At 55.6% G+C, this 57,671-nt stretch carries 48 protein-coding genes and 1 riboswitch; of the genes, 35 read left to right on the top strand and 13 right to left on the bottom strand.

The genetic code is table 11. The features are described from left to right. Nucleotides 1-454: 454 nt before the first annotated feature. From metA to aceK, 4 genes are all read left to right on the top strand, one after another. The gene (metA, locus tag ACR6JA_RS20235) at nucleotides 455-1,384 is read left to right on the top strand and encodes a homoserine O-acetyltransferase MetA (RefSeq protein WP_008455894.1); all 930 of its coding nucleotides are present in this window, start codon (nucleotides 455-457) and stop codon (nucleotides 1,382-1,384) included. Between the two features lie 245 nt (nucleotides 1,385-1,629). Beyond that, on the top strand, nucleotides 1,630-3,228 hold the full coding sequence (aceB, locus tag ACR6JA_RS20240) for a malate synthase A (protein WP_494494277.1): 1,599 nt from the start codon (nucleotides 1,630-1,632) through the stop codon (nucleotides 3,226-3,228). A gap of 30 nt (nucleotides 3,229-3,258) precedes the next feature. Next, nucleotides 3,259-4,566: an isocitrate lyase gene (gene aceA / locus ACR6JA_RS20245; protein ID WP_213714944.1), complete on the top strand. Its 1,308-nt coding sequence runs from the start codon at nucleotides 3,259-3,261 to the stop codon at nucleotides 4,564-4,566. A 57-nt stretch (nucleotides 4,567-4,623) separates the two neighbouring features. Beyond that, a complete protein-coding gene (aceK, locus tag ACR6JA_RS20250; RefSeq protein WP_494494276.1) occupies nucleotides 4,624-6,366 on the top strand; it encodes a bifunctional isocitrate dehydrogenase kinase/phosphatase in 1,743 nt (580 codons plus the stop codon). On the opposite strand, the gene iclR is transcribed toward aceK, so the two are convergent. After that, complete coding sequence (gene iclR / locus ACR6JA_RS20255; RefSeq protein WP_213714940.1) at nucleotides 6,363-7,196, bottom strand: glyoxylate bypass operon transcriptional repressor IclR; 834 nt, start codon at nucleotides 7,194-7,196, stop codon at nucleotides 6,363-6,365. The two genes, aceK and iclR, sit on opposite strands and share 4 nt — an antisense overlap. A 192-nt stretch (nucleotides 7,197-7,388) precedes the next feature. Here iclR and metH point away from each other — a divergent pair, with 192 nt between their 5' ends. The 5 genes from metH to rluF all read left to right on the top strand — a co-directional run bounded on the left by metH (nucleotide 7,389) and on the right by rluF (nucleotide 14,406). Next, nucleotides 7,389-11,072 carry a methionine synthase gene (metH, locus tag ACR6JA_RS20260; RefSeq protein WP_494494275.1) on the top strand — a complete coding sequence of 1,228 codons (3,684 nt, stop codon included), beginning with the start codon at nucleotides 7,389-7,391 and terminating at the stop codon, nucleotides 11,070-11,072. Nucleotides 11,073-11,216: 144 nt separating this feature from the next. Next, on the top strand, nucleotides 11,217-12,848 hold the full coding sequence (locus ACR6JA_RS20265; protein WP_008455880.1) for a Na/Pi cotransporter family protein: 1,632 nt from the start codon (nucleotides 11,217-11,219) through the stop codon (nucleotides 12,846-12,848). Between the two features lie 36 nt (nucleotides 12,849-12,884). Next, the gene (locus ACR6JA_RS20270; RefSeq protein WP_166993028.1) at nucleotides 12,885-13,148 is read left to right on the top strand and encodes a type II toxin-antitoxin system CcdA family antitoxin; all 264 of its coding nucleotides are present in this window, start codon (nucleotides 12,885-12,887) and stop codon (nucleotides 13,146-13,148) included. Continuing rightward, on the top strand, nucleotides 13,148-13,462 hold the full coding sequence (locus ACR6JA_RS20275) for a CcdB family protein (RefSeq protein ID WP_008455875.1): 315 nt from the start codon (nucleotides 13,148-13,150) through the stop codon (nucleotides 13,460-13,462). Before ACR6JA_RS20270 ends, ACR6JA_RS20275 begins: the two co-directional genes overlap by 1 nt. A 65-nt stretch (nucleotides 13,463-13,527) precedes the next feature. Next, nucleotides 13,528-14,406 carry a 23S rRNA pseudouridine(2604) synthase RluF gene (rluF, locus tag ACR6JA_RS20280; RefSeq protein ID WP_494494274.1) on the top strand — a complete coding sequence of 293 codons (879 nt, stop codon included), beginning with the start codon at nucleotides 13,528-13,530 and terminating at the stop codon, nucleotides 14,404-14,406. A 1-nt stretch (nucleotide 14,407) separates the two neighbouring features. Here the strand turns inward: rluF and ACR6JA_RS20285 are convergent, their stop codons facing one another. The 3 genes from ACR6JA_RS20285 to lysC all read right to left on the bottom strand — a co-directional run bounded on the left by ACR6JA_RS20285 (nucleotide 14,408) and on the right by lysC (nucleotide 17,147). Continuing rightward, entirely contained in the window at nucleotides 14,408-14,680 is a 273-nt protein-coding gene (locus tag ACR6JA_RS20285; protein WP_008455871.1) for a YjbD family protein, read from the bottom strand. A 91-nt stretch (nucleotides 14,681-14,771) separates the two neighbouring features. Further along, nucleotides 14,772-15,704, bottom strand: coding sequence for a ketopantoate/pantoate/pantothenate transporter PanS (gene panS / locus ACR6JA_RS20290; RefSeq protein ID WP_008455869.1), 933 nt, complete (start codon nucleotides 15,702-15,704; stop codon nucleotides 14,772-14,774). Between the two features lie 93 nt (nucleotides 15,705-15,797). Continuing rightward, nucleotides 15,798-17,147, bottom strand: coding sequence for a lysine-sensitive aspartokinase 3 (gene lysC, locus ACR6JA_RS20295; protein WP_008455866.1), 1,350 nt, complete (start codon nucleotides 17,145-17,147; stop codon nucleotides 15,798-15,800). A 102-nt stretch (nucleotides 17,148-17,249) separates the two neighbouring features. Further along, nucleotides 17,250-17,469: riboswitch (Lysine riboswitch) on the bottom strand. Between the two features lie 239 nt (nucleotides 17,470-17,708). Here lysC and pgi point away from each other — a divergent pair. The 6 genes from pgi to psiE all read left to right on the top strand — a co-directional run bounded on the left by pgi (nucleotide 17,709) and on the right by psiE (nucleotide 24,001). After that, nucleotides 17,709-19,358 (top strand): glucose-6-phosphate isomerase, encoded by a 1,650-nt coding sequence (gene pgi / locus ACR6JA_RS20300; RefSeq protein ID WP_008455864.1) that lies wholly within the window; start codon nucleotides 17,709-17,711, stop codon nucleotides 19,356-19,358. Between the two features lie 367 nt (nucleotides 19,359-19,725). Continuing rightward, nucleotides 19,726-19,977 (top strand): exopolysaccharide production protein YjbE, encoded by a 252-nt coding sequence (gene yjbE / locus ACR6JA_RS20305; RefSeq protein ID WP_008455862.1) that lies wholly within the window; start codon nucleotides 19,726-19,728, stop codon nucleotides 19,975-19,977. 62 nt (nucleotides 19,978-20,039) lie between these two features. After that, nucleotides 20,040-20,678: a YjbF family lipoprotein gene (locus ACR6JA_RS20310; RefSeq protein ID WP_213714931.1), complete on the top strand. Its 639-nt coding sequence runs from the start codon at nucleotides 20,040-20,042 to the stop codon at nucleotides 20,676-20,678. Next, a complete protein-coding gene (locus ACR6JA_RS20315; protein ID WP_494494273.1) occupies nucleotides 20,675-21,412 on the top strand; it encodes a capsule biosynthesis GfcC family protein in 738 nt (245 codons plus the stop codon). Before ACR6JA_RS20310 ends, ACR6JA_RS20315 begins: the two co-directional genes overlap by 4 nt. Then, entirely contained in the window at nucleotides 21,412-23,508 is a 2,097-nt protein-coding gene (locus ACR6JA_RS20320; RefSeq protein ID WP_213714927.1) for a YjbH domain-containing protein, read from the top strand. The genes ACR6JA_RS20315 and ACR6JA_RS20320 overlap by 1 nt, the downstream gene beginning before the upstream one ends. A gap of 85 nt (nucleotides 23,509-23,593) precedes the next feature. Further along, a complete protein-coding gene (psiE, locus tag ACR6JA_RS20325) occupies nucleotides 23,594-24,001 on the top strand; it encodes a phosphate-starvation-inducible protein PsiE (RefSeq protein WP_008455857.1) in 408 nt (135 codons plus the stop codon). A gap of 102 nt (nucleotides 24,002-24,103) precedes the next feature. On the opposite strand, the gene malG is transcribed toward psiE, so the two are convergent. From malG to malE, 3 genes are all read right to left on the bottom strand, one after another. Then, nucleotides 24,104-24,994, bottom strand: a complete 891-nt coding sequence (malG, locus tag ACR6JA_RS20330; RefSeq protein WP_213714925.1) for a maltose ABC transporter permease MalG — start codon at nucleotides 24,992-24,994, stop codon at nucleotides 24,104-24,106. 11 nt (nucleotides 24,995-25,005) lie between these two features. Further along, complete coding sequence (gene malF, locus ACR6JA_RS20335) at nucleotides 25,006-26,550, bottom strand: maltose ABC transporter permease MalF (RefSeq protein ID WP_494494272.1); 1,545 nt, start codon at nucleotides 26,548-26,550, stop codon at nucleotides 25,006-25,008. A gap of 159 nt (nucleotides 26,551-26,709) precedes the next feature. Further along, a complete protein-coding gene (malE, locus tag ACR6JA_RS20340; RefSeq protein WP_008455851.1) occupies nucleotides 26,710-27,900 on the bottom strand; it encodes a maltose/maltodextrin ABC transporter substrate-binding protein MalE in 1,191 nt (396 codons plus the stop codon). Between the two features lie 374 nt (nucleotides 27,901-28,274). Between malE and malK the strand changes: the two genes are divergently transcribed. From malK to ubiA, 5 genes are all read left to right on the top strand, one after another. After that, nucleotides 28,275-29,384: a maltose/maltodextrin ABC transporter ATP-binding protein MalK gene (malK, locus tag ACR6JA_RS20345; RefSeq protein ID WP_008455848.1), complete on the top strand. Its 1,110-nt coding sequence runs from the start codon at nucleotides 28,275-28,277 to the stop codon at nucleotides 29,382-29,384. 42 nt (nucleotides 29,385-29,426) lie between these two features. Then, nucleotides 29,427-30,749, top strand: coding sequence for a maltoporin (locus ACR6JA_RS20350; protein ID WP_008455847.1), 1,323 nt, complete (start codon nucleotides 29,427-29,429; stop codon nucleotides 30,747-30,749). A 99-nt stretch (nucleotides 30,750-30,848) separates the two neighbouring features. After that, nucleotides 30,849-31,799: a maltose operon protein MalM gene (gene malM / locus ACR6JA_RS20355; protein WP_213714918.1), complete on the top strand. Its 951-nt coding sequence runs from the start codon at nucleotides 30,849-30,851 to the stop codon at nucleotides 31,797-31,799. Between the two features lie 190 nt (nucleotides 31,800-31,989). Then, on the top strand, nucleotides 31,990-32,499 hold the full coding sequence (ubiC, locus tag ACR6JA_RS20360) for a chorismate lyase (RefSeq protein ID WP_008455844.1): 510 nt from the start codon (nucleotides 31,990-31,992) through the stop codon (nucleotides 32,497-32,499). After that, a complete protein-coding gene (gene ubiA / locus ACR6JA_RS20365) occupies nucleotides 32,499-33,371 on the top strand; it encodes a 4-hydroxybenzoate octaprenyltransferase (RefSeq protein ID WP_213714916.1) in 873 nt (290 codons plus the stop codon). The genes ubiC and ubiA overlap by 1 nt, the downstream gene beginning before the upstream one ends. A 60-nt stretch (nucleotides 33,372-33,431) precedes the next feature. Here ubiA and plsB read toward each other — a convergent pair whose 3' ends face one another. Continuing rightward, nucleotides 33,432-35,861, bottom strand: coding sequence for a glycerol-3-phosphate 1-O-acyltransferase PlsB (gene plsB / locus ACR6JA_RS20370; RefSeq protein ID WP_494494271.1), 2,430 nt, complete (start codon nucleotides 35,859-35,861; stop codon nucleotides 33,432-33,434). 131 nt (nucleotides 35,862-35,992) lie between these two features. On the opposite strand from plsB, the gene ACR6JA_RS20375 reads away from it, so the two are divergent. From ACR6JA_RS20375 to ACR6JA_RS20390, 4 genes are all read left to right on the top strand, one after another. Further along, nucleotides 35,993-36,361 carry a diacylglycerol kinase gene (locus ACR6JA_RS20375; protein WP_494494270.1) on the top strand — a complete coding sequence of 123 codons (369 nt, stop codon included), beginning with the start codon at nucleotides 35,993-35,995 and terminating at the stop codon, nucleotides 36,359-36,361. Nucleotides 36,362-36,470: 109 nt separating this feature from the next. Continuing rightward, the gene (gene lexA / locus ACR6JA_RS20380; protein ID WP_008455837.1) at nucleotides 36,471-37,079 is read left to right on the top strand and encodes a transcriptional repressor LexA; all 609 of its coding nucleotides are present in this window, start codon (nucleotides 36,471-36,473) and stop codon (nucleotides 37,077-37,079) included. A gap of 76 nt (nucleotides 37,080-37,155) precedes the next feature. Continuing rightward, complete coding sequence (gene dinF, locus ACR6JA_RS20385) at nucleotides 37,156-38,490, top strand: MATE family efflux transporter DinF (protein WP_166877598.1); 1,335 nt, start codon at nucleotides 37,156-37,158, stop codon at nucleotides 38,488-38,490. Nucleotides 38,491-38,725: 235 nt separating this feature from the next. Continuing rightward, complete coding sequence (locus ACR6JA_RS20390; protein WP_008455833.1) at nucleotides 38,726-38,935, top strand: CsbD family protein; 210 nt, start codon at nucleotides 38,726-38,728, stop codon at nucleotides 38,933-38,935. A 75-nt stretch (nucleotides 38,936-39,010) separates the two neighbouring features. Here the strand turns inward: ACR6JA_RS20390 and zur are convergent, their stop codons facing one another. Continuing rightward, complete coding sequence (gene zur, locus ACR6JA_RS20395) at nucleotides 39,011-39,523, bottom strand: zinc uptake transcriptional repressor Zur (RefSeq protein ID WP_008455832.1); 513 nt, start codon at nucleotides 39,521-39,523, stop codon at nucleotides 39,011-39,013. A gap of 95 nt (nucleotides 39,524-39,618) precedes the next feature. On the opposite strand from zur, the gene ACR6JA_RS20400 reads away from it, so the two are divergent. From ACR6JA_RS20400 to dusA, 3 genes are all read left to right on the top strand, one after another. Continuing rightward, nucleotides 39,619-40,122, top strand: a complete 504-nt coding sequence (locus tag ACR6JA_RS20400; RefSeq protein ID WP_008455830.1) for a cupin domain-containing protein — start codon at nucleotides 39,619-39,621, stop codon at nucleotides 40,120-40,122. 171 nt (nucleotides 40,123-40,293) lie between these two features. Beyond that, nucleotides 40,294-41,601, top strand: a complete 1,308-nt coding sequence (locus ACR6JA_RS20405) for a conjugal transfer protein TraF (protein ID WP_494494269.1) — start codon at nucleotides 40,294-40,296, stop codon at nucleotides 41,599-41,601. Between the two features lie 85 nt (nucleotides 41,602-41,686). Continuing rightward, nucleotides 41,687-42,691: a tRNA dihydrouridine(20/20a) synthase DusA gene (gene dusA / locus ACR6JA_RS20410; RefSeq protein WP_166877589.1), complete on the top strand. Its 1,005-nt coding sequence runs from the start codon at nucleotides 41,687-41,689 to the stop codon at nucleotides 42,689-42,691. Nucleotides 42,692-42,899: 208 nt separating this feature from the next. On the opposite strand, the gene ACR6JA_RS20415 is transcribed toward dusA, so the two are convergent. Further along, nucleotides 42,900-43,883, bottom strand: a complete 984-nt coding sequence (locus ACR6JA_RS20415; protein ID WP_213714905.1) for a quinone oxidoreductase — start codon at nucleotides 43,881-43,883, stop codon at nucleotides 42,900-42,902. Nucleotides 43,884-43,962: 79 nt separating this feature from the next. Between ACR6JA_RS20415 and dnaB the strand changes: the two genes are divergently transcribed. The 5 genes from dnaB (at nucleotide 43,963) to ACR6JA_RS20440 (ending at nucleotide 49,288) form a co-directional block, all read left to right on the top strand. Beyond that, nucleotides 43,963-45,369: a replicative DNA helicase gene (dnaB, locus tag ACR6JA_RS20420; protein WP_008455821.1), complete on the top strand. Its 1,407-nt coding sequence runs from the start codon at nucleotides 43,963-43,965 to the stop codon at nucleotides 45,367-45,369. A 165-nt stretch (nucleotides 45,370-45,534) separates the two neighbouring features. After that, complete coding sequence (alr, locus tag ACR6JA_RS20425) at nucleotides 45,535-46,614, top strand: alanine racemase (RefSeq protein WP_008455820.1); 1,080 nt, start codon at nucleotides 45,535-45,537, stop codon at nucleotides 46,612-46,614. Nucleotides 46,615-46,672: 58 nt separating this feature from the next. Then, nucleotides 46,673-47,866: an amino acid aminotransferase gene (locus ACR6JA_RS20430; RefSeq protein ID WP_494494268.1), complete on the top strand. Its 1,194-nt coding sequence runs from the start codon at nucleotides 46,673-46,675 to the stop codon at nucleotides 47,864-47,866. A gap of 216 nt (nucleotides 47,867-48,082) precedes the next feature. Beyond that, the gene (aphA, locus tag ACR6JA_RS20435; protein WP_008455816.1) at nucleotides 48,083-48,796 is read left to right on the top strand and encodes an acid phosphatase AphA; all 714 of its coding nucleotides are present in this window, start codon (nucleotides 48,083-48,085) and stop codon (nucleotides 48,794-48,796) included. 138 nt (nucleotides 48,797-48,934) lie between these two features. Next, a complete protein-coding gene (locus ACR6JA_RS20440) occupies nucleotides 48,935-49,288 on the top strand; it encodes an MmcQ/YjbR family DNA-binding protein (RefSeq protein WP_008455815.1) in 354 nt (117 codons plus the stop codon). Here ACR6JA_RS20440 and uvrA read toward each other — a convergent pair whose 3' ends face one another. Further along, complete coding sequence (uvrA, locus tag ACR6JA_RS20445) at nucleotides 49,289-52,114, bottom strand: excinuclease ABC subunit UvrA (RefSeq protein WP_008455814.1); 2,826 nt, start codon at nucleotides 52,112-52,114, stop codon at nucleotides 49,289-49,291. 234 nt (nucleotides 52,115-52,348) lie between these two features. Between uvrA and ssb1 the strand changes: the two genes are divergently transcribed. From ssb1 to ACR6JA_RS20460, 3 genes are all read left to right on the top strand, one after another. After that, nucleotides 52,349-52,879, top strand: coding sequence for a single-stranded DNA-binding protein SSB1 (ssb1, locus tag ACR6JA_RS20450; protein WP_008455813.1), 531 nt, complete (start codon nucleotides 52,349-52,351; stop codon nucleotides 52,877-52,879). 118 nt (nucleotides 52,880-52,997) lie between these two features. After that, complete coding sequence (locus ACR6JA_RS20455; RefSeq protein ID WP_494494267.1) at nucleotides 52,998-53,630, top strand: hypothetical protein; 633 nt, start codon at nucleotides 52,998-53,000, stop codon at nucleotides 53,628-53,630. Beyond that, nucleotides 53,614-54,609 (top strand): alpha/beta hydrolase, encoded by a 996-nt coding sequence (locus ACR6JA_RS20460; protein WP_494494266.1) that lies wholly within the window; start codon nucleotides 53,614-53,616, stop codon nucleotides 54,607-54,609. Before ACR6JA_RS20455 ends, ACR6JA_RS20460 begins: the two co-directional genes overlap by 17 nt. Before the next feature lie 59 nt (nucleotides 54,610-54,668). Here the strand turns inward: ACR6JA_RS20460 and ACR6JA_RS20465 are convergent, their stop codons facing one another. Next, nucleotides 54,669-56,141, bottom strand: coding sequence for a pyridoxal phosphate-dependent decarboxylase family protein (locus ACR6JA_RS20465; protein ID WP_213714897.1), 1,473 nt, complete (start codon nucleotides 56,139-56,141; stop codon nucleotides 54,669-54,671). A gap of 14 nt (nucleotides 56,142-56,155) precedes the next feature. Continuing rightward, complete coding sequence (locus ACR6JA_RS20470) at nucleotides 56,156-57,541, bottom strand: diaminobutyrate--2-oxoglutarate transaminase (RefSeq protein ID WP_008455804.1); 1,386 nt, start codon at nucleotides 57,539-57,541, stop codon at nucleotides 56,156-56,158. Nucleotides 57,542-57,671: the final 130 nt, after the last annotated feature.

Here is a 57,671-nt window from a genome sequence, read left to right on the forward strand (position 1 = left end):
AGGGAACTGCCAGGCATCAAATAAAACAAAAAACCTCAGCCTGATGGCTGGGGTTTTTTGTTTATGTGGTATCAGGACATTCCCTGCACGAGCATGGGCATGCGACAAACGTGTCGGGAAGACGTTTGAACGCCGCGAGCGGTGGCCCCCGGAAGGGCGAGTATCAGGATGATACGCGTATTGTAGAAACTGCCAAGCATCACATTAGCATTAACCCCGACCGAAAGGCCGGGGTTTTTTGCTTTTTGTATCCTTCATATTTTTATCTTTCTACGACAGAGTTATTCACTGAGTTCCTGTCTTCAATCCAGCGTAAGCATCTGCTCTTTGCTATCACTCTTAAATGAAACATTTTCACCTTTTCGCTTCTGGCTCGACATTGAACCATAAAATCGGTATCGTCAGGTGTCTGGATGTCTAAACGTTTAAACGTATGCTTTGAGGATATAAGGTTATGCCGATTCGGGTGCAGGACGAGCTACCAGCCGTCAATTTCCTGCGTGAAGAAAACGTCTTTGTGATGACGACATCACGCGCCAGCAATCAGGAAATACGTCCGTTAAAGGTACTGATCCTGAATCTGATGCCGAAGAAAATTGAGACGGAAAACCAATTCCTGCGGCTGCTCTCCAACTCTCCACTGCAGGTGGATATCCAGCTGCTGCGCATCGACAGCCGTGAGTCTCGCCATACGCCTGGCGAGCACCTCAATAACTTTTACTGTAATTTTGATGACATTAAACACGACAACTATGACGGATTGATCGTCACCGGCGCTCCGCTTGGACTGGTTGAATTTAATGATGTGGCTTACTGGCCGCAGATCCAGCAGGTGCTGGAATGGGCCAAAGATCATGTCACCTCGACGCTGTTTGTCTGCTGGGCCGTCCAGGCCGCGCTGAATATTTTATACGGCATTCCAAAGCAAACTCGAGATGAAAAACTTTCTGGCGTCTACGAGCACAATGTTACTCAGCCTCATGCTTTACTGACGCGCGGCTTTGATGATTCATTCCTGGCGCCTCATTCTCGTTATGCCGACTTCCCTGCGCAGCTGATCCGGGACTACACCGATCTGGAGATCTTTGCCGAAACAGAACAGGGCGATGCCTACCTGTTTGGCAGCAGGGATAAGCGCATCGCGTTCGTAACCGGTCACCCGGAATATGATGCGCTGACGCTATCCGGCGAGTACTTCCGCGATGTCGATGCGGGGCTTCAGCCAGAGGTGCCGTATAACTACTTCCCAGGAGACGATCCGGCGAAGAAACCTCACGCGACCTGGCGCAGCCATGGCAATCTGCTGTTCACCAACTGGCTGAACTACTACGTCTACCAGATTACGCCATTCGACCTTCGCCACATGAACCCGACGCTCGATTAAGCGTTTCAGCTTCCCATTCCAGGCGCCTTCGGCGCCTTTTTTCTATTCTGAAAATCACTTCCCGCCTTGATTGAACTTTAATCTCATAAATATCAATATGATAAATCAATTTAAAATCAAAAATGGAAATTGTTTTTGATTTTAAAAATTCATCAAGTAGTCTTAATTCTGTTGCATGAAAACTGCACAGCCGTGCGCGATTCACTTTTGGCCGTCTCGACGGGATAAGACGAAGGAGTAACCGAATGACACAACAGACAGTTAGCGAAGAGCTGGCCTTTAGCCAGCCGTTTGGCGAGCAAGAGAAGCAGATCCTCACCCCGGAAGCCGTAGAATTCCTCGGCGAGCTGGTGAGCCGCTTTACTCCACAGCGCAACAAGCTGCTGGCATCTCGCATTGCTGAACAGCAGGCCATCGACGGTGGAAAGCTTCCTGATTTCAATTCGGAAACAGATTCCATTCGTAAAAGTGATTGGCAAATTCGTGGTATTCCGCAGGATCTGCTCGACCGCAGGGTAGAAATTACCGGGCCGGTTGAGCGCAAAATGGTGATCAACGCACTGAATGCTAACGTAAAAGTCTTTATGGCCGACTTCGAAGATTCCCTGGCGCCGAGCTGGAACAAAGTCATTGACGGGCAGATCAACCTGCGCGACGCGATAAACGGCACCATCAGCTGGACAAACGAAGCGGGAAAAATCTATCAGCTGAAGCCAGACCCGGCGGTACTGGTTTGCCGCGTGCGCGGCCTGCATCTGCCTGAAAAACACGTGACCTGGCGCGGGGAAGCGATCCCTGGCAGCCTGTTCGACTTCGGGCTCTATTTCTTCCACAACGTGGATGCCCTTCTGGCTAAAGGCAGCGGCCCTTATTTCTATCTGCCCAAAACCCAGTCATGGCAGGAAGCGGCCTGGTGGAGCGAAGTATTCAGCTTCACGGAAGATCGCTTCGATCTGCCACGCGGCACCATTAAAGCGACTTTATTGATAGAAACGCTGCCAGCGGTATTCCAGATGGATGAGATCCTGCACGCCCTGAAAGATCACATCGTGGGCCTGAACTGTGGTCGCTGGGACTACATCTTCAGCTACATCAAAACCCTGAAAAATCACCCGGATCGCGTCCTGCCGGACAGGCAGTCCGTGACGATGGATAAACCTTTCCTGAACGCTTACTCGCGGCTGCTGATCAAGACCTGTCATCGTCGCGGTGCATTTGCAATGGGCGGCATGGCGGCCTTTATCCCGAGTAAAGACAGCGCTCGCAATGAATGGGTACTGAACAAAGTCAAAGCGGACAAAGAGATGGAGGCCAACAACGGCCATGATGGTACCTGGATTGCGCATCCGGGCCTTGCGGACACGGTTGTTGAGGTGTTTGGCAAAGCGCTGGGTGAACGCCAGAACCAACTGGACATCAGCCGCAGCGAAGATGCCCCCATCACCGCGGCGCAGTTGCTTGAGCCTTGCCCTGGCGAGCGTACCGAAGAAGGTATGCGCGCCAACATCCGCGTTGCGGTGCAGTACATCGAGGCGTGGATCTCCGGCAACGGCTGCGTACCGATTTACGGGCTGATGGAGGATGCCGCGACCGCTGAAATTTCCCGTACTTCCATCTGGCAATGGATCCATCACCAAAAGACGCTAAGCAACGGCCAGACCGTGACGAAAGCGCTGTTCCGCCAGATGCTTGCCGAAGAGATGTTGGTGATTCAGGACGAGCTGGGCGACCAGCGTTTTAGCCAGGGACGCTTCGATGAAGCTGCGCGGCTGATGGAACAAATTACCACCTCAGAAGAGTTAATCGACTTCCTGACGCTGCCGGGCTACCGCCTGCTTGCCTGAACCTAAACCTATAAAAATGGAGCATCTGAAATGAAAACCTCTCGTAGCCAACAGATTCAACAAGTACAACAAGAATGGACACAGCCGCGTTGGGAAGGCATTAAGCGTACCTATAGCGCAGAAGACGTCGTGAAACTGCGCGGTTCGCTGACCCCGGAATGTACTCTGGCGCAGCACGGGGCGGCTAAACTCTGGCGCCTGCTGCACGGCGAGTCAAAAAAAGGCTACGTAAACAGTCTGGGGGCGTTAACCGGTGGCCAGGCTTTACAGCAGGCGAAAGCGGGTATCGAAGCTATTTACCTTTCAGGCTGGCAAGTTGCGGCGGACGCTAACCTGGCGTCCAGCATGTACCCGGATCAGTCGCTCTACCCGGCGAACTCTGTCCCTGCGGTTGTTGATCGGATCAACAACAGCTTCCAGCGTGCGGATCAGATCCAGTGGGCATCCAATATTGAACCGGGCGATCCACGCCACATTGACTACTTCCTGCCCATCGTTGCCGATGCAGAAGCCGGTTTTGGCGGCGTGCTGAACGCCTTCGAACTGATGAAGTCGATGATTCAGGCGGGTGCCGCTGCGGTGCACTTTGAAGACCAACTGGCTTCCGTGAAGAAATGTGGCCACATGGGCGGCAAAGTCCTGGTCCCAACTCAGGAAGCTATCCAGAAGCTGACTGCCGCTCGTCTGGCGGCTGACGTGATGGGGGTTCCAACATTGCTGATCGCTCGTACCGATGCTGACGCGGCAGATCTGATCACCTCCGACTGCGACGAATACGACCGTGAATTCATCACCGGTGAGCGCACGCAGGAAGGTTTCTACCGTACACGCGCTGGCATTGAACAGGCTATCAGTCGCGGCCTGGCCTACGCGCCTTATGCCGACCTGGTCTGGTGTGAAACCTCTAAACCCGACCTGGAACAGGCCCGCCGTTTCGCGGAAGCCATCCATGCACGCTTCCCAGGTAAACTGCTGGCCTATAACTGTTCGCCGTCGTTTAACTGGAAGAAAAACCTCGATGACAAAACCATCGCGTCCTTCCAGCAAGAATTGTCGGACATGGGTTACAAATACCAGTTCATCACCCTGGCGGGGATCCACAGCATGTGGTTCAACATGTTCGATCTGGCGCACTCTTATGCGCAGGGGGAGGGAATGCGCCACTATGTTGAGAAGGTACAGCAGCCTGAATTTGCCGCCGCTTCTGAAGGCTACACCTTCGTTTCTCACCAGCAGGAAGTGGGCACCGGCTACTTTGACCGCGTAACCACTATCATCCAGGGCGGCGCTTCTTCCGTCACGGCGCTGACAGGTTCGACTGAAGAAGAGCAGTTCTGAACAAACTTTATTTTCCCCCTCTCCTTTGGGAGAGGGCCGGGGTGAGGGGAGAAATAAATGTCACACAGGCTGGAGCTGTTAATTGCCCACACCATCCTGCAGGGGTTCGACGCGCAATACGGTCGATTTCTGGAGGTCACCGCGGGTGCCCAGCAGCGCTTTGAACAGGCCGACTGGCACGCCGTTCAGCAGGCGATGAAAAGCCGCATCAACCTGTACGATCACCACGTAGGTCTCGTCGTAGAACAGCTTCGCTGCATTACCGGCGGGCAGAACACCGACGCGGCCTTTTTACTGCGCGTGAAAGAGCAATACACCCGGCTACTGCCGGATTACCCGCGTTTTGAAATTGCCGAAAGCTTTTTTAATTCTGTCTATTGTCGGCTCTTCGACCACCGCTCGCTTACTCCCGAGCGGCTTTTTATCTTCAGCTCCCAGGCAGGTAAACAGCTTCGGCCGCTGCCTCGACCACTGGCAAAAACTTTTTTCCCGGAGCAAGGCTGGACGACGTTGCTCACGACCTTGCTCTCCGATCTCCCGCTGCGCCTGCCCTGGCAGGATATTACACGGGATGTGGGTTTTATCCTCGCCCATCTGCATGAAACCTTGGGCGCAGAAACATTGCGGACGGCCACGCTGGAAGTGGCTAATGAACTGTTTTACCGCAATAAAGCCGCCTGGCTGGTTGGCAAACTGGTTCTGCCGGGAGGAAAAATTCCCTTTTTATTGCCGATCCATCGCACCGATGATGGCCGGTTAATGGTAGACACCTGCCTGACCAGCTCCCCCGAAGCCAGTATCGTTTTCGGTTTTGCGCGTTCCTATTTCATGGTTTATGCCCCTTTCCCCGCCGCGCTCGTCGAGTGGCTACGCGAGATTTTACCGGGAAAAACCACCGCCGAACTGTACATGGCGATTGGCTGCCAGAAGCACGGCAAAACCGAAAGCTATCGCGAATATCTGACCTACATTCACAGCACGGCCGAGCAGTTTATTGAGGCACCCGGCATACGCGGCATGGTGATGCTGGTGTTCACGCTGCCGGGCTTCGATCGCGTGTTTAAAGTGATAAAAGACAAATTCGCGCCGCAAAAAGAAGTCACCGCCGAAAGGGTCCGTGCCTGTTACCAACTGGTAAAAGAGCACGACCGCGTGGGGCGCATGGCGGATACGCAGGAGTTTGAAAACTTCGTGCTGGATAAGCGGCAGATAAGTGCCGATCTCATGTCGCTGCTGCTTGAAGAAGTGCCTGAAAAACTGACCGATCTTGGCGACCGCATTGCCATCAGCCATCTCTACATTGAGCGGCGAATGGTGCCGCTTAACCTGTGGCTGGAGCAGGTAGAAGGCCAGCAGTTAAGGGATGCGGTGGAAGAGTACGGCAATGCCATTCGTCAACTGGCGGCAGCCAATATCTTCCCGGGCGACATGCTGTTTAAAAACTTTGGCGTGACGCGTCACGGGCGGGTGGTGTTCTACGATTACGATGAAATTTGCTACATGACCGAGGTGAATTTCCGGGATATTCCGCCACCGCGTTACCCGGAAGATGAACTCTCTTCGGAGCCGTGGTACAGCATCTCGCCGGGAGATGTTTTCCCGGAAGAGTTCCGGCACTATCTTTGTGCAGACAAACGCATTCGCCCGCTATTCGATGAAATGCACGCCGACCTGTTCCGCGCTGAATTTTGGCGCGCTTTGCAAACTCGCATCCGCGGCGGCTATGTAGAAGATGTTTATGCTTATCGCCGCCGCCAGCGCTTCAGTCAGCGATTTGGGGAAGTGAAGCGAGCGGGCTAGCGCCCGCCGCCGTAAGCCAGAGTAATGTCCTTCGCGGCTTTGATCACCAGCGCACCCAGCTCCGTCACGCGGTCATCGGTGATGCGTGAAATCGGGCCAGAAATAGAGATCGCCGCGAATGCCTCATGGTGCTCATCGTAGATGCACGAAGCCACGCAGCGCAGCCCCAGGGCATGCTCTTCATCGTCAAATGAATAACCGCGCTTGCGGGTTTGCGCTAAATCTTCTTTTAAATGCAGCGGCGAAGTCAGCGTGGCTGGCGTGTAGCTGTGCAGACCTTTGCGGTGCAGCAGGCCCGTCAGTTCGTCGTCATTTAGCTGAGCCAGAAACGCCTTGCCCGCGCCGGATGCGTGCATCGGCAGCTTGCCGCCAATAGGTGCTGACATACGCATCAGCTGCGTGCACTGAACCTGGTCGATAATAACTGCCTGGTGATCGCTCTTGTCGAGTACCGCGAGGTTAACGGTTTCACCGGAGGCTTCCATCAGTTTGCGCAGAATAGGGTGCACAATGGCCAGCAGATTGCGGCTTTGTAGGAAGCTGCTGCCGACGACAAATGCGTGCGCGCCAATCGTCCAGTGGCCAAGATCGCCCACCTGATGCACAAAGCCTAACTGCTGCATCGTGGTGAGCAGGCGGTGGGTGGTGGAATTGGGCAAACCAGCCTGCTGAGCAAGCTCGGTGAGCGCCACGCTACCGTCAGATTCGGCAATCCACTCCAGCAGCTTAAGGCCGCGGGTCAGGGACTGCACTTGCCCGGTGGCAGCCGGAGCCGCAGCGGCGGCGGCGCGGGGTTTCTTACCTCGTTTAGCGGGGACTGTAGCAACCATACCGGACTCCTTTTTCGTATCGTGGAAATCATTTTCGTTTTATTTGGCGAATTTGCAACCGCTACTCAGACTGATCGGAGGAGTGATGCTGAACATCTCTCATGTTCCCTATATGCGGCTTTTACGACCCTATAGATTGTGCAAGTATGGGATGGCATATCCGTCAGGCAGGGAAAACAGGTGGGAGTGAGCGTGAGCAACAATGTAGAGAAGCTGAAGCAACAACTGAGTGAGCGCATTCTGGTGCTGGACGGCGGTATGGGGACCATGATCCAAAGCTACCGCCTTGATGAGAGTGATTTCCGCGGCGAGCGTTTTGCCGACTGGCCGTGTGACCTTAAGGGCAACAATGACCTGCTGGTGCTCAGCAAACCGGAAATTATCGCCGCGATTCACTATGCCTACTTTGAAGCTGGTGCCGACATCGTCGAAACCAACACCTTCAACTCCACCACCATTGCAATGGCGGATTACCAAATGGAGTCGCTGTCGGCGGAAATTAACTACGAAGCCGCTAAGCTAGCACGTGCCTGTGCCGACGAATGGACGGCCCGCACGCCGGAAAAACCACGTTACGTCGCCGGTGTGCTTGGCCCGACCAACCGTACGGCATCAATTTCCCCGGACGTGAACGACCCCGCCTTCCGCAACATCACCTTTGATCAACTGGTCGCCGCTTACCGTGAATCGACCAAAGCGCTAGTGGAAGGCGGGGCCGATCTGATCATGATCGAGACGGTCTTCGACACCCTGAATGCCAAAGCTGCCATCTTCGCCGTAAAAGCGGAGTTTGAAGCGCTTGGCGTTGACCTGCCGATCATGATTTCCGGCACCATTACCGATGCGTCAGGCCGTACGCTTTCCGGTCAGACGACGGAAGCTTTCTATAACTCCCTGCGCCACGCCGACGCGCTCTCTTTCGGACTTAACTGCGCGCTGGGGCCGGACGAATTACGACAGTACGTGGCTGAACTGTCACGCATTGCCGAGTGCTACGTGACGGCTCACCCTAATGCTGGTCTGCCAAACGCTTTTGGTGAATACGACCTAGATGCGGACGTAATGGCGCAGCAGATTGGGGAATGGGCGCAGGCTGGATTCCTGAACATTGTCGGCGGCTGTTGCGGGACGACGCCTGCGCATATCGCTGCAATGAGCGCGGTGGTAGCAGGTGTTGCACCGCGTAAGCTCCCCGATCTGCCGGTTGCCTGTCGCCTCGCCGGGCTTGAGCCGCTGAATATCGGTGCGGACAGCCTGTTCGTTAACGTCGGGGAACGCACCAACGTTACCGGCTCGGCAAAGTTTAAGCGTCTGATCAAAGAAGAGAAATACAGCGAAGCGCTGGACGTGGCGCTGCAGCAGGTCGCCAGCGGCGCGCAGATCATCGACATCAACATGGACGAGGGAATGCTCGACGCCGAAGCGGCGATGGTGCGTTTCCTGAACCTGATTGCCGGTGAGCCGGATATCGCCCGGGTGCCAATCATGATCGACTCCTCGAAATGGGATGTGATCGAGAAAGGGCTGAAGTGCATTCAGGGCAAAGGCATCGTTAACTCTATTTCCATGAAAGAAGGCACTGAGCCGTTTATCCATCATGCGAAGCTGGTACGCCGCTACGGTGCGGCGATGGTGGTGATGGCATTCGATGAAGTGGGCCAGGCCGATACGCGAGAGCGTAAAATCGAGATTTGCCGCCGTGCCTATAAAATTCTTACCGAAGAGGTGGGCTTCCCGCCGGAAGACATCATCTTTGACCCGAACATCTTCGCGGTGGCGACCGGCATCGAAGAACACAACAATTACGCCCAGGATTTTATCGGCGCCTGCGAAGATATTAAGCGCGAGCTGCCCCATGCGATGATCTCCGGCGGCGTGTCTAACGTCTCCTTCTCTTTCCGCGGCAACGAGCCGGTGCGCGAGGCCATCCACGCGGTATTCCTTTACTACGCAATTCGCAACGGTATGGACATGGGGATCGTCAACGCCGGGCAACTGGCGATATACGACGATCTTCCGGCTGAACTGCGGGATGCCGTCGAAGACGTCATTCTCAACCGCCGCGACGACGGCACCGAACGTCTGCTGGAACTGGCCGAAAAATATCGCGGCAGCAAAAGCGATGACGGCGCCAATGCTCAACTGGCGGAGTGGCGTAGCTGGGACGTAGTGAAACGTCTCGAATATTCGCTGGTGAAAGGCATCACCGAGTTTATCGAAGCGGATACCGAAGAGGCCCGCCAGCAGTCGACTCGCCCAATAGAAGTGATTGAAGGCCCGCTGATGGCGGGAATGAACGTGGTGGGGGATTTGTTCGGCGAAGGGAAAATGTTCCTGCCGCAGGTGGTGAAATCGGCCCGCGTGATGAAGCAGGCGGTGGCTTACCTTGAGCCGTACATCGAAGCCAGCAAAGAGCAGGGCAGCAGCAACGGTAAAATCGTGCTGGCGACCGTCAAAGGCGACGTCCATGACATCGGCAAGAACATCGTCGGCGTAGTGCTGCAATGTAACAACTACGAGATTATCGATCTTGGCGTGATGGTGCCCGGCGAGAAAATTTTGAAAACCGCCCGTGAAGTCGGGGCCGATATCATTGGCCTGTCCGGGCTTATCACCCCGTCGCTGGACGAAATGGTCAACGTGGCCAAAGAGATGGAGCGGCAGGGCTTTACGCTGCCGCTGCTGATCGGCGGGGCAACCACGTCAAAAGCCCACACGGCGGTGAAAATAGAGCAGAACTACAGCGGGCCAACCGTCTACGTGCAGAACGCCTCGCGCACCGTCGGCGTGGTTTCTGCTCTGCTTTCAGAAACCCAGCGCGATGAATTTGTCGCTCGCACCCGCAAAGAATATGAAGTTGTTCGTACGCAGCACGCGCGTAAAAAACCGCGCACGCCGCCGGTTACGCTGGAAGTTGCGCGGGATAACGATCTGCCTTTCGACTGGGAAAACTACACGCCTCCGGTTCCGCACCGGCTGGGCGTGCAGGAAGTGACCGCCAGCATTGAAACGCTGAGGAACTACATCGACTGGACGCCGTTCTTCATGACCTGGTCGCTGGCCGGAAAATATCCGCGCATTCTGGAAGATGAGGTTGTTGGTGAGGAGGCAAAACGGCTGTTTAAAGACGCTAACGACATGCTGGATATGCTCCACCGGACGAAAACAATGACGCCGCGCGGCGTGGTCGGCCTGTTCCCGGCGAATCGCGTGGGGGACGACGTGGAGATTTATGCCGATGAAATACGCTCTCAGGTTAAAGGCTTCAGCCGCCATCTGCGCCAGCAAACGGAAAAAAACGGCTTCCCGAACTACTGCATTGCCGATTTTGTGGCGCCTAAACACAGCGGTAAAGCCGACTACATCGGTGCTTTTGCGGTCACCGGCGGTATTGAAGAAGACGCGTTGGCGGGCGCTTATGATGCGCAGCACGATGATTACAACAAAATCATGGTGAAAGCGGTTGCCGACCGCCTGGCCGAAGCTTTTGCTGAATATCTGCACGAGCGCGTGCGTAAAGTTTACTGGGGCTACGCGGCCACGGAAAACCTCAGCAACGAGGAACTGATTCGCGAGAATTACCAAGGCATTCGCCCGGCACCGGGCTACCCGGCCTGCCCGGAGCACACGGAAAAAGCGGCCATCTGGGCGCTGCTGGACGTCGAAAACGTGATTGGCATGAAGCTCACCGAGTCTTACGCCATGTGGCCCGGTGCGTCTGTTTCCGGCTGGTACTTCAGCCACCCGGACAGCAAGTATTTCGCCGTCGCGCAAATTCAGCGCGACCAGGTCGAAGATTACGCCCGACGCAAAGGCATGCCGGTCAGCGAGGTTGAACGCTGGCTTGCGCCGAACCTCGGGTACGACGCCGACTAACTCACAAACCTGTTATCTTTCCTTACAACTTACAAGGCGCTCTGGGGGCGCCTTGTCTCTTTATTGAAGTTAAACCCTTATACTGAAGGATGGTGGCTATTTTTGCTTCGGGAACCCTAAAAACGATAAGGAGAACAAGAATCCGTGCTGACGTTGTTACACCTGCTGTCCGCCGTTTCGCTGCTGGTCTGGGGCACGCACATTGTGCGCACCGGTATCATGCGCGTTTACGGTGCCAACCTGCGCAGTGTGCTTAGCCACAGCGTAGAAAAGAAACCGCTCGCCTTCTGCGCCGGGATAGGCGTGACCGCGCTGGTGCAGAGCAGTAATGCTACCACCATGCTGGTGACCTCGTTCGTTGCCCAGGATTTGGTGGCGCTTGCCCCTGCGCTGGTGATTGTGCTGGGGGCTGATGTCGGCACAGCGCTAATGGCGCGTATCCTGACCTTCGATCTTTCGTGGCTTTCGCCGCTGCTGATTTTCATCGGCGTAATCTTTTTCCTCAGCCGCAAGCAGACTCGCGCCGGGCAGCTTGGCCGAGTGGGGATTGGCCTGGGTCTTATTCTGCTGGCGCTCGAGCTGATTGTGGGAGCCGTTACGCCGATTACCCAGGCGAACGGCGTCCAGGTGATCTTTGCTTCCCTGACCGGCGACATCATGCTCGACGCGCTGATTGGCGCGATGTTTGCCATTATCAGCTATTCGAGCCTGGCTGCCGTCTTGTTGACGGCCACGCTGACCTCCACCGGCGTGATCTCGTTTGATGTGGCGCTGTGTCTGGTCATCGGGGCTAACCTCGGCTCCGGCCTGCTGGCAATGATCAATAACAGCGCTGCGAATGCTGCCGCCCGTCGTGTGGCGTTGGGTAGTCTGCTGTTCAAGCTGGTGGGCAGCCTGCTGGTGCTGCCGTTTGTGCATGTCCTGGCCCGGCTGATGCACCACCTGCCGTTGCCGGAGTCTGAACTGGTTATCTACTTCCACGTGTTCTACAACCTGATTCGTTGCCTGGTGATGGTCCCGTTTGCCGAACCAATGGCTCGCTTCTGCCGCCGGGTGATCAGCGAAGCGCCGGAAGTCGACGCCCGAATGAAGCCGAAGCACCTCGATCCTACTGCGCTGGATACTCCCGCGCTGGGGTTATCTAACGCCGCGCGGGAAACCCTGAGAATGGGCGACGTACTGGAGCAGATGCTGGAAACCTGGAGCAAGGTGATGCACGGCGAGCCGCGCCAGGAAAAAGAGCTGCGCAAGCTGGCCGACGACGTGGACGTGCTGTATACCGCCATCAAACTTTACCTTGCGCAGATGCCGAAGGAAGATCTGGCGGAAATGGAGTCGCGCCGCTGGGCGGAAATCATCGAAATGTCGCTGAACCTGGAGCAGGCGGCGGACATCATCGAACGTATGGGCAGCGAAGTGGCGGATAAATCTCTCGCCGCGCGCCGGGCCTTCTCGCCGGACGGCCTGACCGAGCTGGATAACCTGCTCCAGCAGTTGATCAGCAACCTGCAGCTGAGCCTGTCGGTGTTCTTCTCGAGCGACCTGGGCAGTGCCCGCCGGCTGCGCCGGAACAAACACCGCTTCCGCATCATGAACCGCCGCTACTCCCATGCCCACGTTGATCGCCTGCACCAGCAGAACGTGCAGAGCATCGAGACCAGTTCGCTGCACCTCGGGCTGCTGGGGGACATGAAGCGCCTGAACTCGTTGTTCTGTTCCGTTGCCTACAGCGTGCTGGACCAACCGGACGATGACGACGAGCGGGATGAATATTGATCGTCAACCCGGCATCGCTCTATAATTGAATAATGTATGCGCATTACAATGGGGGTTAATATGCGTGTTGAAAGTACAGCCGCTAAAAAATCGGTGAATGTCACGCTAGCGCCGGAGATTCTGGATGAGGCCCGTAAGCTGAAACTAAATATCTCGGCAGTACTGACCGAGGCATTAATCGAGAAATTTCGCGAAAACGCTCGGGCTGAGTGGCTCAAGGATAATCAGGAAAAGATTGCCGCGCTTAATGAGTTTGTTGAGGAGCACGGCTCGTTCAGTGATTTTCAGAGGAGCTTCTGATGGAACAGTTTCACGCCTACGAAAATACTGGCGCAGGGAAGAAAACGTATCCTTATCTCATCAATATGCAGCACCCCATTGCTGATGCCTTAAAGCATGTCCTGGTCATTCCCGTTATTGAACGCGAATTACTGGGTGCCATGCCTCCAGAAAAAATCTGCCCCATCGTGACGATTGAGGGGCAGCCTTGCGTGGCGATGACTCACATGATGGCAGGTATTCCGCTTAAAGAACTCGGTGCTTCAGTCGCGGATTTGACGCATTACAGAGATGAGCTGTGTGGCGCCGTTGATTTTATGATTCAGGGTTACTAACAAGCCCATTTTGCGGTTCGCAACGCCCTGCGGGTAAGGTATAGTCCTGGGTTTTCGGAGGAGCCATGCTGACTAATTCATCTATTCGTCTTAACAAATACATCAGCGAGAGCGGGATCTGCTCACGCCGTGACGCCGATCGCTACATCGAACAGGGCAACGTTTTTATTAACGGCAAACGCGCCAAAATTGGCGATCAGGTTTTTGCCGGCGACAGCGTGAAGGTGAATGGTCAGCTCATCGAACCCCGCAACGAAGAAGACCTGGTGCTTATTGCGCTGAATAAGCCGGTGGGAATTGTAAGCACCACGGAAGACGGCGAGAAAGACAACATCGTGGACTATGTGAACCACAGCAAGCGCGTGTTCCCCATTGGCCGCCTGGACAAAGATTCTCAGGGGCTGATTTTCCTCACCAACCACGGCGACCTGGTGAACAAAATTCTGCGTGCCGGGAACGACCATGAGAAAGAATACGTGGTCACGGTGAACAAGCCGGTTACCGACGAATTTATTCGTGGTATGGGGGCAGGCGTGCCGATTCTGGGCACCGTCACCAAGAAATGCAAAGTTAAAAAAGAAGCGCCGTTTGCGTTTCGCATCACCCTGGTTCAGGGGCTGAACCGCCAGATCCGCCGTATGTGTGAACACTTTGGCTATGAAGTGACGAAGCTGGAGCGTACGCGCATCATGAACGTTAATCTCACTGGGATCCCGCTTGGGGAATGGCGCGACCTGACGGATGATGAACTGATTGAGCTGTTTAAGATGATTGAGGATTCGTCCTCTGAGGCGAAACCGGCTAAAAAAGCGAAGCCAAAAGCGGCCAGCCCGGCGGCGAAAAAACCGTTGGTAAGTGGCCCGAAAAGCTCAGCCAAAACGCCCGCTGAGCTTGCCTCGCGTAAACGCTTTGCTTCTCCAGGCCGGAAGAAAAAGGGCCGCTAAACTAGCGTTTGCCTCGCGTATGGTTGTTGGCTGACCATGAATAAGTCGTCGTCGTATCCGGCTTTAAGGCATTTTGTTTCTTCAACTGGCGAGCTTTCTTAGCCGCCAGCGCTCGTTCCGCCATCAGCTTGTCGATGTACTCTTTTTTTACCTGATTAGTCTCTGAGTTGGTCAACGTACGACCGTGGGCAATGCGGGCGCGATCCAGCAGCGTTTTTAGCTCACGCTGTTCGCTTTCCGTCATGTCTTGCTGTGTCAGTCTGGCTGTAGCCATCGTTGCAATCTCCCGGGAAAGGACTCTCAGTGTAAAACAAACCCACCGCGCCGACGAGACAAAAAAGCCTGCATCAGCAGGCTTTTAGCGATTATTTTTTGCCGTCTGGCTTCGGCGTTATCGCTTTGCCGGACCAATACCCGGCCAGCAGAGAGCCGGACAGATTGTGCCAGACGGAGAACAGCGCGCCAGGCAGCGCTGCGAGCGGCGAGAAGTAAATTTTACCCAACGTGGCCGCAAGACCGGAGTTCTGCATTCCCACTTCGATGGCCAGCGTCCGACAGGTCGACTCGTCGAACCCAAACAGGCGTCCGCCCCAGTAACCGCCGAGCAGGCCAATGGTGTTATGCAGAATCACCGCGACAATCACTACCAGGCCAACGGAAGCGATGTGTGACGCAGAACCTGCCACAACTGCGCTAATGATGGCGAGAATACAAAGCATGGAAAATGCAGGCAGCCAGGGTTCCACGCGCTTCACCAGGCGTGGGAACAGATGATGCACAATCAGGCCAAGGCCAATCGGGATGATGACGATTTGCAGAATACTGACCAGCATGCCCATCACATCGACTTTAATGTCGGCGTCGACATAGAGACGGGTGAGCAGCGGCGTGGCAAATACGCCGACCAGCGTAGAAACAGAAGATATTGTTACGGAGAGCGCAACATCACCTTTGGCCAAGTAAATCATGACGTTGGACGCCGTGCCGCTGGCTACGCTGCCGACCAGCACCATCCCGGCTGACAGGTCGGGCGGCATATGGAACAACATTGCCAGCAGCCACGCCGCCAGCGGCATCACCAGGTAATGCAGAAAAATGCCTGCAGCTACCGGGGCCGGGCGCGACAGCACGCGTTTAAAGTCTTCAAGCCGCAGGTGGACGCCCATGCCAAACATAATGAGCATCAGCAGCGTGCTGACCCACGGGCCAATCGGAATAAAGGTTGAGGGGGTATAATACGCAGCGACGGAGAGCAGCAGCGCCCAAAGCGGGAACAGCCGGGTTAGGGTGGCGATCATAGCGGTGTCCTTGCAGAGTTTGTGTTGTTTTATGGTTATAAAAAAAGCCGGGTGCGAGCCCGGCTTTCTGTATTCATGGCATGGATTGAACGGTTATTCAAACAGGTTGCGGTGCAGTTTCTGCACGACCTGCTCTGCATCGTCGCCAGGCACCAGGAAGCACAGGTTGTAGCTGGAAGCGCCGTAGCAAATCATGCGGATGTTGAACGGATCGAGCACACCGAACACTTCTTTGCCTACGCCACAGGCCTGGGACAGTTTATTGCCGATGATGGCCACCAGCGCCAGGTTCTCTTCGACTTCCACGCGGCACAGCGATGACAGTTCGGTGAGCAGCGCGGTGGTCAGCAGGCTGTCGCCAGTGGAGGTAGAGCCGGTGGTGTCCATGGTCAACGCCACGCTCACTTCGGAGGTGGTGATCAGATCCACGGAAATATTATGGCGAGCCAGAATGCTGAACACTTCCGCCAGGAAACCACGGGAATGGAGCATATGCAGGCTGTGCAGCGTCAGCAGCGTTTGCTTGCGACGTACCGCAAGGGCGCGGAAGAGCGGTGGATTTTCCGTTTTTTTGCATACCAAAGTTCCGCCAGCAGCAGGATCTTTGCTGGAGCCAACGAACACCGGAATGTCGCAGCGCACGGCGGGCAGCAGCGTGGCCGGGTGCAGGACTTTCGCGCCAAAGGTCGCCATTTCAGCGGCTTCTTCAAACGCGATGCGGTCAATGCGTTTTGCCGCAGGTACCATGCGCGGATCGGTGGTATAGATGCCCGGCACGTCGGTCCAGATATCTACGCGCGCGGCATTTAACGCTTCACCAAGCAGCGCGGCGGTATAGTCGCTGCCGCCGCGGCCAAGCGTGGTCGTTCTGCCTTTTTCTTCACTCCCGATAAAGCCCTGAGTGATCACCAGGGATTCCGCGAGGCGCGGCAGCATCTGCTGGCTTGCCAGTTCCGCCAGCGCGGCGATATCCGGTTCGGCACGGCCGAAGCGGTCGTTGGTGCGCATGACTTTACGAATGTCGAACCACTGCGCTTCCACCTGACGTTCACGCAGGATTTCCACAAATAGCAGGGTGGACATTAGTTCGCCGTGGCTGACCAGTTCATCGGTCAGCGCGGTGGAGGTCGCCAGAGAGGCGGCTTCCGCAAGGGTCGTGATGTTTTCAAGCAGGCGGTCGATTTCTTCGCGAATAACGTCCGGATTCGCCAGACGCTCAACGATGTTGTACTGGATTTTGCGGATGGCATCGAGCTTGACGAAGCGCTCGGTCGCTTCGAGGCCTTCAGCCAGAGCAACCAGCAGGTTAGTCACGCCAGCGGAGGCGGAAAGCACCACCACGCGGACGTGGCTATCGGCCAGCACCACATCGGCGCTGCGGTTCATCGCGTCGAAATCGGCGACGCTGGTCCCACCAAATTTGGCGACTACGGTTTGAGACATAACTACCTCGTGTCAGGGGCCATTAACTGGCAATAAAGTATTCAGCCTTGGCACAAGGGAAGAGCGATAAACGGGTGGGCGCAGAGCAAGAGAACTACGATATCACCCAGAAGTGCTCCACCTTGTCTATCCAGCTTTGGAGCCGGATATGAAACGCTCGACTGCGAACGTTTCTGGTGACAACCCAGAGGATTCAGCCCCTGTAGCCGACAATAAGCGTGACCAGCCGCTTTATCATCTCGGCGTTGCTCCCCCTCACGTATCGTCCTTGTCACTGGTTTCTCGGATACGATTTTCTGGGCAACGCGCCTCTTCTGGCCTGCGCACGCGCAGGTAGCGCCTAATAAATAAAGCTTCGGCGAAGGCATGTCAACTGCGGGGTTATGCGGATTTTTCATGTTAAATCGGTAATCAGGAATTTAACTTATAAGAGGGTATTTTTGCCGCTTTTTAGGGGGTTACGGGAAACCCTCGGTTAATGGCATAAAATCAATCACAATTTTTGCCTGCAGGCGCTACAATCGACCGAAGTCACAATTCTCAAATCAGAAGAGTATTGCTATGAAAAACATCAACCCGAAGCAGACCTCTGCCTGGCAGGCACTCCAGAAACATTACGATGAGATGAAAGACGTTACGCTTTCCGACCTGTTCGCGAAAGATAACGACCGCTTCAGCAAGTTCTCCGCAACTTTCGATGACCTGATGCTGGTGGACTTCTCCAAAAACCGTATCACTACCGAAACCCTCGAAAAACTGCAGGCGCTGGCGAAAGAAACCGATCTGCAGAGCGCGATCAAATCCATGTTCGCCGGCGAGAAAATCAACCGCACCGAAGACCGCGCCGTGCTGCACGTTGCGCTGCGTAACCGCAGCAACACGCCTATCGTGGTCGATGGCAAAGACGTGATGCCGGAAGTGAACGCGGTGCTTGAGAAGATGAAAGCCTTCTCTGAAAGTATCATCAGCGGGAACTGGAAAGGCTACACCGGCAAAGCCATCACCGACGTGGTTAACATCGGTATCGGCGGCTCTGACCTCGGCCCATTCATGGTTACCGAAGCGCTGCGTCCATACAAAAATCACCTCAACATGCACTTTGTGTCCAACGTTGACGGTACCCACATTGCCGAAGTGCTGAAGAAAGTTAACCCTGAAACCACGCTGTTCCTGGTGGCCTCTAAAACCTTCACCACTCAGGAAACGATGACTAACGCCCACAGCGCGCGTGACTGGTTCCTGCGTGCCGCTGGCGACGAAAAGCACGTGGCAAAACACTTCGCTGCGCTGTCCACCAACGGGAAAGCCGTCGGTGAGTTTGGTATCGACACCGCAAACATGTTCGAATTCTGGGACTGGGTTGGCGGCCGCTACTCTCTGTGGTCCGCGATTGGCCTGTCTATCATTCTGTCCGTGGGCTTCGACAACTTTGTTGAGCTGCTGTCCGGCGCGCACGCGATGGACAAACACTTCTCCACCACGCCTGCCGAGCAAAACCTGCCGGTTCTGCTGGCGCTGATCGGCATCTGGTACAACAATTTCTTCGGTGCTGAAACTGAAGCGATTCTGCCATACGACCAGTACATGCATCGCTTTGCCGCCTACTTCCAGCAGGGCAACATGGAGTCCAACGGTAAGTACGTTGACCGCAACGGCAACGCCGTGGACTACCAGACTGGCCCAATTATCTGGGGCGAGCCGGGTACCAACGGGCAGCACGCGTTCTACCAACTGATTCACCAGGGGACCAAAATGGTGCCTTGCGACTTCATCGCACCGGCTATTAGCCATAACGCGCTGTCGGATCACCATCCAAAACTGCTGTCTAACTTCTTCGCACAGACCGAAGCGCTGGCGTTCGGAAAATCCCGTGAAGTGGTTGAGCAGGAATACCGTGACCAGGGTAAAGATCCGGCCACGCTGGACCACGTTGTGCCGTTCAAAGTGTTCGAAGGCAACCGCCCAACCAACTCCATCCTGCTGCGCGAAATCACCCCGTTCAGCCTGGGTGCGCTGATTGCACTTTACGAACACAAAATCTTCACCCAGGGCGCGATCCTGAACATCTTCACCTTCGACCAGTGGGGTGTGGAGCTGGGCAAACAGCTGGCTAACCGCATTCTGCCGGAACTGGGTGACGACAAACAAATCGCCAGCCACGACAGCTCAACCAACGGCCTGATTAACCGCTATAAAGCATGGCGTGATTAATTAAACCGCGTGATGAAAATATGCCAGCCTCGTGCTGGCATATTTTTTATAAGAGTTATCCCCTTGTCGTCATAATTCTCGACATTGCCACCCTGAGGTTAATCCTAAAAATGATTTTCCCGCCGCTTTGTCAGGTCTTTAATTTAAGATTATATTGAATTGATCCTTCCAAGATCTCTTAATAACTAATTGTTTTTATTTTAGTTATTTTTATTTTAATATAATTCAAGCCTTGGCTCTTACTCTTTTTCTTAAAGTTCATTCCTTATTTCCCGCAGGCTAATTCAACACATTGTGTTGTGTATACTCGATCGCGCCTGAAACCTTTTCAGGTAAATCTCCATTCATTCAATGAAGGGAAATTGTAATGAGAAAAACCCTTTATGGCGCTTTAGCCATATTTACGCTGGCTGCCGCCGGCGCGGCGAATGCTGACCCTGTAGCTGTGGGTGATGCGGCCGGCGCGCAGGCGACGTCTGTGTCTGCAGGCAGTTCTGCTGCAACCAGCGCCAGCACTGTTGGGTCTGCGGTTGGTGTGGCATTAGCCGCAACCGGTGGCGGCGACGGTTCAAACACCGGAACCACCACAACCACGACGACCAGCACCACCACCCGTTAACGTTTGGGTGTTTTTAACCATAACCACACTTCGGTGTGGTTATTTTAAATCGGGGAATCACCGTGCAGCGACTCGCAATACTCTTTGTCTGTCTGTTACTCCAGGCGTGCTCAGCGACCACCAGAGGGCTTGGCACCTCGCTTTGGAACAGTATTGCCGGAGGTGGGGGCGTGCAACTTACCGACGATGAAATTGCCGAGATGCGCTACGCGAGCCAGTACATGAGCATCAACAACGGCCCGCAGCTGTTTGTGGTGCTCGCCTATAACGAAGACGGCCAGCAGAAGTGGGTGACGCAGGACAGATCGGTCATCGTCACGCAGAACGGCCGCATTGTGAAAACCTCCGGGCTGGGCGACAACCTGACGGAAGTGACCAACCTGGCCCGTGACCCGATGGCGAACGTGAAACAGATTAAGGATGGCGCGAGCTGGACCCGGCAGATGGCCTGGACTGAACGCCAGCAGGTTCGCTACGCCACCGCAACGTCCACCTTTGAATTTGACGGCACCGACACGGTGAAGCTTGGCAGTAGCCTGACCAAAGTGCGCGTGCTGGAAGAAGAGGTGACCGCACTTGGGAAAAGCTGGACGAACCGCTATTGGGTGGACGATGAAGGCCAAATCCGCAAATCAAAACAGTACCTTGGCCCTGGTTACTGGCCCATTACCACGCTTCTCGTGAAGGCGGCAAAACAATGAAAAAACTCCCCTTTACATTGATGACACTGCTTTTTGCCAGCGCCTTTACCCACGCAGAAAGCACCGTGACGGTTTATACCCAACCACAAACGCAGCCGCGGGTGATTAAAGATGCTGCACGGCTGGCGGACTTAGTGACTAACCCTGCATTAAGCCGCACCTGGTGGCCTGCGGCGGTGATTAGCACCCGGCAGGCAAGCGCCGCAGAAGAGCAAAAACACCGGCAGCTGCTGGCGCGCCTGGCTGAAGTGGCGGCGGACGAAGGCGGAGACGACGGCGCGGCAATCAACGGACTGCGCCAGCAGCTCAGCGCTATGCAGGTTACCGAGCGGCAGTTTGTCGATCTGGACCCCGACTGGGTTCGCCTTCACCCGCAGTCAAACGTGCCGCTTCAGGGGGAATACAGCCTTTGGACCGGGCCGCAGCCCGCAACCATCACCCTGGTGGGATTAGTCAGTTCGCCCGGCGTGAAACCTTTTACCCCCGGACGCAGCGTGGATGACTATCTGGACGACGTCAGCCTGCTGAGCGGGGCCGAAAGAAGTTATGCCTGGGTAATTTACCCGGACGGCAGAATCGAAAAAGCGCCAGTGGCTTACTGGAATAAACGCCATAGAGAACCGTCGCCAGGCAGCCTCATCTTTGTGGGATTCTCTGACCGCCTTTTCAGTTCCACCTTTGATGAACTGAACCAGCAGATTCTTAATACCCTGACCCATCGGATACCGGATTAATGAAAAAACGTTACCTGTATAGCCTGATTGCGCTGGCGGTGACTTCCGCCTGCCGCGCCGAAACGTATCCGGCTCCCGTTGGCCCTTCGCAGGCAGACTTTGGCGGCGCGGGTCTGCTGCAAACGCCGACGGCGCGCATGGCGCCTGAGGGCGAATTTAATCTCAACTACCGCGACAACGATCAGTACCGCTTCTACTCCGCCTCCATGCAGCTTTTCCCCTGGATGGAGGCCACGCTGCGCTATACCGACGTGCGCACACGTCACTACAGTAGCGTGAAGGCTTTCTCGGGTGACCAGACCTATAAAGACAAAGCGTTTGATGTGAAATTCCGCCTTTGGGAAGAGGGCTACTGGCTGCCCCAGGTCTCTGCCGGTATTCGTGACCTGGGCGGCACTGGGCTGTTTGACGGTGAATATGTGGTGGCGAGCAAAGCCTGGGGGCCGTTCGACTTCAGCCTTGGCATGGGCTGGGGGTATTTAGGCACCAGCGGCAACATCAAAAACCCGCTCTGTGAATACAGCGACAAGTACTGCCATCGGGATAACAGCTACCAAATGGCGGGTTCCTTCAACTTTAGCGGCATGTTTCACGGCCCGACATCGCTGTTTGGCGGCGTCGAGTACCAGACCCCCTGGCAGCCGCTCAGGCTGAAAGTTGAGTATGAAGGTAACAACTACAGCCACGAGTTTGCAGGTAAAATAGACCAGCGCAGCAGCGTTAACGTCGGCGCTATCTACCGGGTAACCGACTGGGCCGACGTGAACATGAGCTACGAGCGCGGCAACACCTTTATGTTTGGCGTGACGCTCCGCACCAACTTCAATGACCTCAAGCCGGGGTACAACGATTCCCGTCGTCCTGAGTACCAGCCGCACCCGCAGGACGAAATTCTGCAGCATAACGTGGTGGCCAATCAGTTGACCGACCTGAAATACAACGCCGGGCTGATCAACCCGAACATTCAGGTCAAAGGGGACACGCTCTACGTCACGGGCGAGCAGGTGAAATACCGCAATTCCCGCGAAGGCATCGAACGCGCCAACCGCATCGTGATGAATGACCTGCCGGATAATATTCGCACCATCCGCATTACCGAAAGCCGGATTAATATGCCGCAGGTTACCACTGAAACGGACGTTGCCAGCCTGCGCCGTCACCTCGAAGGTGAACCGCTGGGGCAGGAAACTAAGCTGGTACAAAAACGCGTTGAGCCTGTGGTGCCAGAAGGCACCGAGCAGGGATATTACATCGAGAAGTCGCGCTTTAATTATTCAATTGATCCGATTCTCAACCAGTCCATTGGTGGCCCGGAAAGCTTCTATATGTACCAGGTCGGGGTGATGGGGAACGTCGATTACTGGCTGACGGATCACCTGTTAACCAGCGGCAGCCTGTTTGCCAACGTCGCCAATAACTACGACAAATTTAACTACACCAATCCGCCAATGGATTCTACGCTGCCGCGCGTGCGTACCCACGTTCGCGAATATGTAGAAAACGATGTGTACATCAACAACCTGCAGGCCAACTACTTCCAGTACTTTGGGCATGGAATTTACGGCCAGGTTTATGCGGGCTATCTGGAAACCATGTACGGCGGCGCGGGGGCTGAGCTGCTTTACCGTCCGGTGGACAGCAACTGGGCGATCGGCGTCAACGGCAACTACGTCAAACAGCGTGACTGGCGCAGTTCGCAGGACATGATGAAATTTACCGACTACAGCGCCAAAACAGGGCATATCACCGGCTACTGGACGCCGCCGTTTGCTCAGGATGTACTGGTTAAGCTCAGTATCGGCCAGTATCTGGCGCAGGATAAAGGCGGCACGCTGGAGATTTCCAAACACTTTGACAGCGGGATCGTGGTGGGCACCTACGCCACCATCACCAACGTGTCGAAGAAAGAGTATGGCGAGGGGGATTTCACCAAAGGTTTCTACATCAATGTGCCGCTGGATATCTTCTCGGCTTACCCGACCCGCAGCCGGGCACAAGTAACCTGGACACCGCTGACGCGTGACGGCGGGCAGATGCTGGGCCGTAAGTTTGACCTGTACGGCGTGACCAGCGACCGCAGCGAAAATTTCCGCTAATGAAGGTAAGTAAATAAACTAGATCAAGATCACACATTAGACGTATAACAGCCTCTCAAGACCACAATAAAAATGAGAGGCCGTTATGCCTGCGACACCGCGTTTTTCCTGGATTTCTACCGTCATGCAGACGGTGCTTAATCTGGGGCTGTTAGCCCTTGGGCTGATTTTGATTATCTTCCTCGGCAAAGAGACCATTCACCTGGCCACCGTATTGTTTGCGCCGGGAGATGACGCCAGCTCGTATCTGTTTATCGAGGGGCTGGTGGTTTACTTCCTCTATTTCGAGTTTATCGCGCTGATTGTGAAGTATTTTCAGTCGGGCTATCACTTCCCGCTGCGCTACTTTATCTACATCGGCATTACCGCAGTTGTTCGCCTGATTATCATTGACCACAGTTCGCCGCTGGACGTGCTGATCTACTCGGCCGCGATTCTGGTGCTGGTGATTACGCTTTGGTTGTGTAACAGCCAGCGCCTGAAGCGGGAATAAAAAAGGGCGGCCCTGGGGCCGCCTGAATAAAGTGCTAAGGTCAAAGTGAGGGTTGCAGTGGTATGGCATAAAGATGAAGCAAATGACTTTCAGGGATAAACGTTAACCTTTCACCCCGCCAGCGGTCAGGCCGCTCACCAGCCAGCGCTGGGCTAGCAGGAACACAACGGTAATCGGTATCGCGGAGAGCACCGCCGCGGCGGCAAAATCGCCCCACAGGTAGTTCTGCGGGTTAAGGTATTGCTGCATCCCCACGGCCAGCGTGTAGCTGTCCACGTCGCGCAGCAGCAGCGAAGCTACCGGCACCTCGGTAATCGCGGCAATAAACGACAGAATAAAGACCACGGCCAGTATCGGTACGGACAGCGGCAGCAGCACCAGACGGAATGCCTGCCACGGCGTCGCGCCATCCAGCGCGGCAGCCTCTTCCAGCGAGCCATCAATCGTTTCGAAATAGCCCTTAATCGTCCAGACGTGAAGCGCTATCCCGCCTAAATACGCAAAAATCACCCCACCGTGCGTGTTCAGACCAATAAACGGAATGTACTGGCCCAGACGATCAAACAGGGCATACAGCGCCACCAGAGACAGTACCGCCGGGAACATCTGGAAAATCAGCATCCCTTTCAGCAGCGTGGCTTTGCCGGGGAAACGCATACGGGCAAAAGCGTAGGCGCAGGTTGTAGAAAGGGTAACGATACCTATCGCCGTGATCCCGGCAATTTTTATCGAGTTCCACAGCCAGAGCAGCACCGGGAACGGTGGCGGCGTGACGCGACCGTCCGCGTGCTCAACGCTAAAGCCAAGTGCCAGCTGCCAGTGTTCCCATGAAACCTGGTCCGGGATCAGGCTCCCGGTGGCAAAGTTACCCGGACGCAGCGAGATGGCGATGACCATCAGCAGCGGGAACATAATTGCCGCGATAAACAGCAGCAGCAGAAAGTGCGTGAGAAACAGACGCAGCTTTTGAGATTTGGGTTGCACCATGGCCATCGTCGGTCTCCTTAATCAAACTTCATGCGGGTGGCTTTCAGGTTCACGATCGCAAGGGCGCCCACCAGCAGGAAGATAAGCGTTGCGATAGCTGCCGCCAGGCCAAAGTCCTGACCGCCGCCGCCTTCAAAGGCGATGCGGTAGGTGTAGCTCACCAGCAGGTCGGTATAACCGGCTGGCGTGGTCGTCCCGAGTCTGTCCGGGCCGCCGTTGGTCAGCAGCTGAATCAGAACGAAGTTGTTAAAGTTAAAGGCGAAGCTGGCAATCATCAGCGGCGTGAGCGGCTTAATCAGCAGCGGGAGCGTGATTTTAAAGAAGTTCTGGAACGGGCCCGCGCCGTCCATCGCCGACGCCTCATAAAGATCGTCAGGAATAGCTTTCAGCAACCCCATGCACAGAATCATCATGTAGGGATAACCCAGCCAGGTATTGACGATGATGATCATTGAGCGAGCGGTGGTTGGGTCGCTGAACCAGGCGGGCTTAATGCCGAACAGTGCTCTCAGCATCATATTGATTTCGCCAAAGCTTTGGTTGAATAAGCCTTTGAAAATCAAAATAGAAATAAACGAAGGCACGGCGTAGGGCAGAATTAACAACAGGCGATAAGCCGCCTTGCCTTTGAGCGCTTCCCACTGCACTACGCAGGCCAGCACCATCCCCACCGCGACGGTAAGAATCACCGTCAGCACGGAGAAAATCACCGTCCAGACGAAGATAGCCAGGAACGGTTTTTGGATCCCGTCATCGTGAAAAACGCGCAGGAAGTTTTTCCAGCCGATAGTGACCGTATAGCCCGGGCTTAGCTGTTCTCCGGCCCAGCTGCCGTCGGCGTTTACCGACTCGTAAAAACCAATATGGTCGTTCGGGGCGTATTTTACGCTGGTCTGGTTATTGGTCAGCTCGCCGTTTTCCGCCAAAGTGTAGAGCGGGCGTGTGCCGGAAAACTGGCGAAGCGAGCTCATCACCACCTTACTTTCATCCGGTAACACAGCGGTTATCTGGCTCAGCGCCTGGCGGTTTTGGGTGATCACGCGCAGGTTGCCGCGCTCGCCGGTTGGCAACGCATCGGCTTCTTTCAGCTGGATTTTTTGTTCGCCACCAAAGGTAAACTTGTCCGAGACATAGTTTTTCCCGCTTTCCCCGTCGGTGAGCGCTAACGTCCATGCATTGCCGTCTGGGTAAAGGCCAAAGTTGAACGTTTTGCCAGCCTGGTACTGGCGGTCCATCAGCACTTGCTGCGCGCGTTCAAACGTCAGCTGGTTGGTGCTGCTGTAGTTGGTAAAAGCGATTGCGATAGTGCAGATCAGCGGGAAGAGGACGAACAGCCCCATGCCGGCCATGCCGGGATAAACGTAGCGCCAGGCGTATGCCTTACGGTTAGCAAAAATATAGAGGCCAAGTGAGCTTAAAATCAGCGTCATGATGGCGAACAGGTACTCCCCCTGGGCGTACATTAAAACCACTAGATAGCCAACCAGCAGGCCCAATGCCCCGATGACTGACCATTTCAGTCCCTCGTTTTGCCACCAGCGGCTCTTTTTAACTGCATCCATGGGGTGTTCCTCTACAGCGTGTTATTTCCCTTCACCCTAACCCTCTCCCCAAGGGGGAGAGGGGACAGAAAGGGCCTGTTTTCTCACTCCAGCGGGGGAGCGGGCTCAATCCTAATGCCCTCTCCCCTATGGGGAGAGGGCCGGGGTGAGGGGCAAGATTTACTTAGTGATACGTCCCTGAGCATCCTTCAGCGCAGCATCAACGGTCTGGCGGCCGCTAACGGCGTTGATAACCGCGGTGCGTACGGCATACCAGAAGGCAGACATCTGAGGAATATTAGGCATAATCTCGCCCTTCTGGGCGTTATTCATGGTGGCGGCAATACGTGGATCTTTCGCCAACTGCTCCTGGAACGATTTCAGCGCCACGGCACCGAGCGGTTTGTCCTTGTTCACATCCGCCAGACCCTGGTCGGTCAACAGGTAGTTCTCAAGGAATTCTTTCGCCAGTTCTTTATTCGGGCTGGCGGCGTTGATACCGGCGCTCAGGACGCCGACAAACGGTTTAGACGGCTTTCCTTTAAAGGTCGGCAGCAGCGTCACGCCGTAATTGATTTTGCTCTTATCGATATTGGACCAGGCCCACGGGCCGTTGATCGTCATCGCCGTGTCGCCTTTGTTAAACGCGGCTTCGGCAATGGAGTAGTCGGTGTCGGCGTTCATCTGCTTGTTCTTGATCATATCGACCAGGAAGCTCAGGCCGGCTTTCGCCCCCGCGCTGTCTACGCCCACATCTTTTACATCATATTTGCCGTTTTCGAACTTGAAGGCATACCCGCCGTCTGCCGCAATTAGCGGCCAGGTGAAGTACGGTTCCTGCAGGTTGAACATCAGCGCGCTCTTACCTTTGGCCTTCAGCTCTTTATCCAGGGCGGGGATCTCCTCCCAGGTTTTCGGCGGGTTTGGGACCAGGTCTTTGTTATAAATCAGCGACAGCGCCTCTACCGCAATCGGGTAAGCAATGAATTTGCCGTTGTAACGTACGGCGTCCCAGGTAAACGGATAGAGTTTGTCCTGGAAGGCTTTATCTGGGGTGATTTCGGCCAAAAGGCCGGACTGCGCATAGCCACCGAAGCGGTCGTGAGCCCAGAAGATAATGTCCGGGCCATCGCCGGTTGCCGCCACCTGTGGAAATTTTTCTTCAAGCTTATCAGGATGTTCAATGGTGACTTTAATACCGGTATCTTTCTCAAACTTCTTACCGACTTCGGCCAGGCCGTTGTAGCCCTTATCACCGTTAATCCAGATGACCAGTTTGCCTTCTTCGATTTTTGCCAGTGCAGAGGCGGAAAGCATCATCGTTGCCAGGGCTGACAAAGCGAGAACGCGGGCGCCGGTTTTCATTTTCATGTTCCCATCCTTTTGAGTGGTGGTGTGCGCTTCATAGGGTAGTGCAGATTCACGCTGCTAAGTCTGCGGAGATGGCAAGCGCTTCTCATCCTCCTTTGCTCTACGCCCCTGGGCAGTTATCTGTGATCTGCTTTGCATAACTCAGCGTTATGTGTCCTGGCGCACATAAAAACGCAGCGAAAACTGAAGCCGCGATCACGAAAATCCCTTGTGCCGCCTGCAACCGGTTGCAGATACCACGCTCTCATCCTCCCGCCTCCTCCCCCATAAAAAAGCCATAGGGCGGAGGATTTACCAAATGTAGCTATCCCTCATAGTCGGACACATCTTGAATCACCTGTCCGACGGCAGGCGGCAGTAATGAGGGAGTGGTAATGGCTAGCGTGCAGCTACGGAACGTAACAAAAGCCTGGGGTGACGTGGTGGTGTCGAAAGACATCAATCTCGACATCAATGAGGGAGAGTTTGTGGTTTTTGTCGGGCCATCTGGCTGCGGTAAATCAACGCTGCTGCGAATGATCGCAGGCCTTGAAACCATCACCAGCGGCGAGCTGCTGATTGGTGAAAAACGGATGAATGACACCCCTCCCGCCGAGCGTGGCGTGGGCATGGTCTTTCAGTCATACGCCCTCTATCCCCATCTCTCCGTCGCCGAAAACATGTCCTTTGGCCTGAAGCTGGCCGGGGCAAAAAAAGACGAGATCAACCAGCGCGTGAATCAGGTTTCCGAAACCTTGCAGCTCGCACATTTGTTGGAGCGCCGCCCGAAGGCGCTGTCCGGTGGGCAACGTCAGCGCGTCGCGATTGGCCGAACCCTGGTGGCGGAGCCGCGAGTGTTCCTGCTGGATGAGCCGCTTTCCAACCTGGATGCCGCGCTGCGCGTGCAGATGCGCATTGAGATCTCCCGCCTGCACAAGCGCCTGGGCCGCACGATGATTTACGTGACCCACGACCAGATTGAGGCGATGACCCTGGCCGACAAAATCGTCGTGCTGGATGCCGGCCGGATTGCGCAGGTCGGGAAACCGCTAGAACTGTATCACTACCCGGCAGACCGCTTCGTGGCGGGCTTTATCGGGTCGCCAAAAATGAACTTCCTGCCGGTAAAAGTGACCGCGACGGCCATTGACCAGGTGCAGGTGGAATTGCCTAACCGTCAGCATGTCTGGCTGCCGGTGGAAAGCCGCAATGTTCAGGTGGGGGCCAATATGTCACTTGGCATTCGCCCGGAACACCTGCTGCCGAGCGACATTGCTGACGTCACCCTTGAAGGGGAAGTGCAGGTCGTTGAGCAGTTGGGACATGAGACTCAGATTCACATCCAAATCCCCGCCATTCGTCAGAACCTGGTTTACCGCCAGAACGACGTGGTGTTGGTAAAAGAGGGTGCCACATTCGCTATTGGCCTGCCGCCAGAGCGCTGTCATCTGTTCCGAGAAGATGGCACCGCATGTCGTCGGTTGCATCAAGAGCCCGGCGTTTAAGCATTCCCATAAAAAAGAAAAGCAATGATCTCAGGAGATAGAATGATGATTACTCTGCGCAAACTCCCACTGGCGGTAGCCGTGATTGCAGGCATCGTGTCTGCACAGGCCGGCGCCGTTGATTTCAAGGGCTATGCACGTTCTGGTATTGGCTGGACAGGCAGCGGCGGTCAGCAGCAGTGTTTTAAAGCGACAGGTGCTGGCTCTAAATACCGTCTGGGTAACGAATGTGAAACTTATGCTGAAATTGAATTAGGTCAGCAAGTTTGGCAAGAAGGCGAGAAAAGCTTCTACGTTGACACCATGATTGGTTACGCCACCAACCAGCTGAACGATGACGAGGACACTAACGGTGGCCCGCGCGTGCGCCAGATGAACGTGGTGGGTAAAAACCTGATTGACGCGCTGCCAGGCGCGAACATTTGGGCAGGTAAGCGTTACTACAAGCGCCATGACGTGCACATGATCGACTTCTACTACTGGGACGTTTCTGGCCCGGGTGCTGGCCTGGAAGATATTAACCTGGGCTTCGGTAAACTCTCCCTGGCCGCAACCCGTAACGGTGAAGCAGGCGGTTCAGAAGCCTTCATCAACGGCACGACCAAAAAACAAGATCTGGCGAACGATATCTTCGATATCCGTTTAGGTCAGATGGAAGTGAACCCAGGCGGTTCTCTGGAAGTGGGCTTTGATTACGGTCGCGCCAATACCAGCAAGCACTACGATTTCGGCGTCGTGGATCCGACCAAAAATGGTTGGTTGGGTACCGTAGAACATACCCAGACCTTCCTCGGCACCAGCCTGAACAAATTTGTGGTGCAGTACGGCACTAACGCGATGGCGCAAACCAACGGTACCGGGCGCCCGAATACCTTCCAAAACAACGACGGTAAAATGCTGCGCGTGATCGACCACGGGGCGATCGACTTCAACGATACCTGGGGCCTGATGTACGTGGGTATGTACCAGGATATCAACCGTGATGATAAGAACGGTACCCAATGGTGGACCGTGGGCGTTCGTCCTATGTACAAATGGACGCCAATCATGAGCACCCTGCTGGAAGTGGGTTACGACAACGTGAAGTCTCAGCTGACAGACAAATCCAACAACCAGTACAAAATTACCCTGGCACAGCAGTGGCAGGCGGGGAACAGCATCTGGTCTCGTCCAGCTATCCGCGTCTTTGCAACCTACGCCAAGTGGGATGAGAAATGGGGCTATTCCTCCAGTGATTCCAACGACGCTAACTACGTAGCTGGCACGCCATCCGGCATTGCTTTCAGCGATACCAGCGCCCGTACTTTTAGCCGCGGCAACGACAGCGAAGTCACCTTCGGTGCTCAGATGGAAGTCTGGTGGTAAGTTAACCCGCTGCGCGGGTGCTTAGCGCCCGCCAGTTTCACATGCCTGACCCGTCTCTTTTTTGCCTGAAGGAGACGGGTTCGCTTCGAGGATAAAACAATGAAAAAACATCTTCTCGCGCTTTGCCTGCTTCCCGTTCTGGGCTTATCGTCCCTGCCGGCCTCTTTTGCTGCTAATTCGGCGATTAACCCGCAAAACATCTCAACCGCCCCGTCTATTCCTGCGGAAAAATTACAGAGCCTGCCGTGGATCCCGCTGATGCCGCCCGTTAGCCAGGACGTGGTGTTGACGGCTTCTTCGGCCAGCCTTAACGTCGGGGAACTCACCGGGAGCGTGGCGGCGTTTGTGCTGCCTGCGGATCAGGGCTCACTGGAAATCACGCTGACCAGCCTTGTAAAAGACTTGAGCGTTTATGCGCCAAACGTACTTATTCTCGACGGGCAGATGCAGCCTTCTGCTTTCTTCCCGAGCAGTTACTTCCAGTACCAGAAACCGGGCATGACCTCCGGCAACCGTCTGGAAAACGTCATGAAGCTGACTCCGATGATGGGGCAAAAACAGATCTACATGCTCGTCTACACCACGAAACGCGATCTGACGGAAACGACCCGGATGATCAACCCGGCGAAACTCTATGCCGAAGGGGCAAGTAACGCCATTCCTGATGTGGCTGACCCGATCGCCCGCCACAGTGGGCAAGGTAACCTGACGGTGAAGCTGAAAACCGAACAAAACAGCGGCAACATCATGATCGGTAAGATCTTTGGTGGATCCGATACCAAACCTGTTGTAGTCGGTAACGTCGCGCCGCCGACGGCTTACTCCGCCCCGGCCGTTGCTCCTGCACCAGTGGCAGCCCCTGCTCCGGCGCCAGCCGCGAAGAGCGAGCCAGTGCTCAATGATACGGAAAGCTATTTTAACCACGCGATTAAACAGGCCGTGGATAAAGGCGACATTGATAAGGCCCTGAAACTGCTGAATGAAGCCGAGCGCCTGGGTTCCACCTCCGCCCGTAAAACTTTTATCAGCAGTGTAAAAGGCAAGGGGTAACCATTTCCCCACGTTGCTGATGCTTGAAGTATTGGTGCGCTCAGGCGCACCTTTTTTTTCCGTAGCCTAAAAGCTTTAAGTTGCTGTTGCTCAATTGTTGCGGTATTTGCCGCGTGTGTTGCCATTGTCTGCCCGCACAGAGATGTTCTGCGTTACAATGCCATCAGGTTATGTATCGGAGAGTATTCCCATGTCCGACGCGCTGTCGCCGTTGCGCGCCCTGAATTTCTACACGGAGGTCCCGCAAGGGCTTAGCTCCGCTTATCTCGACTGGCTGTTGCTGGAAGATTCGATGACTAAACGCTTCGAACAGCACTGCCAAAAAGTCACCGTCCGCATCGTGCGCGAAGGTTTTGTCCCTGCTGGCAATGATTTGCCCGAAGCCGATTTATTACCTGCCTCTGCGCGTTACTGGCTGCGGGAAATTATCCTCTGCGGGGATGACGAACCTTGGCTGCTGGGGCGCACCGTGGTGCCTGAAAGCACGCTTGATGGCCCTGAGCTGGCGTTGCAAAAGCTTGGTGACACGCCGCTCGGGCGCTACCTGTTTAGTTCATCAACCCTGACGCGTGACTATATTGAGATTGGCCGCAGCGCCGAACTGTGGGGACGCCGTTCCCGACTGAGACTTTCCGGTAAGCCTTTGTTGCTGACCGAACTGTTCCTGCCGGCATCTCCGCTGTACGAAGAGGAAAAATAATGGAGTGGAGTCTTAAGCAGGGAAAACTGCTGGCTTATCACCGGTTAATGCGTACCGATAAGCCCATTGGCGCTTTGTTGCTGCTATGGCCCACGCTGTGGGCGCTGTGGGTGGCCACCCCGGGCTTACCCTCGCTGCTGAATCTGGTTGTTTTTATCGCTGGCGTCTGGCTGATGCGCGCCGCGGGCTGCGTGGTGAACGATTATGCCGACCGTAAATTTGACGGCCACGTAAAGCGCACCGCTCAGCGCCCGCTGCCCAGTGGCGCAGTTTCTGAGAAAGAAGCGAAGATGCTGTTCGCGGTGCTGGTGGGCCTGGCTTTCCTGCTGGTGCTGACGCTCAATACCATGACGATCTTGCTGTCCGTGGCCGGCCTGGCGCTGGCATGGGTGTATCCGTTTATGAAGCGCTACACCCATTTGCCTCAGGTGGTGCTGGGTGCGGCTTTTGGCTGGTCCATTCCTATGGCATTTGCCGCCGCCAGCGAATCGGTGCCATTAAGCTGCTGGCTGATGTTCCTCGCTAACATTTGCTGGACCGTGGCGTACGACACGCAGTATGCGATGGTCGACCGCGACGACGACCTGAAGATTGGCATTAAGTCGACGGCGATCCTGTTTGGCCGCAACGATAAGCTGATCATCGGCCTGCTGCAAATCGCCACCATGCTGTTGATGGGCGTTGTGGGCTGGCTCAATGGGCTGGGTGGCGCGTTCTACTGGTCAATTTTGCTGGCGGGCGGGCTGTTTGTGCATCAGCAGAAGCTGATCGCCAGACGCGAGCGTGAAGGCTGCTTTAAAGCGTTTATGAACAATAACTATGTCGGGCTGGTGCTGTTCCTGGGCCTGGCGTTGAGCTACCTGCATTTCTGAGTCAGTCTTCAGGCAATAAAAAAGGCGGGTTAATCACCCGCCTTTTTCGTTTCTGCTGAATTAAGAAACCGCGTCCTGGGAAGCGGAGCTCTCAATCGTCAGACGTACGTCCGAGGTCACAAGATCGGCCAGCATCTGGTAAACCTTGATGGTTTCGGTCGCGTCTGCATCACCGGTATCGCTGATATAGCCTTCATCGCGCAGGGTAAGAACCAGCGAGGTAAAGACCGCTTTATCAAAGAATTCCGGGGCGTTAATGCCGTGCAGAACGGACAGTCGCTGCGCCACCGTGCGGCTTTCGCGTTCCAGCGTCCCGCGGTTGATCGACGGGTTGGCACTCAACTGCCAGAAGGTGATGGCATACCGCTGAATTGTCTCGCGCACGCCCGCCGCCAGAAGCTGCAGAGTGCGTGAACGGTGAGGGTTGATCTGCACTTCGTCACCGACAACCATGACCAGACCCTGACGCTCCATCTCGGCGATCAGCGCATCAATTTCTCTGCCCAACTCGCTTTTTTCCCAACGCAGGAACAGCTCGGCTTTCAGCATCGGGTAAATGACTTCTATCTGACGCAGCAGCTCCGCGCGCGAGATGTGGCGATGCTGAGTAATGATGGACGCCATCAGCGACGGCAGCACCAGCATGTGCATGATGTTGTTGCGGTAATAGGTCATCAACACGGCCTGCTCGCGCGGCAGAATGATGATGTCACCGATGGTGTCTTTCTCCACCTCGAACTTGTTCATCTGCAGCGCGTGGTCGATCAGCGCGTCAGCGGAAACAGTTGGTGCGGTGGCGTCCGGAGAATACGGCACGTTGCGCAGCAGGTTCAGGTAGCAGTCGAGCTGTTCGGTAAGCTGTTCACGGGTCAGCGAACGCTGGCGTGAAGCAAGCAGCGCGGTACAGCACAGGTTCATGGCGTTAGCGGCCCCTGCGTTGTTGATACGCACCATGATATCGGCAGCGATATCATTCACCGTTGGCGTCAGCCAGGCCGGGCGAATTGCTTCTATCGGATCGATAGAGTCTTTCCATTCCGGAACATGCTGGTTCAGGTAGGTCATCAGCGGCAGCGGTTCGCCGAAGTTAACGTAACCCTGGCCGAGGTTGCGCAGCTTACTCAGGCCGCGCACCATCTGCATGAAGCTCTCTTTTTCTTTGGTCGCACCGCGTAGCTCTTTCGCGTAAGTGCCCACTTCCATGACGTGCTCGTACCCGATGTAAATCGGCACCAGAGTGATCGGGCGGGTGCCGCCGCGTAGCATGGCCTGAATGGTCATCGACAGCGTGCCAGTCTTAGGATCCAGCAAACGGCCGGTACGGGAGCGGCCACCCTCGACAAAGTATTCAACGGAATAGCCGCGGCTGAACAGCTCGCCCAGATATTCGCGGAATACCGTGGAGTAAAGCTTGTTGCCCTTGAAGGTACGGCGAATAAAGAACGCGCCCAGGCGGCGGAAAATCGGCCCTGCTGGCCAGAAGTTCAGGTTGATCCCGGCGGCAATGTGCGGCGGAACCAGCCCCTGGTGATAAAGCACGTAGGAAAGCAGCAGATAGTCCATGTGGCTGCGGTGGCAGGGCACATAGACGATTTCGTGGCCATCATGGGCAAGCTGGCGCACGCGTTCGGCGTTATGCACGTTAATGCCCTGATAGAGGCGGTTCCAGGTTAACCCTAAAACGCGGTCCGTCAGACGCACGGCTTCGTAGGAGAAGTTCGCGGCAATCTCTTCCATCAGAGCGACGGCGTTTTGCTGCGCTTTTTCGTGGGAGATTTTCTTGCTGCGAGCTTCATCTTCTACCGCGCGGGCAATCGCTTTTGACGCCAGCAGCTTGTTGAAGAGATCCTGGCGAACCGGCAGGCGCGGGCCAACGGCGGCCAGGCGCTGGCGGGCAAAGTGAGTGCGCGCCACGCGAGCCAATTTTTGGGCAATAATCTTGTCCGTGCCGTGTTCGGTTGCCATGCGCCGAAGCGAAACCGGCGGCGAGAAACGCACGAAGCTATCGCGACCCAGCCAGGAAACCGCAAAGAATTTCTGGACGCCGTTCAGCGTGCGTAAAGGCGGGTTGATTTCACCTTTTTCGCGCCCTGGCGAGCGGCCGAACATCACGGAAACCGGCACCATCTGTACATCGAGATCGGGATTGCTGCGGTGCAGATCCAGATAATCGTGGAACAGTTTTACCGATTCTTCTTTTGGCGTGTAATAGGTGAAGACGCGCGGCCCGCCGTGGATAAACACGTAGCGCGGCAGCAGTACGCCGTCAATTTCCAGAGGTTCCAGCGGGTCGGGCAGATCGTGATCCAGACATTGAGCACGCAGCGTCAGTAAGTCTGCCTTAGAATTGTAGGGCAGGACGTACATGATGGGGCGTGAAGGGTCCAGACCGAGTTCGGTTTGGGGATCCGCCGGGATAGACTTGCTCTTTACCAGAACGCTTAATGGTAAATTCAGTAATTTGTAGTAAATTCTTGGCCAGCCTGACATAAATGATGTAAAGCCTCAGGTTAATAATGCAAATGCGCCGCAAGGATATCAGAAACTCTGGGGAATTTCTGTGGCGCTGCGATTTAGACTCAGCGAGCATTGATGCTCAATATTTAAAAAGGTTTCCTTGAATGGCGAATAATACCACCGGCATCACCCGCATTATTAAGGCTGCAGGCTACTCGTGGAAGGGGCTACGTGCGGCCTGGATCAACGAAGCCGCCTTTCGTCAGGAGGGCGTAGCGGCGGTTATCGCTGTCATCATCGCCTGCTGGCTGGACGTGGACCCCATCACACGTATTTTACTGATTGGCTCGGTTGTTTTGGTGATGATTGTCGAAATCCTCAACAGCGCCATTGAAGCGCTGGTTGACCGTGTCGGCACCGAGTACCACGAGCTTTCAGGGCGAGCCAAAGATATGGGTTCGGCCGCGGTATTGATAGCGATTATCCTTGCGGTTGCGACCTGGGCCACCTTGCTTTGGTCACATTTGCGATAGCACTTCCAGAATAGTTTAAGTCGCTGGTTTTTTGCTTAATTTGTGGTTTCAAAATCGCCCGGGCCTGTATATACTCACAGCATGACTGTATAAACACCCAGGGGGCGGAATGAAAGCACTAACTACCAGGCAGCAAGAGGTGTTTGATCTCATTCGGGATCATATTAACCAGACCGGCATGCCACCTACGCGCGCCGAAATTGCACAACGTCTGGGGTTCCGTTCTCCAAACGCCGCGGAAGAGCATCTTAAAGCGCTGGCACGTAAAGGTGCCATCGAGATTGTTTCTGGTGCATCACGCGGCATTCGTCTGCTGGTTGAAGAAGAAAATGGCCTGCCGCTGGTGGGCCGTGTTGCCGCCGGTGAGCCGCTGCTGGCGCAACAGCACATCGAGGGCCACTACCAGGTTGACCCTTCTCTGTTCAAGCCGAATGCCGATTTCCTGCTGCGCGTCAGCGGCATGTCGATGAAAGATATCGGTATCATGGACGGTGATTTATTAGCCGTTCACAAAACCCAGGACGTGCGTAATGGCCAGGTCGTTGTCGCGCGTATCGACGATGAAGTGACCGTAAAACGCCTGAAAAAGCAGGGTAACACCGTGCACCTGCTGCCGGAAAACAGCGAATTCCAGCCTATTGTGGTCGATCTTCGCGAGCAGAATTTTAGCATTGAAGGCCTGGCCGTCGGGGTGATCCGCAACGGTGAATGGCTGTAACACCTCTTCCGGTGGTGCGGTAACTCTGCCGTGCCACCTGCCTAAACACCTCTCTTTTTTCCTCTGGATCATTCCCATGCGATTCTTTTCGTCAACGGATGGTGCGCTGTGGCGGCTTGCGCTGCCGATGATTTTTTCCAACATCACCGTTCCGTTACTGGGCCTGGTCGATACGGCGGTCATTGGCCATCTTGATAGCCCGACCTATCTCGGCGGGGTGGCTATCGGCGCAACGGCGACCAGTTTTCTCTTTATGCTGCTGCTTTTTCTGCGCATGAGCACCACCGGGTTAACGGCACAGGCGTTTGGTGCGAACGATCCGCAGCGGCTGGCGCGCGCGCTGGTTCAACCCCTGATGCTGGCGATGATCGCCGGGCTGGCTATCGTGGTTCTGCGTTATCCACTGATCAACCTTGCTCTGCACGTTGTTGGCGGTAATGACGAGGTGTTGTATCAGGCAAGGCGGTTCCTGGAGATCCGCTGGCTTAGCGCTCCAGCATCACTGGCTAATCTCGTGCTGTTAGGCTGGTTGTTGGGCGTTCAGTATGCGCGGGCGCCGGTCATCCTGTTGGTCGTCGGCAACCTGATTAATATCGTGCTCGACCTCTGGCTGGTGATGGGACTGCACATGAACGTGCAGGGGGCGGCGTTGGCCACGGCGGTGTCCGAATATGCGACGTTTATCATCGGCCTGGTGATGGTGCGGAAGGTACTGAAGCTGCGGGGCATCAGTTGGGCTAGACTCAAAACGGCCTGGCAAGGGGACTTACGCAAGCTGCTGGCCCTCAACCGCGACATTATGCTGCGTTCGCTGCTGCTGCAAATTTGCTTTGCTTCAATCACCATTTTTGGTGCGCGTCTCGGCAGCGAAATTGTCGCCGTTAACGCCGTGCTGATGACGCTGTTGACCTTTACCGCCTATGCGCTGGACGGCTTTGCTTACGCCGTAGAAGCCCATTCAGGGCAGGCTTACGGGGCGCGTAACCGTGGGCAGTTGCTCGAAGTTTGGGGGGCTGCGTGCAGGCAGGCGGGGCTGGTTGCGATAGCATTTGCCGCTATTTATGCTTTTGCTGGGGGGCAAATTGTCGCGCTGCTTACCTCCCTGCCGGAGCTTCGTGTTCTCGCAAATCATTACCTTGCCTGGCAGGTTATTCTGCCGGTCGTGGGCGTTTGGTGTTACCTGCTTGACGGCATGTTTATCGGCGCGACGCGGGGTGCCGAAATGCGTAACAGCATGGCGGTTGCGGCGCTGGGCTTTGGCGTGACGATGCTTACGTTGCCTTTGTGGGGTAACCACGCCCTGTGGCTGTCTCTGGCGGTGTTTCTGGCCTTGCGTGGCCTGTCGCTTGGCGTCATCTGGCGGCGCCACTGGCGTAATAATACCTGGTTCGCTACATCGGGCGGCCATTGATCGAACTTCCTGGCCTTCGTTAACCCTGCTCCTGTCGTGCTGATTTCTCGTTTCTAAGATGAGGAATCAGCGTTCCATCGCTTTTAATAATGGTTAAAGATTCTGAGTTTTAAATTTAACTCAGAATCCTTGTCTACAATTACCTTTACATCCAGCAGACAGTGGATGTTTTCCAGAAAGTCAGCATCCTGCAGTCCGGATGCGAAAATCTAAACCGAACGATGAGGAGATGATGATGAATAAGGACGAAATCGGCGGTAACTGGAAGCAGTTCAAAGGCACGATCAAAGAGAAATGGGGTAAGCTGACCGATGACGATATGACCGTCATCGAAGGGAAGCGTGACCAGTTGGTGGGTAAAATCCAGGAACGCTATGGCTACGCCAAAGACCAGGCAGAGAAAGAAGTGAAGGACTGGGAGTCCGGGAGCAATTACCGCTGGTAATCTGGCGGACCCTCATATGTGCTAATCAGTAAGTAAGACCAATCCTGCCCGGGTACAGGGATGTACCACTCCCTCTTAACGCTTTTTCTTCGGCTGTACTGAATGATCGTGATCGCAGGCGCCGTGGTGGCTACAGGCTTCAACTTCCGAGCAATCAGCGCACAATCCGTGGGCTTCAATCACGTTATGGCGCAGGGCAAACCCCATTTTGGACGCCAGTTTCTGCATAATATCTTCCACACCCTGAGCGGCCTGTTCTTTCACGGCCCCACATCTGTCGCAGATAAACATGGCGGAAGAGTGGGTTGGATGATCGATAAAATTACACAGCACGTAACTGTTGTTGGATTCCACGCGGTGCACAAAACCCTGCTCCAGCAGAAAATCCAGCGCGCGATAAACCGTTGGAGGCTTAGCCTGTGGCTCGCTAACGCGCAGGAGATCCAGCAGGTCATAAGCGCTGATGGCCCCGGTTTGCTCGGCCATCAGGCGCAAAACCTCGAGACGCTGTGGCGTCAGGCGTACATTGCGTTGCAGGCAGAGCTTTTCAGCCTGAGCTAACACGTTTTGCGAAGTTGTGGTATCCATCAGCCTCTCCCGGTCATTGACGCAATACTTTACCATAATGCGGATAAAACGCCGAATCCTGGTACATACTGACCCTATCTACTCAGGAGGAAGTGATGCAAAAACCTGATTGTATTCGTCACTGGCGCGAGCTGGAAGGCGAGGATGACGCAACTTACCCGGACAGCGCGGAGCTGTTTTCTATTGGCGCTCCTCTGGCCCGTAATTTCGGTTTAACCCGCCTTGGGATTCACCATGAGCGTATTCCTCCGGGCCGCAGAACCTCTTATCCCCACGCGGAAAGCAGCGAAGAAGAGTTTGCGTATGTGCTCGAAGGGCACCCCGAAGTGTGGATCAACGGTCATCTTTGGGCGCTCGAGCCGGGCGATAGCGTGGGATTTCCTGCCGGAACCGGCATTTGCCATACCTTTATTAATAATACCGAACAGGATGTGCGGCTATTAGTCGTAGGTGAAGCCAATAAAGCCGAAAATAAAATTTATTACCCGCTAAATCAGTCTTATGCCGTGCAGCGGCAGGATCGTTGGATAGATCATCCGCCTCAATTCTTTGGCCCGCACAACGGTCTTCCTTCACGAAAGCCAAAGGGTAAACTATAAATTAATTAGCATGGAAACAATAAGACGTTAACCCTGAGGATATATCTGGGATCCTGATGGTTCAAATATCCATCTTTTTATCACGCTATTCACAGCAATAGTCTGCCTCTGTTCAGTCATAACTGTCAGGGGCGAATTACTTCATCTGACAATCAGACAGGCGTGCTGTGAATGAATAAAATAAAATCTTCGGTGGCGACACTCGCCGCAACCTTCTTTATTGCCCATCAGGCCGGGGCGGCAGGGACCTGGTCCGAAGCGCGAAACGATGCGATGGGGGGCACCGGCGTGGCTTCGGCTAATTATGGCAGCGGCGTATTAATCAACCCGGCGCTATTAGCCCGGTCCAAACCAGACGACAATATTACCGTTATTTTACCGTCTGTCGGGGCGCAAATAACGGATAAAGACAACCTCCAGGATCGCATCGACGATATCAGCGATAAAGTTGATAACTATAAACAGGCCATTCGGTCGTTAACGCCGCGAGATATTCTTCTAAATCCGAACGGGACGTTAAATCAGTTCCGCAGTGCCGCCGGGGATTTAGCCAACGAGCTTGAAGATTTACGGGGCGAAACGGCGAATGCCAAAGCTGCCGCAGGGATTGCGGTCAGTATTCCAAATGACACTCTTTCCGTAGCTTTCGTCACCAAAGCTTACGCGCGTGCGAAAGTCAGCTCGGATATCGATCAAAACGATATCAATTACCTACGTAGTATCCAGAATTCCAGCGCGGTGGCGGGAGGCGTGGCGATTGATGCGGCGTTAAATGGCTCAGATCGGATCACCCGCAACCTGAACTCAACCGCTTCCGGCCGTGCGGCCATCGTTTCTGATTATGGTATTGCTCTCGCCCACAAGTTCGATGTTGGCGGCGTCCCGGTTTCCGTTGGCGTCACGCCAAAACTGCAGAAAACCTGGCTGTATAATTACACAACGTCCATTTACGACTATCGCAGCGGCGACTGGAAGAACAGCCAGTACCGCAACGATGACACTGGATTCAACCTTGACGCAGGCGTGGCGGCCGATTTTGGCGAGAACTGGACAGTCGGCCTGAGCGGCCAGAATCTGGTGTCCCGCGATATCGACACGAAAGATATTCGCATCACTAACGGGCGTACCGGCGAAGTACGGAACTACAAAGATACCTATCAAATCAGCCCGCTGGTGACCGCCGGGGTAGCCTGGCATAACGAGCTGGTGACCCTGAGCGCAGACGGCGATCTGACCGAAACCAAAGGCTTTAAAAGCGAAGACAACTCTCAGTATGTGGGTGTTGGCGCTGAGGTGAGGCCACTTTCCTGGCTGGCGCTGCGTGCCGGCTATCGTGCGGATGTGAAAAGCAATGACAGCAACGTCTTTACCGGCGGGGTAGGGTTCGCGGCAGGCAAACACGTCAATATCGATTTGATGGGCCTGTACGGCGAAGACCAAACTTGGGGCGCGGGGGCGCAGTTGAGCGTGGCCTTCTGATGCTGAATGCCGGGGCAGCCTGATGCCCCGGCGCTGCTTTATGCTATAGTAGCGACCCTTTTTTAATCGTAGCCTGCGTAAACGTATGTCCTCACAAAGCAACCAGACTCCTTTCCAGCCGCACCGTTTCTCCATTGCGCCGATGCTTGACTGGACCGATCGCCACTGCCGCTATTTCCTGCGTCAGCTGTCCCGCCACACGCTGCTGTACACCGAAATGGTGACCACCGGGGCGATCATCCACGGTAAAGGGGACTATCTGGCCTATAGCGAAGAAGAACATCCGATTGCGCTGCAGCTTGGCGGCAGCGATCCTCAGGCGCTGGCACATTGTGCAAAACTCGCCGAAGCGCGCGGCTACGATGAAATTAACCTGAACGTGGGCTGCCCGTCTGACCGGGTGCAGAACGGGCGCTTTGGTGCCTGCCTGATGGGTGAAGCACAGCTGGTTGCCGATTGTATTAAAGCGATGCGCGATGTGGTTTCTATTCCGGTGACGGTAAAAACCCGCATCGGCATTGATGATCAGGACAGCTACGAATTTCTCTGCGATTTCATTGGCACTGTGGCAGGCAAGGGCGAATGCGAGATGTTTATCATCCACGCGCGTAAAGCCTGGCTCTCTGGCCTGAGCCCAAAAGAAAACCGTGAAATTCCACCGCTGGATTATCCACGCGTGTACCAGCTCAAGCGTGATTTCCCGCAGCTCACCATGGCGATTAACGGCGGGATTAAGACGCTGGAAGAAGCGAAAACCCACCTCGAGCATCTCGATGGCGTGATGGTCGGGCGCGAGGCTTACCAAAACCCAGGCTTGCTGACGACGGTTGACCGCGAAATTTTCGGGGCAGATGTTGCGGACAGCGATCCCGTTGCCGTGGTGCGAGCGATGTATCCATACATTGAACGCGAACTGGCAAACGGCACCTACCTGGGCCATGTAACTCGGCATATGCTTGGTTTATTCCAGGGAATACCGGGCGCGCGTCAGTGGCGCCGTTACTTAAGCGAAAACGCACATAAAGCCGGGGCAGGCATTGAAGTGGTTGAACACGCGCTGTCTTTGGTTGCCGATAAACGCCAGCTTTAGTCTTTAGGCCACCGGGAGAATTCAGGTATTGCGGAGCCGATCACAAGCCTGAACTTAATCCCGGTGGCGTCATTTCTTTTACTTATTAAATCTGCGACTATCCTTTCGCAGTAACAAGAATTCATCGCGCTGTACCCTACATACAGCACGAACAAAAAAGAAAGGGCTTCCTCCGGGAAGCCCTAATTCTTTCTGAATTTTGAAAGAATTACGGAATCAACAGGCTTGAACCCTGCGTGGCACGGCTCTCCAGCGTCTGGTGTGCAAGCACCGCATCCTTCAGTGCAAATTTCTGGTTTTCCGCGACATCCACCTTAATCGCGCCGCTGGCGATCAGCGAAAACAACTCGTGGCAGGCTTCATCGAACTCGGCGCGGGTAGTGAGATAGCCGTTCAGAGAAGGGCGAGTCACGTACAGCGATCCCTTCTGGTTCAGAATGCCCAGGTTCACGCCGGTCACCGGCCCGGAAGAGTTACCAAAGCTCACCATCAGCCCTCGGCGCTGCAGGCAATCCAGCGACGCTTCCCAGGTCTCTTTCCCGACGGAGTCATACACGACCGCCACTTTCTTGCCGCCGGTCAGCTCTTTGACGCGCTCAGAGATATTTTCGTGCTGATAGTTGATGGTTTGCCACGCTCCGGCCTGCAAAGCGCGATCGGCCTTTTGTGCTGAACCGACGGTACCAATCAGTTTGGCACCCAGCGCTTTCGCCCACTGGCAGGCAATTAAGCCTACACCGCCCGCCGCCGCGTGGAACAGGAAGGTTTCATTGGCTTTAATTTCGTAGGTTTTACGCAGCAGGTAAAACACGGTCAGGCCTTTCAGGAAAGAAGCTGCTGCCTGTTCGAAAGAGACAGTATCCGGGATTTTAGCGACTTTATCGGCTGGCGCATTGTGAACGCTGCTGTATGCGCCCAGGCCAGACTGCGCGTAAACAACGCGATCGCCAACCTTCAGGTGAGTGACTGTGCTGCCGACCTTGCTGACAACGCCAGCCGCTTCGGTACCCAGCCCGCTCGGGAGCGCAGGTGGCGGATAGAGCCCGCTGCGGATATAGGTATCAATGTAGTTAATACCTATCGCTTTATTCTCAACCTGAACTTCGTTCTCCGCCGGATCTTTCGGCGTAAACTCAACGGCTTTCAATACTTCTGGCCCGCCGTGTTGGCTAAATTCGATGCGCGTTGCCATGGAAACTCCTTGTGTCGAAGAGTGACAAGAATGGTTATACTTCCCGGTCTCTCACTATGAATTTGGTAGCTCCCTCACTATGGCAGGAAATAAACCCTTCAACAAACCGAAAGAACCCCGCGACCGTCAGGTAGAAGGGCTGAAGATGCCGCCGCACTCGCTTGAGGCGGAGCAGTCGGTGTTGGGCGGTTTAATGCTGGATAACGAACGCTGGGACAACGTCGCCGAGCGCGTGGTCGCTAACGACTTCTTCAGCCGTCCGCACCGCATGATCTTTACCGAAATGCAGCGCCTGCTCGAAATGAGCAAACCCATCGACCTGATTACGCTTTCTGAATCCCTGGAACTCCAGGGGCAGCTCGAGAGCGTCGGTGGTTTTGCTTATCTCGCGGAACTCTCTAAAAACACGCCAAGTGCGGCGAACATCAGCGCTTACGCGGATATCGTGCGCGAACGTGCGGTGGTGCGCGAAATGATTGCGGTCGCCAATGAAATTGCCGATGCCGGCTACGACCCACAGGGGCGTACCAGTGAAGATTTGCTGGATCTGGCAGAATCCCGCGTTTTCCAGATTGCCGAAAACCGCGCTAACAAAGATGAAGGCCCTAAAAGCATCGACCAGATTCTGGAAGCCACAGTTTCCCGAATTGAGTCCCTCTACCAGACGCCGCACGACGGCGTCACGGGGGTGGATACCGGCTACCAGGATCTGAACAAGAAAACAGCGGGTCTCCAGCGCTCTGACCTGATTATCGTGGCCGCTCGTCCGTCGATGGGTAAAACCACTTTTGCGATGAACCTGTGCGAAAACGCCGCCATGCTGCAGGACAAACCGGTACTGATTTTCAGCCTCGAAATGCCCGGCGAGCAGATCATGATGCGTATGCTGGCGTCGCTGTCGCGCGTGGACCAGACCCGAATCCGTACCGGCCAACTGGACGATGAGGACTGGGCGCGTATCTCCAGCACCATGGGCATTTTGCTCGAGAAGCGCAACATGTACATCGATGACTCTTCCGGCCTGACGCCAACCGAAGTGCGCTCCCGTGCCCGCCGTATCTACCGTGAGCATGAAGGTTTAAGCATGATCATGATTGACTACCTGCAACTGATGCGCGTGCCGTCGCTGTCCGACAACCGTACGCTGGAGATCGCCGAGATTTCCCGCTCGCTCAAGGCACTGGCAAAAGAACTTCAGGTTCCAGTGGTGGCGCTGTCGCAGCTTAACCGCTCCCTGGAACAGCGCGCCGACAAACGCCCGGTCAACTCCGACCTGCGTGAATCCGGCTCCATCGAGCAGGATGCCGACTTGATCATGTTTATCTATCGCGACGAGGTTTACCACGAAAACAGCGACCTGAAAGGTATCGCGGAAATCATCATCGGTAAGCAGCGTAACGGCCCGATCGGTACCGTACGCCTGACCTTTAACGGCCAGTGGTCACGCTTCGATAACTATGCCGGGCCGCAGTACGACGAAGAATAAAAATCCTCGTCATCCTTCAAGCCACAGCGGCGTGGGCTGCACTCTCTCACCCGAACCACTTACTTTAGTAAGCTCATTGGGCTGAGTTATTTTGCCGCCTTGCTGTGACCTGAATGATTTAGAGGATGGGTAGCATTTAATCCAAACACTGAGCAAGGAACGAACATGCAAGCGGCAACCGTCGTCATTAACCGCCGCGCTCTGCGACACAACCTGCAACGCCTTCGCGAACTGGCTCCGAACAGTCGCCTGGTGGCAGTCGTGAAAGCAAACGCCTATGGGCATGGTCTGCTGGAGACCGCCCGCACCTTAGAAAACGCCGATGCCTTCGGCGTGGCCCGCCTCGAAGAAGCCCTGCGCCTGCGGGAAGGTGGCATCACTAAACCCGTTCTGCTGCTGGAAGGGTTCTTCAATGCTGAAGACTTGCCGACGATTGCCGCCCAAAACTTCCAGACGGCGATCCACAGCATTCAACAGCTGGAAGCGCTAGAGCAGGCCGATCTCAGCCAGCCCATCACCGTCTGGATGAAGCTGGACACCGGGATGCACCGCCTCGGCGTGCGCCCGGAAGAGGCCGAAGCTTTCTATCAGCGCCTGGCCGCCTGCAAAAACGTCAGCCAACCGGTAAACGTGGTAAGCCACTTTGCCCGTGCCGATGAGCCGGAGTCCGACGCCACCCCGCGCCAGCTCGACATCTTCAATTCTTTCACAGCAGGCAAGCCGGGGCAGCGTTCTATCGCCGCCTCGGGCGGCATTCTGCTGTGGCCCGACTCGCATATGGACTGGGTTCGCCCCGGCATCATCCTGTACGGCGTTTCGCCGCTGGAACAAAAGCCGTGGGGTGAAGACTTTGGTTTCCAGCCGGTGATGTCTTTAACCTCGAGCCTGATCGCGGTTCGCGGCCATAAAGCCGGGGAGCCGGTTGGCTACGGTGGGACCTGGACTGCCGAGCGTGACACCTGCCTTGGCGTGGTGGCTATGGGCTACGGTGACGGCTACCCGCGTAGCGCGCCGTCCGGCACGCCGGTGCTGATCAATGGTCGCGAAGTGCCCATTGTGGGGCGCGTTGCCATGGACATGATTTGCGTCGATTTAGGCCCGGATGCAGCCGATAAACCGGGCGATAGTGCAGTGCTGTGGGGTGAAGGTTTGCCGGTCGAACGCATCGCCGAATATTCGAATGTAAGTGCTTACGAACTTATCACTCGCCTGACTTCAAGGGTAACAATGAAGTATCTGGACTGAGTGTCCTCGCCTGGTTTACAGTGGAAATCCGCGAACTGTAAACCAGGAGAACCTCACCGTGTTTCAAAAAGTTGACGCCTATGCTGGCGACCCGATCCTTTCCCTCATGGAACGCTTTAAAGTCGATCCGCGCAGCGACAAGGTCAACCTCAGCATCGGCCTCTATTACAATGAAGACGGGGTGATCCCGCAGTTACAGGCCGTGGCAGAAGCAGAAGCTCGCCTGAACGCGCAGGCTCACGGCGCCTCTCTCTATTTACCGATGGAAGGCCTGAACAGCTACCGTAGCGCCATCGCGCCGCTGCTGTTTGGTGCTAACCACCCGGCGCTGGTGGAAGGTCGCATTGCCACCGTGCAAACGCTCGGGGGGTCCGGTGCCTTAAAAATTGGCGCTGACTTCCTGAAAACCTATTTCCCTGATTCACAGGTATGGGTCAGCGATCCAACCTGGGAAAACCACGTCGCCATCTTTGAAGGCGCGGGTTTCACCGTGAATACTTACCCGTGGTTCGATAGCGCAACCAACGGCGTGCGCTTTGAGGCGCTGCTGGAAAAACTGAATACGCTGCCTGAACTTAGCGTCGTGCTGCTGCACCCTTGCTGCCACAACCCAACCGGCTCAGATCTCACCGACAGCCAGTGGGATTCCGTCACGGAAGTTCTTAAAGCACGCAACCTGATCCCGTTCCTCGATATCGCCTATCAGGGCTTTGGCGCGGGTATGGAGCAGGATGCCTATGCCATCCGCGCCATAGCCTCCTCCGGGCAGCCGATGCTGGTCAGCAATTCCTTCTCTAAAATCTTCTCTCTCTATGGCGAACGCGTGGGCGGGCTTTCCGTAGTTTGCGAAGACAGCGATGCCGCAGGGCGAGTGCTGGGTCAGCTCAAAGCTACCGTGCGCCGCAACTACTCCAGCCCGCCTAACTTTGGGGCGCAGGTCGTGGCGACCGTTCTGAATGACGAGAAGCTGAAAGCGAGCTGGATTGCCGAAGTGGAAACCATGCGCGTGCGTATTCTGGAAATGCGCCAGGTGCTGGTGGAAGTGCTGAATAAAGCTGTGCCGGGGCGCAACTTTGACTACCTGGTGAAACAGCGCGGCATGTTTAGCTACACTGGGCTAAGCGCGGCTCAGGCCGACCGCCTGCGTGATGAGTTTGGCATTTACCTGCTCACCAGTGGTCGTATCTGCGTTGCCGGGCTTAATCACAGCAACGTTCAGCGCGTGGCGCAGGCGTTCGCTGCAGTGATGTAAGTGCTCGCTAACTTTATTTAGTTACCGCATGTTCTCTTTTTCCTCTCCCGTTTGGGAGAGGAAATTCCTGCTCTATTCTGTGACCCTGCCTATTTTCTCTGACATAAAACTGAAAAAAATCTTTGTCGATCGGTCCCCGGCAGGTATGGTCGGAAGGCTTTATGGCAAGGCTGCTCATTTTAACAACGACTAAAAACAGAAAATAAAGGGAAAACAATGCGTAAGATCGCCCTGGCACTCAGTGCCGTCTGCCTGCTGGCAGGCTTCAATCATGCCGCTTTGGCAACCGAATCCGCCCCCGCTCCGCTGAATCCTGGCGTCACCGTGGCGCAGCTTGCGCAGCAGGTGCCAATCCACTGGGTTTCCGTGGCACAAATTGAAAATAGCCTGCTTGGCCGCGCGCCTATCGCCGTTGGGTTTGATATCGACGATACCGTGCTGTTTTCCAGCCCGGGCTTTTATCGCGGGCAAAAAGAGTTCTCGCCGGGTAAGCAGGACTACCTGAAAAACCCGGCTTTCTGGGAAAAGATGAACAACGGCTGGGATGACTTCAGCATGCCTAAAGAGGTGGCAAAAAGCCTGATCACCATGCACCTCAAGCGCGGTGACAGCGTGTACTTTGTGACCGGACGCAGCCAGACCAAAACCGAAACCGTCACCAAAACCCTGCAAAACGACTTCCTGATCCCGGAGCCGAGCGTCAATCCGGTGATCTTTGCCGGCGATAAAGAAGGCCAGAACACCAAAACGCAGTGGCTGAAAGAGAAGAAAATCAAAATCTTCTACGGCGATTCAGACAACGACATCACCGCGGCCCAGGACGTCGGCGCGCGCGGCATTCGTATCCTGCGAGCCTCCAACTCCAGCTACCAGCCGCTGCCGAAAGCAGGCTCGTTTGGCGAAGAGGTTATCGTCAACTCCGAGTACTGATCCCGGCCAGAAAAGCGGCAGCTAACATAAATGGTCTGCCGTTTTTTTAATCAATCCCCTCGTCTGTTATCCGCTTTTGGCGCACACTTAATGCTGCCGCGAATGCTTCCGGTAAACGTTCAGGACGAGGAAATGAAGATGACCCATTCGGATCTTTTAGAGTACTGCATGAAAAAACCCGGCGCAGAGCAGAGCGTGCACAGCGACTGGAAGGCCACGCAAATCAAAGTCGGCGATGTGCTGTTTGCCATGGTGCATGCGGAGAACCAGCGCCCGGCAGTCTCCCTCAAAGCCACGCCCGATCTGGCAGAGCTTTTGCGTCAGCAGCATCAGGACGTCTTCCCCAGCGCCCATTTGAATAAGGCGCACTGGAGCACGCTTTACCTGGACGGCTCGCTGCCCGGTTCGCAAATTTATTATCTGGTGGATGCTTCGTATCAGCAGGCGGTGGCATTGCTGCCTGAGCAGGTCAGGCAGCAATTGTCGGTTTGACTACTTCAGCAGTGGTTTGAGGAAACGCGCGGTATGAGAAGCTTCGCAGGTGGCGACGGTTTCCGGCGTGCCGGAGACCAGGATCTCGCCGCCGCCGCTGCCGCCTTCCGGCCCTAAGTCCACAATCCAGTCTGCGGTTTTAATCACGTCGAGGTTGTGTTCAATCACCACAATGGTATTGCCCTGATCCCTGAGCTGATGCAGCACTTCCAGCAGTTGCTGGATATCCGCAAAGTGCAGGCCGGTGGTCGGCTCATCGAGGATATACAGCGTCTGGCCGGTGCCACGCTTAGACAGCTCACGCGCCAGCTTAACGCGCTGTGCTTCACCGCCTGACAGCGTGGTCGCCGACTGGCCAAGCCGAATGTAGGACAGGCCCACGTCGATCAGCGTTTGCAGCTTACGCGCCAGCGCCGGAACGGCGTCGAAGAATTCGCGGGCATCTTCAATGGTCATATCCAGCACTTCGTGAATACTTTTGCCTTTGTACTTAATCTCCAGCGTTTCACGGTTATAGCGTTTGCCTTTGCACTGGTCGCACGGCACGTAGATATCCGGCAGGAAGTGCATTTCGACTTTGATTACGCCGTCGCCCTGGCAGGCTTCGCAGCGCCCGCCGCGAACGTTGAAGCTAAAGCGCCCCGGCGTATAGCCGCGCGAGCGCGCTTCCGGTACGCCAGCAAACAGCTCGCGCACGGGGGTGAACACGCCGGTGTAGGTCGCCGGGTTGGAACGAGGTGTGCGGCCAATCGGGCTTTGGTCAATGTCGATGACCTTATCGAAGTGCTCCAGGCCCTGAACTTCACGGTACGGTGCCGGTTCGGCGATTGTCGCCCCGTTCAGCTGGCGCTGGGCAATCGGGAACAGCGTGTCGTTAATCAGCGTCGACTTGCCGGAGCCGGATACCCCGGTAATACAGGTAAACAGCCCCACCGGCAGCGTCAGCGTGACGTCCTTCAGGTTGTTCCCCTTCGCGCCGGAGAGCTTGAGCACTTTTGACGGATCGGCAGCAACGCGCTGTTTCGGCACCGCAATCTCGCGTTTGCCGCTGAGGAACTGCCCGGTCAGGGATTCCGGCACCGCAATAATATCCTTCATGGTGCCTTCCGCAACCACCTGGCCGCCGTGCACGCCCGCGCCTGGACCAATATCGATAATATGGTCGGCGGCGCGAATAGCGTCTTCGTCGTGCTCAACCACAATCACCGTGTTGCCGAGGTTACGCAGGTGAATCAGCGTTTCCAGCAGGCGCTCGTTATCGCGCTGGTGTAGGCCGATGGACGGCTCATCCAGCACGTACATCACGCCAACCAGCCCGGCGCCAATCTGGCTTGCCAGACGAATACGTTGGGCTTCACCACCGGACAGCGTTTCTGCCGAACGGGAGAGAGAAAGGTAGTTCAGGCCGACGTTCACCAGGAACTTCAGGCGATCGCCGATCTCTTTCAGTACTTTTTCCGCGATTTGCGCACGCTGGCCGCTGAGCTTCATGTTCTGGAAGAATTCCATCGCATGGCCGATGCTCATGTCAGAAATCGTTGGCAGCGCGGTATTTTCTACAAATACATGGCGCGCTTCACGGCGCAGGCGCGTCCCTTCGCAGCTGGTGCAGGGGCGGTTGCTGATGAATTTCGCCAGCTCTTCGCGCACGGCGGAAGATTCGGTTTCTTTGTAGCGACGCTCCATGTTGTGTAGCACACCTTCGAACGGATGGCGGCGCACGGAGGTGTCCCCGCGGTCGTTCATGTACTTGAATTCGATAGTTTCTTTGCCCGAGCCGTGCAGCACAACTTTCTTCACCGCGTCGCTCAGCTCGTTCCACGGGGCTTCCACGTCGAACTTATAGTGATCGGCCAGCGAGCGCAGCATGGTGAAGTAATAGAAGTTTCGGCGATCCCAGCCACGGATAGCGCCACCGGCCAGCGACAGCTCGCCGTTTTGCACCACGCGATCGGGATCGAAATATTGCTGTACGCCCAGGCCGTCGCAGGTCGGGCAGGCACCGGCCGGGTTGTTAAAGGAGAACAGGCGCGGTTCCAGCTCGCGCATGCTATAGCCGCAGACCGGGCAGGCAAAGTTGGCGGAGAACAGCAGCTCTTCCGCTTTTTCATCGTCCATGTCGGCGACAACGGCAGACCCGCCGGACAGCTCCAGCGCGGTTTCAAATGACTCGGCCAGGCGCTGGGCGATGTCTTCACGTACCTTAAAGCGGTCGACGACCACTTCAATGGTGTGCTTCTTCTGTAGCTCTAATTTTGGCGGATCGGACAGGTCGCAGACTTCGCCGTCGATACGCGCACGGATATAGCCCTGGCTGGCCAGGTTTTCCAGCGTTTTGGCGTGTTCGCCTTTGCGATCTTTAATGATCGGCGCGAGCAGCATCAGGCGCTTGCCTTCCGGCTGCGCAAGCACGTTATCCACCATCTGGCTGACGGTTTGGGCCGCGAGCGGGATGTCGTGATCCGGGCAGCGCGGTTCGCCTACGCGGGCGTAAAGCAGACGCAGGTAGTCATGGATTTCCGTGATGGTGCCGACGGTGGAACGCGGGTTATGGGACGTGGATTTCTGTTCAATAGAAATCGCAGGAGATAACCCTTCGATATGGTCGACGTCCGGCTTCTCCATCAGCGACAGGAACTGACGCGCGTAAGCCGAAAGGGACTCAACGTAGCGACGCTGCCCTTCCGCGTACAGGGTGTCGAATGCCAGCGAGGATTTGCCTGAACCCGAAAGCCCGGTGACAACAATCAGTTTGTCGCGCGGGATGACGAGGTTGATATTTTTGAGATTGTGGGTGCGGGCGCCCCGAACTTCGATCTTATCCATTCACCTTTCCCGGAATAATGACTGCATGCGCCTAGTATGTATAGAGGTACAACCGACGGCCAGAAACGGCTAATTATGACACAATAAAACCTGAATGAATATCCAGTGTTTTAATGAAACGAGCTATACTTAGCCGACATTCTGGAATGTCCCTCGCAGCTATAAACATTGTGGGTGGCATAGTGTAGAATCCCCGGTTTAGACTATTTAAAAAACGTTTCAGGAGATACGAACATGGCCAGCAGAGGCGTAAACAAGGTGATTCTCGTTGGGAATCTGGGTCAGGACCCGGAAGTACGCTATATGCCAAATGGGGGCGCTGTCGCCAACATTACACTGGCCACGTCAGAGTCCTGGCGTGATAAGCAAACCGGCGAAACCAAAGAAAAAACCGAGTGGCACCGCGTAGTGCTGTTCGGCAAACTGGCCGAAGTGGCCGGTGAATACCTGCGTAAAGGCTCTCAGGTTTACATCGAAGGCGCACTGCAAACCCGTAAATGGACCGACCAGGCTGGCGTAGAAAAATACACTACCGAAGTTGTGGTTAACGTGGGCGGCACTATGCAGATGCTCGGCGGCCGTCAGGGCGGCGGCGCTCCGGCGGGCGGCAACGGCGGCCAGCAGCAGGGCGGTTGGGGTCAGCCTCAGCAGCCACAGGGCGGCAACCAGTTCAGCGGCGGCGCACAGTCTCGTCCGCAGCAGCAGAGCGCGCCAGCGCCATCTAACGAACCGCCAATGGATTTCGACGACGATATCCCGTTCTAATCCCCTCAGGGTGTAACCCTGTACGTGACGAACAAATAAAACCCTGCCTTGCAGGGTTTTTTCTATTATGGCGGCATGAAATCTGCCGGACAGGCGGCCCTCTGATAAGGAATATACTGTGGCATTTTTAGGTTTTGTCAGTGAGAGAGCGTGTCGGCGTCAGGCGGACGCCACGCCCTGGCTGCCTTCATTTAGCTTTTATGAAAAGCATCTCTCCCCGCCTATTGAAGGTTCGCCTGAAGCCATTATTCAGGCCGTTCTGGCGCTGAATATGGAAGACGATCCGGTTATCCGTCGGCTACTCCGTTTGCGCCAGCTCCCTCGCCGCCTGCGCCAGACATTGTTTAAGTCAGAGAGCGCGGAACCAGCCGATACCTTCGGGTTTGGCTCTTTCACTCTGCTGCATCAAAGCAGCCAGGAAGTCTCTTTCGGTTTGGCCGGGCGTTTCTGGCGACCGTTGCTTGACGTCGAGTCTCTGAAAGATGCCGAAGCCTTCCAGCATTTTGTCGACCCACGCGCGGCTAAGCTTGTCTTACGCTTTGATGTCACGCCTGAGAACAACGGCACGGCGGTATTACGTACCGAAACCTTTGTCTATTGCCCAACGCCGCGCGTGAAAGCCCTGTTCGCTCTCTATTGGATGCTCATTCGTCCGGCCAGTGGCTGGATCAGGCGGCGCACGCTACTCTCTATCCAGCGAAAGCTGGCGGCAGACACTAATCACAGGTCAGGCAATGACAGACAAAATTGATGGCGTTCTGCGCCCCGAGCACATTATTCCGTTCCCTGATTCCATCAGCGATGAGGCGCAGGCCGTTCTGCGTCGGCAGGTTGATGAGCATGGCTTACCCCACAACGCGCGCTTTGCGATGCCCTCCCACACCGACGGCGAAGCCTGGAAACAGATTCAGGCCACTTCGGCGGCCTGGTATGCCGAAGCCATTAAATCCAGGTCAGCGAGCGGTGAGCCGGACCCGCAGACGCTGCAGATTGAGCAGGCCACGGTGCATATTGCCACGCCCGGCGCGCTGGCTTCGGAGTATCATGTTCTGGTGGATCTCCACGGCGGGGCGTTTACCTTTGGCGGGGGGGAAGCCTGCAAGGCCAGCGCCAGCACCCAAGCTGGGCAGTATGGGATCCGTTGCTACAGCGTCGATTACCGCATGCCGCCTGAACATCCTTTTCCGGCCGCGCTGGATGATTGCCTGGCCACATACCGTTACCTGCTGGAGCGATATGCCCCGGAAAATATCGTGATTGCCGGGCGTTCGGCGGGCGGTAATCTGGCCGCTGCGATGGTGCTGAGGGCGCGTGATGAAGGCTTGCCGTTGCCGGGTGCGTTAGTGCTGCTGTCCCCGGAGGCAGACCTGACCGAGTCCGGCGACAGCTTCCAGGTGAATCAGATTGTGGATGTGGTGCTGCCGGGGTCGTTAAGGGAAAACAACCTGCTCTATGCCGCGGGGGCTGAGTTAACGCATCCTTATCTTTCGCCGCTGTTTGGCGATTTTACCCGTGGTTTCCCGGCAACATTGATTCAAAGCGGCACGCGGGATTTATTCCTGTCAAATGCGGTGAGGCTGCACCGGGCGTTGAGGAAAGTGAACGTCGAAGCCGAGCTGCACGTCTTTGAGGCGATGCCGCACGGTGGATTTATGGGAACGCCTGAAGACAGAGAGTTGGTTGCTGAGGTGGCGAAATTTATTCGACGCCAGCTCAGGCTGGAGAACTAAAAACAATAAAAAAGCCGGCGGCGAAGGATCGCGACCGGCTTTTATTCATTACGCTAACATTACGCGTTCAGCAGCGGCTCTGCAGTTTTCTCCACCAGCGCCAGCAGGACTTTGACATCCTCCAGGGTGACGGTTGGGTTCAGCAGGGTCAGCTTCAGGCAGGTCACGCCGTTATGCTCGGTCACGCCAACGTTCGCACGGCCAGACTCCAGCAGCGCATCGCCGATTTTCTGGTTCAGCAGCGCGATTTCAGCATCGCTGCGGCCAGCCAGGCTTGCCGGACGGAAGCGGAACAGCACGCTGGCCAGCTGAGGCTGCATCACCAGCTCCAGAGCTGCGTGGTCAGCCACATAGGCCGCTACATTCTTCGCCATGGTCACGCCGTGATCGATAATTTCAGCGTACTGTTTCTGGCCCAGCGCCTCCAGGCCCATCCATAGCTTCAGAGCGTCAAAGCGGCGGGTGGTCTGCAGCGACTTGGACACCAGGTTCGGTACGCCTTGCTCTTCGTCGAACTCGGAGTTCAGGTAGGCCGCCTGGTAGCGCATCAGCTCGTAGTGGCGAGCATCTTTCAGCAGGAACGCGCCGCAGCTGATGGTCTGGAAGAACTGCTTGTGGAAGTCCAGGGTAACGGAGTCCACCAGCTCCAGGCCGTTCAGGTAATCGCGATACTTCTCGGACAGCAGCAGTGCGCCGCCCCAGGCTGCATCAACGTGGACCCAGATCTGGTGCTCTGCGGCCAGCTTCGCAATGTCGCTCAGCGGGTCGATAGCGCCTGCATCGGTCGTACCGGCAGTGGCGACGATAGCCATGATCTGCTCGCCGTTCGCTTGCGCCTGGGCGATTTTAGCCGCCAGGTCGGTAACGTCCATACGGGCAAACTCATCGGTTTTCACCAGCGTGACTGACTGGTAGCCCATGCCCATTAGCGCCATGTTTTTCTGCACGGAGAAGTGGGCATTTTCAGAGCACAGTACTCTGATTTTGCGGATATCACCGGTCAGACCATCCTGCTGGACAGAGTGGCCCTGGCGCGCAAAGTAAGCGTCACGCGCCAGCATCAGGCCCATCAGATTGCTCTGGGTCCCGCCGCTGGTGAACACGCCCGCGTCGCCAGGCTGATAACCGACCTGCGCGCGCAGCCATTCGATCAGCTTCATCTCAATGATGGTCGCCGACGGGCTTTGGTCCCAGGAGTCCATGCTCTGGTTGGTGGCGTTGATCAGCACTTCTGCGGCCTGGCTAACCACCAGGCTTGGGCAGTGCAGGTGCGCCACGCACTGCGGGTGATGCACCAGCAGGCTGTCTTTTAAGAAATACTCAATCGCGCGTTCAATCGCGACCTGGTTGCCCAGGCCCTGAGGATTGAAGTCGAGCTGAATGCGTTCTTTCAGCTCGGCGACGGTTTTGCCCTGGTACATCTGGGGCTGCTGCAGCCATTCCACTACGGCTTGGCTGGTCTGGGCGATCGCCTGCTGGTATTCCTCAATGCTCTGGGCAGAGGAGGCCAGAATCGGGTTAGATCGGGACATATTTATTACTCCAGTCAGACAGCTTTTGCGCCAGCGGCTAACAAGGCTTTTTCAAATTTACTCAGGAAGATTTCCAGCTCGTCATCGCTGATCAGCAGGGACGGCAGCAGGCGCAGCACGCAGCCGTTACGGCCACCGCGCTCCAGAATCAGGCCCGCCTCGAAGCATTTTTTCTGAATCAAAGCAGACAGCGCGCCGTCAGCCGGGTAGCAACCCATGTGATCCTGTGCTTCTTCTGGCTTAACGATCTCAATGCCGAGCATCAGGCCCAGGCCGCGAACGTGGCCGATAGCCGGGTAGCGTTTCTGCAGATCGTACAGTTTGCCTTTCAGCCATTCGCCCTGAGCGGCAACTTTGTCTGCGACTTTGTTGTCTTTCAGGTACTTCAGGGTGGTCAGGCCGGTCGCCATCGCCAACTGGTTGCCGCGGAAGGTGCCGGTGTGGTGGCCAGGTTCCCAGGCATCGATCTCTTTTCTCAGGCCCAATACGGCCAGCGGCAGACCGCCGCCAACGGCTTTGGACATCACGATGATGTCTGGCTCGATGCCAGCGTGTTCGTAGGCGAACAGCTTGCCGGTACGGGCAAAGCCAGCCTGAACTTCATCGATGATCAGCACGATGCCGTGCTCTTTGGTCACTTTACGGATGCGCTGCAGCCACTCGGCAGGCGCCGGGTTCACGCCGCCTTCGCCCTGAACGGCTTCGAGGATCACGGCCGCAGGTTTGCGCACTCCGCTTTCAACGTCGTTGATCAGGTTGTCGAAGTAATAGGTCAGCGCTTTCACGCCCGCGTCGCCGCCAATGCCCAGCGGGCAGCGGTATTCGTGCGGGTATGGCAGGAACTGTACTTCCGGCATCAGGCCGTTAATGGCCGCTTTCGGAGACAGGTTGCCGGTCACGGACAGCGCGCCGTGGGTCATCCCGTGGTAGCCGCCGGAGAAGCTGATCACGCCGCTGCGGCCGGTGTGTTTCTTAGCTAGCTTGATAGCGGCTTCTACTGCGTCCGCGCCGGATGGGCCACAGAACTGCAGGCAGTACTCTTTACCCTGGCTCGGCAGTAAAGAGAGCAGGTATTCTGAGAACTCGTCTTTTAACGGCGTAGTCAGATCCAAAGTATGTAACGGCAAGCCGCTGGTAATGACGTTTTGGATGCTTTGCAGGATGTCAGGATGGTTGTGGCCAAGCGCCAACGTGCCCGCACCGGCCAGACAGTCAAGGTAACGATTACCTTCCACGTCGATGATCCAGGCGCCCTGGGCTTTGGCTATAGCGAACGGTAATTTGCGCGGGTAACTTCTGACATTCGATTCGAATTCAGCCTGTCGTGCCAAATAGGTTTCGTTGGTAGCGTTTGCAGATTTTGCATCTAAAGTATCAATACGGACTTTATCCGTCATCATATCTCTCCTACAACCGTCGGCATGAGCGCAGCGGCTGAATTAAGTAAACAATACTCATCATGCTTCAAGTTGAAACTCGAATTATCCAGAGTATAGGTATGGGTTAGGGTGCATAAAACGCCGCCAATAT

This window comes from Cedecea sp. B1(4) (genome assembly GCF_059414925.1).

What these genes read in the sequence shown, in the direction of transcription:
- lysC (WP_008455866.1), bottom strand. Translation starts at nt 17,147, where the DNA reads ATGTCTCAAACCGTAGTCGCCAAATTTGGTGGGACCAGCGTCGCCGAT.
- ACR6JA_RS20440 (WP_008455815.1), top strand. Translation starts at nt 48,935, where the DNA reads ATGACCCATTCGGATCTTTTAGAGTACTGCATGAAAAAACCCGGCGCA.
- dinF (WP_166877598.1), top strand. Translation starts at nt 37,156, where the DNA reads ATGCGATTCTTTTCGTCAACGGATGGTGCGCTGTGGCGGCTTGCGCTG.
- rluF (WP_494494274.1), top strand. Translation starts at nt 13,528, where the DNA reads ATGCTGACTAATTCATCTATTCGTCTTAACAAATACATCAGCGAGAGC.
- ACR6JA_RS20405 (WP_494494269.1), top strand. Translation starts at nt 40,294, where the DNA reads ATGAATAAAATAAAATCTTCGGTGGCGACACTCGCCGCAACCTTCTTT.
- ACR6JA_RS20285 (WP_008455871.1), bottom strand. Translation starts at nt 14,680, where the DNA reads ATGGCTACAGCCAGACTGACACAGCAAGACATGACGGAAAGCGAACAG.
- ubiA (WP_213714916.1), top strand. Translation starts at nt 32,499, where the DNA reads ATGGAGTGGAGTCTTAAGCAGGGAAAACTGCTGGCTTATCACCGGTTA.
- malG (WP_213714925.1), bottom strand. Translation starts at nt 24,994, where the DNA reads ATGGCCATGGTGCAACCCAAATCTCAAAAGCTGCGTCTGTTTCTCACG.
- ACR6JA_RS20415 (WP_213714905.1), bottom strand. Translation starts at nt 43,883, where the DNA reads ATGGCAACGCGCATCGAATTTAGCCAACACGGCGGGCCAGAAGTATTG.
- ACR6JA_RS20275 (WP_008455875.1), top strand. Translation starts at nt 13,148, where the DNA reads ATGGAACAGTTTCACGCCTACGAAAATACTGGCGCAGGGAAGAAAACG.
- ACR6JA_RS20270 (WP_166993028.1), top strand. Translation starts at nt 12,885, where the DNA reads ATGCGCATTACAATGGGGGTTAATATGCGTGTTGAAAGTACAGCCGCT.
- aceK (WP_494494276.1), top strand. Translation starts at nt 4,624, where the DNA reads ATGTCACACAGGCTGGAGCTGTTAATTGCCCACACCATCCTGCAGGGG.
- ACR6JA_RS20470 (WP_008455804.1), bottom strand. Translation starts at nt 57,541, where the DNA reads ATGATGACGGATAAAGTCCGTATTGATACTTTAGATGCAAAATCTGCA.
- ACR6JA_RS20400 (WP_008455830.1), top strand. Translation starts at nt 39,619, where the DNA reads ATGCAAAAACCTGATTGTATTCGTCACTGGCGCGAGCTGGAAGGCGAG.
- aceB (WP_494494277.1), top strand. Translation starts at nt 1,630, where the DNA reads ATGACACAACAGACAGTTAGCGAAGAGCTGGCCTTTAGCCAGCCGTTT.
- metA (WP_008455894.1), top strand. Translation starts at nt 455, where the DNA reads ATGCCGATTCGGGTGCAGGACGAGCTACCAGCCGTCAATTTCCTGCGT.
- ssb1 (WP_008455813.1), top strand. Translation starts at nt 52,349, where the DNA reads ATGGCCAGCAGAGGCGTAAACAAGGTGATTCTCGTTGGGAATCTGGGT.
- psiE (WP_008455857.1), top strand. Translation starts at nt 23,594, where the DNA reads ATGCCTGCGACACCGCGTTTTTCCTGGATTTCTACCGTCATGCAGACG.
- malE (WP_008455851.1), bottom strand. Translation starts at nt 27,900, where the DNA reads ATGAAAATGAAAACCGGCGCCCGCGTTCTCGCTTTGTCAGCCCTGGCA.
- dnaB (WP_008455821.1), top strand. Translation starts at nt 43,963, where the DNA reads ATGGCAGGAAATAAACCCTTCAACAAACCGAAAGAACCCCGCGACCGT.
- ACR6JA_RS20460 (WP_494494266.1), top strand. Translation starts at nt 53,614, where the DNA reads ATGACAGACAAAATTGATGGCGTTCTGCGCCCCGAGCACATTATTCCG.
- malK (WP_008455848.1), top strand. Translation starts at nt 28,275, where the DNA reads ATGGCTAGCGTGCAGCTACGGAACGTAACAAAAGCCTGGGGTGACGTG.
- ACR6JA_RS20320 (WP_213714927.1), top strand. Translation starts at nt 21,412, where the DNA reads ATGAAAAAACGTTACCTGTATAGCCTGATTGCGCTGGCGGTGACTTCC.
- panS (WP_008455869.1), bottom strand. Translation starts at nt 15,704, where the DNA reads ATGATCGCCACCCTAACCCGGCTGTTCCCGCTTTGGGCGCTGCTGCTC.
- ACR6JA_RS20315 (WP_494494273.1), top strand. Translation starts at nt 20,675, where the DNA reads ATGAAAAAACTCCCCTTTACATTGATGACACTGCTTTTTGCCAGCGCC.
- uvrA (WP_008455814.1), bottom strand. Translation starts at nt 52,114, where the DNA reads ATGGATAAGATCGAAGTTCGGGGCGCCCGCACCCACAATCTCAAAAAT.
- iclR (WP_213714940.1), bottom strand. Translation starts at nt 7,196, where the DNA reads ATGGTTGCTACAGTCCCCGCTAAACGAGGTAAGAAACCCCGCGCCGCC.
- ACR6JA_RS20390 (WP_008455833.1), top strand. Translation starts at nt 38,726, where the DNA reads ATGAATAAGGACGAAATCGGCGGTAACTGGAAGCAGTTCAAAGGCACG.
- ACR6JA_RS20375 (WP_494494270.1), top strand. Translation starts at nt 35,993, where the DNA reads ATGGCGAATAATACCACCGGCATCACCCGCATTATTAAGGCTGCAGGC.
- yjbE (WP_008455862.1), top strand. Translation starts at nt 19,726, where the DNA reads ATGAGAAAAACCCTTTATGGCGCTTTAGCCATATTTACGCTGGCTGCC.
- dusA (WP_166877589.1), top strand. Translation starts at nt 41,687, where the DNA reads ATGTCCTCACAAAGCAACCAGACTCCTTTCCAGCCGCACCGTTTCTCC.
- pgi (WP_008455864.1), top strand. Translation starts at nt 17,709, where the DNA reads ATGAAAAACATCAACCCGAAGCAGACCTCTGCCTGGCAGGCACTCCAG.
- aphA (WP_008455816.1), top strand. Translation starts at nt 48,083, where the DNA reads ATGCGTAAGATCGCCCTGGCACTCAGTGCCGTCTGCCTGCTGGCAGGC.
- ACR6JA_RS20465 (WP_213714897.1), bottom strand. Translation starts at nt 56,141, where the DNA reads ATGTCCCGATCTAACCCGATTCTGGCCTCCTCTGCCCAGAGCATTGAG.
- malM (WP_213714918.1), top strand. Translation starts at nt 30,849, where the DNA reads ATGAAAAAACATCTTCTCGCGCTTTGCCTGCTTCCCGTTCTGGGCTTA.
- plsB (WP_494494271.1), bottom strand. Translation starts at nt 35,861, where the DNA reads ATGTCAGGCTGGCCAAGAATTTACTACAAATTACTGAATTTACCATTA.
- malF (WP_494494272.1), bottom strand. Translation starts at nt 26,550, where the DNA reads ATGGATGCAGTTAAAAAGAGCCGCTGGTGGCAAAACGAGGGACTGAAA.
- lexA (WP_008455837.1), top strand. Translation starts at nt 36,471, where the DNA reads ATGAAAGCACTAACTACCAGGCAGCAAGAGGTGTTTGATCTCATTCGG.
- ACR6JA_RS20350 (WP_008455847.1), top strand. Translation starts at nt 29,427, where the DNA reads ATGATGATTACTCTGCGCAAACTCCCACTGGCGGTAGCCGTGATTGCA.
- ubiC (WP_008455844.1), top strand. Translation starts at nt 31,990, where the DNA reads ATGTCCGACGCGCTGTCGCCGTTGCGCGCCCTGAATTTCTACACGGAG.
- zur (WP_008455832.1), bottom strand. Translation starts at nt 39,523, where the DNA reads ATGGATACCACAACTTCGCAAAACGTGTTAGCTCAGGCTGAAAAGCTC.
- aceA (WP_213714944.1), top strand. Translation starts at nt 3,259, where the DNA reads ATGAAAACCTCTCGTAGCCAACAGATTCAACAAGTACAACAAGAATGG.
- alr (WP_008455820.1), top strand. Translation starts at nt 45,535, where the DNA reads ATGCAAGCGGCAACCGTCGTCATTAACCGCCGCGCTCTGCGACACAAC.